53 protein-coding genes, 1 tRNA gene, 1 other RNA gene and 1 pseudogene (2 of these 56 cut by a window edge) are annotated in these 57,213 nt (G+C 67.6%); 33 read left to right on the forward strand and 23 right to left on the reverse strand.

Annotated features, from left to right (window positions below):
• Positions 1–56 (reverse strand) — tRNA-Ser (locus tag QSJ19_RS15670); it reaches 33 nt to the left of the window's first position.
• 118 nt (positions 57–174) lie between these two features.
• On the opposite strand from QSJ19_RS15670, the gene ffs reads away from it, so the two are divergent.
• From ffs to QSJ19_RS15690, 4 genes are all read left to right on the forward strand, one after another.
• Positions 175–269: signal recognition particle sRNA small type (gene ffs / locus QSJ19_RS15675), an RNA gene on the forward strand.
• A gap of 72 nt (positions 270–341) precedes the next feature.
• Positions 342–1,619, forward strand: coding sequence for an aspartate aminotransferase type Ic (locus QSJ19_RS15680; RefSeq protein ID WP_286321723.1), 1,278 nt, complete (start codon positions 342–344; stop codon positions 1,617–1,619).
• A gap of 33 nt (positions 1,620–1,652) precedes the next feature.
• Positions 1,653–2,933 carry a glycosyltransferase 87 family protein gene (locus QSJ19_RS15685; protein WP_286321725.1) on the forward strand — a complete coding sequence of 427 codons (1,281 nt, stop codon included), beginning with the start codon at positions 1,653–1,655 and terminating at the stop codon, positions 2,931–2,933.
• Between the two features lie 147 nt (positions 2,934–3,080).
• Entirely contained in the window at positions 3,081–5,489 is a 2,409-nt protein-coding gene (locus QSJ19_RS15690) for a DNA polymerase III subunit gamma and tau (RefSeq protein WP_286321728.1), read from the forward strand.
• Positions 5,490–5,558: 69 nt separating this feature from the next.
• Here QSJ19_RS15690 and QSJ19_RS15695 read toward each other — a convergent pair whose 3' ends face one another.
• On the reverse strand, positions 5,559–6,887 hold the full coding sequence (locus QSJ19_RS15695) for a class I SAM-dependent methyltransferase (RefSeq protein ID WP_286321730.1): 1,329 nt from the start codon (positions 6,885–6,887) through the stop codon (positions 5,559–5,561).
• Entirely contained in the window at positions 6,884–8,302 is a 1,419-nt protein-coding gene (locus QSJ19_RS15700) for an FAD-binding oxidoreductase (RefSeq protein ID WP_286321803.1), read from the reverse strand. The genes QSJ19_RS15695 and QSJ19_RS15700 overlap by 4 nt, the downstream gene beginning before the upstream one ends.
• A gap of 79 nt (positions 8,303–8,381) precedes the next feature.
• Here QSJ19_RS15700 and QSJ19_RS15705 point away from each other — a divergent pair, with 79 nt between their 5' ends.
• The 7 genes from QSJ19_RS15705 to QSJ19_RS15735 all read left to right on the forward strand — a co-directional run bounded on the left by QSJ19_RS15705 (position 8,382) and on the right by QSJ19_RS15735 (position 13,378).
• Positions 8,382–8,819, forward strand: coding sequence for an SRPBCC family protein (locus QSJ19_RS15705; RefSeq protein ID WP_286321732.1), 438 nt, complete (start codon positions 8,382–8,384; stop codon positions 8,817–8,819).
• Between the two features lie 32 nt (positions 8,820–8,851).
• Positions 8,852–9,793, forward strand: coding sequence for a pseudouridine synthase (locus QSJ19_RS15710; RefSeq protein WP_286321805.1), 942 nt, complete (start codon positions 8,852–8,854; stop codon positions 9,791–9,793).
• A 4-nt stretch (positions 9,794–9,797) separates the two neighbouring features.
• Positions 9,798–10,127, forward strand: a complete 330-nt coding sequence (locus QSJ19_RS15715; protein ID WP_286321733.1) for a hypothetical protein — start codon at positions 9,798–9,800, stop codon at positions 10,125–10,127.
• Between the two features lie 21 nt (positions 10,128–10,148).
• The gene (locus QSJ19_RS15720) at positions 10,149–10,517 is read left to right on the forward strand and encodes a YbaB/EbfC family nucleoid-associated protein (protein ID WP_286321734.1); all 369 of its coding nucleotides are present in this window, start codon (positions 10,149–10,151) and stop codon (positions 10,515–10,517) included.
• 9 nt (positions 10,518–10,526) lie between these two features.
• Positions 10,527–11,141, forward strand: coding sequence for a recombination mediator RecR (gene recR, locus QSJ19_RS15725; RefSeq protein WP_187588163.1), 615 nt, complete (start codon positions 10,527–10,529; stop codon positions 11,139–11,141).
• Between the two features lie 153 nt (positions 11,142–11,294).
• Positions 11,295–12,836: an alpha/beta fold hydrolase gene (locus QSJ19_RS15730; protein ID WP_286321806.1), complete on the forward strand. Its 1,542-nt coding sequence runs from the start codon at positions 11,295–11,297 to the stop codon at positions 12,834–12,836.
• The gene (locus QSJ19_RS15735) at positions 12,833–13,378 is read left to right on the forward strand and encodes a uridine kinase family protein (RefSeq protein ID WP_286321735.1); all 546 of its coding nucleotides are present in this window, start codon (positions 12,833–12,835) and stop codon (positions 13,376–13,378) included. The genes QSJ19_RS15730 and QSJ19_RS15735 overlap by 4 nt, the downstream gene beginning before the upstream one ends.
• Positions 13,379–13,735: 357 nt before the next feature.
• Here QSJ19_RS15735 and QSJ19_RS15740 read toward each other — a convergent pair whose 3' ends face one another.
• The 3 genes from QSJ19_RS15740 to QSJ19_RS15750 form a co-directional block, all read right to left on the reverse strand.
• Positions 13,736–14,461, reverse strand: a complete 726-nt coding sequence (locus QSJ19_RS15740; protein WP_286321736.1) for a uracil-DNA glycosylase — start codon at positions 14,459–14,461, stop codon at positions 13,736–13,738.
• Positions 14,462–14,597: 136 nt separating this feature from the next.
• Positions 14,598–15,320, reverse strand: a complete 723-nt coding sequence (locus QSJ19_RS15745; RefSeq protein WP_286321737.1) for a type 1 glutamine amidotransferase — start codon at positions 15,318–15,320, stop codon at positions 14,598–14,600.
• The gene (locus tag QSJ19_RS15750) at positions 15,317–16,600 is read right to left on the reverse strand and encodes a MurT ligase domain-containing protein (protein ID WP_286321738.1); all 1,284 of its coding nucleotides are present in this window, start codon (positions 16,598–16,600) and stop codon (positions 15,317–15,319) included. Before QSJ19_RS15750 ends, QSJ19_RS15745 begins: the two co-directional genes overlap by 4 nt.
• A 65-nt stretch (positions 16,601–16,665) precedes the next feature.
• Between QSJ19_RS15750 and QSJ19_RS15755 the strand changes: the two genes are divergently transcribed.
• Positions 16,666–17,724: an alpha/beta hydrolase gene (locus QSJ19_RS15755; protein WP_286321739.1), complete on the forward strand. Its 1,059-nt coding sequence runs from the start codon at positions 16,666–16,668 to the stop codon at positions 17,722–17,724.
• Between the two features lie 33 nt (positions 17,725–17,757).
• On the opposite strand, the pseudogene QSJ19_RS15760 reads toward QSJ19_RS15755, so the two are convergent.
• Together QSJ19_RS15760 and QSJ19_RS15765 are read right to left on the reverse strand one after the other, a co-directional pair.
• Positions 17,758–18,687: pseudogene (locus tag QSJ19_RS15760) on the reverse strand (EamA family transporter); the annotation flags it as partial.
• A gap of 132 nt (positions 18,688–18,819) precedes the next feature.
• The gene (locus QSJ19_RS15765) at positions 18,820–19,839 is read right to left on the reverse strand and encodes an LLM class flavin-dependent oxidoreductase (protein WP_286321740.1); all 1,020 of its coding nucleotides are present in this window, start codon (positions 19,837–19,839) and stop codon (positions 18,820–18,822) included.
• A gap of 99 nt (positions 19,840–19,938) precedes the next feature.
• Between QSJ19_RS15765 and QSJ19_RS15770 the strand changes: the two genes are divergently transcribed.
• Entirely contained in the window at positions 19,939–20,826 is an 888-nt protein-coding gene (locus QSJ19_RS15770) for a LysR family transcriptional regulator (protein WP_286321742.1), read from the forward strand.
• Positions 20,827–20,852: 26 nt separating this feature from the next.
• Here QSJ19_RS15770 and QSJ19_RS15775 read toward each other — a convergent pair whose 3' ends face one another.
• Positions 20,853–21,425 (reverse strand): TetR/AcrR family transcriptional regulator, encoded by a 573-nt coding sequence (locus tag QSJ19_RS15775; RefSeq protein ID WP_286321744.1) that lies wholly within the window; start codon positions 21,423–21,425, stop codon positions 20,853–20,855.
• Between the two features lie 85 nt (positions 21,426–21,510).
• Between QSJ19_RS15775 and QSJ19_RS15780 the strand changes: the two genes are divergently transcribed.
• On the forward strand, positions 21,511–22,410 hold the full coding sequence (locus tag QSJ19_RS15780) for an oxygenase MpaB family protein (protein WP_286321746.1): 900 nt from the start codon (positions 21,511–21,513) through the stop codon (positions 22,408–22,410).
• A 57-nt stretch (positions 22,411–22,467) separates the two neighbouring features.
• Here QSJ19_RS15780 and QSJ19_RS15785 read toward each other — a convergent pair whose 3' ends face one another.
• Together QSJ19_RS15785 and QSJ19_RS15790 are read right to left on the reverse strand one after the other, a co-directional pair.
• Positions 22,468–22,614, reverse strand: a complete 147-nt coding sequence (locus QSJ19_RS15785; protein WP_286321808.1) for a DUF1059 domain-containing protein — start codon at positions 22,612–22,614, stop codon at positions 22,468–22,470.
• Between the two features lie 192 nt (positions 22,615–22,806).
• On the reverse strand, positions 22,807–22,980 hold the full coding sequence (locus tag QSJ19_RS15790) for a hypothetical protein (protein ID WP_286321747.1): 174 nt from the start codon (positions 22,978–22,980) through the stop codon (positions 22,807–22,809).
• 88 nt (positions 22,981–23,068) lie between these two features.
• On the opposite strand from QSJ19_RS15790, the gene QSJ19_RS15795 reads away from it, so the two are divergent.
• Positions 23,069–24,250: a lipase family protein gene (locus QSJ19_RS15795; protein WP_286321748.1), complete on the forward strand. Its 1,182-nt coding sequence runs from the start codon at positions 23,069–23,071 to the stop codon at positions 24,248–24,250.
• 12 nt (positions 24,251–24,262) lie between these two features.
• Here the strand turns inward: QSJ19_RS15795 and QSJ19_RS15800 are convergent, their stop codons facing one another.
• Positions 24,263–24,643, reverse strand: coding sequence for an SHOCT domain-containing protein (locus tag QSJ19_RS15800; protein WP_286321749.1), 381 nt, complete (start codon positions 24,641–24,643; stop codon positions 24,263–24,265).
• A gap of 191 nt (positions 24,644–24,834) precedes the next feature.
• Between QSJ19_RS15800 and QSJ19_RS15805 the strand changes: the two genes are divergently transcribed.
• The 3 genes from QSJ19_RS15805 to QSJ19_RS15815 all read left to right on the forward strand — a co-directional run bounded on the left by QSJ19_RS15805 (position 24,835) and on the right by QSJ19_RS15815 (position 30,719).
• Entirely contained in the window at positions 24,835–26,283 is a 1,449-nt protein-coding gene (locus QSJ19_RS15805; RefSeq protein ID WP_286321751.1) for a DUF2252 domain-containing protein, read from the forward strand.
• 10 nt (positions 26,284–26,293) lie between these two features.
• Positions 26,294–27,685 (forward strand): hypothetical protein, encoded by a 1,392-nt coding sequence (locus tag QSJ19_RS15810; protein ID WP_286321753.1) that lies wholly within the window; start codon positions 26,294–26,296, stop codon positions 27,683–27,685.
• Positions 27,686–28,052: 367 nt separating this feature from the next.
• Positions 28,053–30,719, forward strand: coding sequence for a winged helix-turn-helix domain-containing protein (locus QSJ19_RS15815; protein WP_286321754.1), 2,667 nt, complete (start codon positions 28,053–28,055; stop codon positions 30,717–30,719).
• A 3-nt stretch (positions 30,720–30,722) separates the two neighbouring features.
• On the opposite strand, the gene QSJ19_RS15820 is transcribed toward QSJ19_RS15815, so the two are convergent.
• The 3 genes from QSJ19_RS15820 to QSJ19_RS15830 form a co-directional block, all read right to left on the reverse strand.
• Entirely contained in the window at positions 30,723–31,163 is a 441-nt protein-coding gene (locus QSJ19_RS15820) for a DUF6325 family protein (protein WP_286321756.1), read from the reverse strand.
• Positions 31,164–31,506: 343 nt separating this feature from the next.
• The gene (leuA, locus tag QSJ19_RS15825) at positions 31,507–33,360 is read right to left on the reverse strand and encodes a 2-isopropylmalate synthase (protein WP_286321758.1); all 1,854 of its coding nucleotides are present in this window, start codon (positions 33,358–33,360) and stop codon (positions 31,507–31,509) included.
• Positions 33,361–33,563: 203 nt separating this feature from the next.
• Positions 33,564–34,436 carry a glycoside hydrolase family 16 protein gene (locus QSJ19_RS15830; RefSeq protein WP_286321760.1) on the reverse strand — a complete coding sequence of 291 codons (873 nt, stop codon included), beginning with the start codon at positions 34,434–34,436 and terminating at the stop codon, positions 33,564–33,566.
• An 82-nt stretch (positions 34,437–34,518) separates the two neighbouring features.
• Between QSJ19_RS15830 and QSJ19_RS15835 the strand changes: the two genes are divergently transcribed.
• Both QSJ19_RS15835 and QSJ19_RS15840 read left to right on the forward strand, forming a co-directional pair.
• Positions 34,519–35,319, forward strand: a complete 801-nt coding sequence (locus tag QSJ19_RS15835; RefSeq protein WP_286321761.1) for a glycosyltransferase family 2 protein — start codon at positions 34,519–34,521, stop codon at positions 35,317–35,319.
• 206 nt (positions 35,320–35,525) lie between these two features.
• Entirely contained in the window at positions 35,526–35,936 is a 411-nt protein-coding gene (locus tag QSJ19_RS15840) for a hemophore-related protein (RefSeq protein WP_286321764.1), read from the forward strand.
• A 9-nt stretch (positions 35,937–35,945) separates the two neighbouring features.
• Here the strand turns inward: QSJ19_RS15840 and QSJ19_RS15845 are convergent, their stop codons facing one another.
• Positions 35,946–36,521, reverse strand: a complete 576-nt coding sequence (locus QSJ19_RS15845; protein WP_286321766.1) for a nitroreductase family protein — start codon at positions 36,519–36,521, stop codon at positions 35,946–35,948.
• Between the two features lie 229 nt (positions 36,522–36,750).
• Positions 36,751–38,286, reverse strand: a complete 1,536-nt coding sequence (locus QSJ19_RS15850) for an MFS transporter (protein ID WP_286321767.1) — start codon at positions 38,284–38,286, stop codon at positions 36,751–36,753.
• Between the two features lie 173 nt (positions 38,287–38,459).
• On the opposite strand from QSJ19_RS15850, the gene QSJ19_RS15855 reads away from it, so the two are divergent.
• A complete protein-coding gene (locus tag QSJ19_RS15855; protein WP_286321768.1) occupies positions 38,460–39,170 on the forward strand; it encodes a TetR/AcrR family transcriptional regulator in 711 nt (236 codons plus the stop codon).
• Here the strand turns inward: QSJ19_RS15855 and QSJ19_RS15860 are convergent.
• Positions 39,107–40,594, reverse strand: a complete 1,488-nt coding sequence (locus tag QSJ19_RS15860) for an MFS transporter (RefSeq protein ID WP_286321770.1) — start codon at positions 40,592–40,594, stop codon at positions 39,107–39,109. The two genes, QSJ19_RS15855 and QSJ19_RS15860, sit on opposite strands and share 64 nt — an antisense overlap.
• 161 nt (positions 40,595–40,755) lie before the next feature.
• Here QSJ19_RS15860 and QSJ19_RS15865 point away from each other — a divergent pair, with 161 nt between their 5' ends.
• Positions 40,756–41,391, forward strand: coding sequence for a TetR/AcrR family transcriptional regulator (locus tag QSJ19_RS15865; RefSeq protein ID WP_286321772.1), 636 nt, complete (start codon positions 40,756–40,758; stop codon positions 41,389–41,391).
• Between the two features lie 30 nt (positions 41,392–41,421).
• Here the strand turns inward: QSJ19_RS15865 and QSJ19_RS15870 are convergent, their stop codons facing one another.
• Positions 41,422–42,693, reverse strand: a complete 1,272-nt coding sequence (locus QSJ19_RS15870; RefSeq protein WP_502876197.1) for a hypothetical protein — start codon at positions 42,691–42,693, stop codon at positions 41,422–41,424.
• Between the two features lie 274 nt (positions 42,694–42,967).
• Between QSJ19_RS15870 and QSJ19_RS15875 the strand changes: the two genes are divergently transcribed.
• Together QSJ19_RS15875 and QSJ19_RS15880 are read left to right on the forward strand one after the other, a co-directional pair.
• Positions 42,968–44,233, forward strand: a complete 1,266-nt coding sequence (locus QSJ19_RS15875) for an aspartate kinase (RefSeq protein ID WP_286321773.1) — start codon at positions 42,968–42,970, stop codon at positions 44,231–44,233.
• Between the two features lie 3 nt (positions 44,234–44,236).
• Positions 44,237–45,262, forward strand: a complete 1,026-nt coding sequence (locus QSJ19_RS15880) for an aspartate-semialdehyde dehydrogenase (RefSeq protein WP_286321774.1) — start codon at positions 44,237–44,239, stop codon at positions 45,260–45,262.
• Between the two features lie 52 nt (positions 45,263–45,314).
• Here QSJ19_RS15880 and QSJ19_RS15885 read toward each other — a convergent pair whose 3' ends face one another.
• Positions 45,315–46,034 (reverse strand): FadR/GntR family transcriptional regulator, encoded by a 720-nt coding sequence (locus tag QSJ19_RS15885; RefSeq protein ID WP_286321775.1) that lies wholly within the window; start codon positions 46,032–46,034, stop codon positions 45,315–45,317.
• A gap of 125 nt (positions 46,035–46,159) precedes the next feature.
• On the opposite strand from QSJ19_RS15885, the gene QSJ19_RS15890 reads away from it, so the two are divergent.
• The 5 genes from QSJ19_RS15890 (at position 46,160) to QSJ19_RS15910 (ending at position 51,646) form a co-directional block, all read left to right on the forward strand.
• Positions 46,160–46,663 carry a gluconokinase gene (locus tag QSJ19_RS15890; RefSeq protein ID WP_286321777.1) on the forward strand — a complete coding sequence of 168 codons (504 nt, stop codon included), beginning with the start codon at positions 46,160–46,162 and terminating at the stop codon, positions 46,661–46,663.
• Positions 46,660–48,069, forward strand: a complete 1,410-nt coding sequence (locus QSJ19_RS15895; protein ID WP_286321778.1) for a GntP family permease — start codon at positions 46,660–46,662, stop codon at positions 48,067–48,069. The genes QSJ19_RS15890 and QSJ19_RS15895 overlap by 4 nt, the downstream gene beginning before the upstream one ends.
• A gap of 65 nt (positions 48,070–48,134) precedes the next feature.
• On the forward strand, positions 48,135–49,424 hold the full coding sequence (locus tag QSJ19_RS15900; protein WP_502876200.1) for a lipase family protein: 1,290 nt from the start codon (positions 48,135–48,137) through the stop codon (positions 49,422–49,424).
• A 61-nt stretch (positions 49,425–49,485) separates the two neighbouring features.
• Positions 49,486–50,907: a hypothetical protein gene (locus tag QSJ19_RS15905; protein WP_286321780.1), complete on the forward strand. Its 1,422-nt coding sequence runs from the start codon at positions 49,486–49,488 to the stop codon at positions 50,905–50,907.
• A gap of 85 nt (positions 50,908–50,992) precedes the next feature.
• On the forward strand, positions 50,993–51,646 hold the full coding sequence (locus QSJ19_RS15910) for a hypothetical protein (RefSeq protein WP_286321781.1): 654 nt from the start codon (positions 50,993–50,995) through the stop codon (positions 51,644–51,646).
• 128 nt (positions 51,647–51,774) lie between these two features.
• Here QSJ19_RS15910 and QSJ19_RS15915 read toward each other — a convergent pair whose 3' ends face one another.
• Together QSJ19_RS15915 and QSJ19_RS15920 are read right to left on the reverse strand one after the other, a co-directional pair.
• Positions 51,775–53,109: an amidohydrolase family protein gene (locus tag QSJ19_RS15915; RefSeq protein ID WP_286321783.1), complete on the reverse strand. Its 1,335-nt coding sequence runs from the start codon at positions 53,107–53,109 to the stop codon at positions 51,775–51,777.
• A 5-nt stretch (positions 53,110–53,114) separates the two neighbouring features.
• A complete protein-coding gene (locus QSJ19_RS15920) occupies positions 53,115–54,119 on the reverse strand; it encodes an isopenicillin N synthase family dioxygenase (protein WP_286321784.1) in 1,005 nt (334 codons plus the stop codon).
• A 237-nt stretch (positions 54,120–54,356) separates the two neighbouring features.
• Between QSJ19_RS15920 and QSJ19_RS15925 the strand changes: the two genes are divergently transcribed.
• From QSJ19_RS15925 to QSJ19_RS15940, 4 genes are all read left to right on the forward strand, one after another.
• A complete protein-coding gene (locus tag QSJ19_RS15925) occupies positions 54,357–54,794 on the forward strand; it encodes a Fur family transcriptional regulator (protein WP_286321786.1) in 438 nt (145 codons plus the stop codon).
• 199 nt (positions 54,795–54,993) lie between these two features.
• Entirely contained in the window at positions 54,994–55,425 is a 432-nt protein-coding gene (locus QSJ19_RS15930) for an organic hydroperoxide resistance protein (protein ID WP_286321788.1), read from the forward strand.
• A 44-nt stretch (positions 55,426–55,469) separates the two neighbouring features.
• Positions 55,470–55,949, forward strand: a complete 480-nt coding sequence (locus tag QSJ19_RS15935) for a Dps family protein (protein ID WP_286321789.1) — start codon at positions 55,470–55,472, stop codon at positions 55,947–55,949.
• Positions 55,950–56,143: 194 nt separating this feature from the next.
• Entirely contained in the window at positions 56,144–56,605 is a 462-nt protein-coding gene (locus QSJ19_RS15940) for a hypothetical protein (RefSeq protein WP_286321791.1), read from the forward strand.
• A gap of 141 nt (positions 56,606–56,746) precedes the next feature.
• Here the strand turns inward: QSJ19_RS15940 and QSJ19_RS15945 are convergent, their stop codons facing one another.
• On the reverse strand, positions 56,747–57,213 hold the 3' portion of the coding sequence (locus QSJ19_RS15945) for a GlxA family transcriptional regulator (RefSeq protein WP_286321792.1). Its footprint extends 481 nt past the window's final position; only the last 467 of its 948 coding nucleotides appear in the window; its start codon lies beyond the right edge, outside the window — the gene reads right to left on this strand; the stop codon is at positions 56,747–56,749.

The raw sequence follows: 57,213 nt of genomic DNA on the forward strand, positions 1-57,213 counted from the left end.
CTGTTAACCCAACCCGCGTTCCAGGCGAGCGCCATAGGCCACTAGGCGAATCCTCCAACCCGGCGATGATAACGGTCCGAGGCGCCCGGACCCAAAACGGCCGCCGTCGGGGTCGGTCGGGGTGGTCGCGACCACCGGTTTGTCGATCTGCGGGACCGTGCCGCTACACTTGACGGCGGATCCCGCGCGGCGTGCATCCTGTGAACTCCCCCAGGGCCGGAAGGCAGCAAGGGTCAACGGGCTCTCTCGGGTGCGCGGGGTCCCCTACCACTTGATAACCAGTACCCAGCTTCTGAGCGCCACCGCACGCCGATGCCGGTGTCACCGGAGAGGTCCCCGCGTTGAACTTTCACTCGATGAGTGCCGACCAGCTCCGCGAAACCCGATCCGAACTCCAAGCGCTCTACGACGCGCTGTGCGCGGCGGGCCTCAAGCTGGACCTCACGCGCGGCAAGCCCGCGCCGGAGCAGCTCGACCTGTCGAACGCACTGCTGTCGTTGCCGGGCGAGGAGTTCCGGGACGCGGCAGGCACCGACACCCGCAACTACGGCGGCGTCTCCGGTCTGCCCGAGCTGCGCTCGATCTTCGGTGAACTCCTGGCCGTCGAGCCGGAGAACCTCATCGCGTTCGGCAACTCCAGCCTCGAGATGATGCACGACCTGACGGTGTTCTCGCTGCTGTCCGGAACCGTCGACTCCGACCGGCCCTGGGGTGCGGGTGCGGTCAAGTTCCTGTGCCCGGCGCCGGGGTACGACCGGCACTTCGCGATCACCGAGACCTACGGCATCGAGATGATCCCGGTACCGATGCTGCCCAACGGGCCCGATGTCGACGCCTGCGCCGCGCTGACCGCCGACGACCCGAGCATCAAGGGGATGTGGGCGGTGCCCACCTACTCCAACCCGACCGGTGTCACCTTCACCGAGGACGTCACCCGGGCGCTGCTGGAGATGCCGGCCGCCGACGACTTCCGGATCTACTGGGATAACGCCTACGCGGTGCACACCCTGGTCGACGCGCCGCCGGCACCGCTGCCGGTTCTCGAGATGGCGGCCGCGGCGGGTAACCCGAACCGTGTGTTCGTGCTCGGCTCGACGTCGAAGATCACGTTTGCCGGTGCCGGCGTCGCGTTCTTCGGATCATCGAAGGAGAACCTCGACTGGTTCACGCACCACCTGTCGTTCACGACCATCGGCCCGGACAAGGTCAATCAGCTCCGCCACAGCAAGTTCTTCGGTGACGCCGACGGTGTGCGCGCCCACATGGCCCGTCATCGTGAGATCCTCGCGCCGAAGTTCCGTCTCGTTCTCGACATCCTGGCCGACCGGCTCGCCGACTCCAAGGTCGCCGCGTGGTCGGAACCCGAAGGCGGCTACTTCATCAATCTCGACGTCATCGACGGAACCGCGCGACGGGTCATCGAGCTGGCCAAGGAAGCGGGAATCGCGCTGACGGCCGCCGGATCGGCCTTCCCGTACAAGGAAGATCCGTTCGACCGCAACATCCGGCTGGCCCCGACGTTCCCGTCCACCGACGATCTCCGTCAGGCGATGGACGGCGTCGCCACCTGTGTGCTGCTTGCCGCGTCGGAAACCCTGCTGGCCTCCCGCGACTCCTGACACCGAGCGTGTGACCGTGACAACCGAACGAGCGTGAGGAAGGCGCGGCCGGCGCTGGTCGCCGTGGGCTTCGCGCTTCTCGGCATCCTCGCGATCTGGCTGCAGAACGTCGTCGTCCCGTACAGCACCCCGTTCTGGGGTCTGTTCGACAATCAGCTCGACCTCGACGTCTACCGATCAGGTGCGCAGACAGTGCTCGACGGCGGCAGCCTGTACGACGCCAAACTGCTCGGCCAGATGGACTACACCTACGCGCCGATCTCGATCCTGCTGTTCACCCCGTTCGCGTGGGTGTCGTTCGAGTCGGCGCGCATCATCTGGACCGCGGGTATCTTCCTCGCGCTGTATCTCGTCGTCATGGTGAGCTTCCGGAGTCTCGGCAGAACGCCGACGTGGCAGTTGCGGATCATCGCCTTGTCACTGGTCGCCGTGTCGTTGCTGCTCGAACCCGTGCGCACCACCATCTGGTACGGCCAGATCAACGTGTTCCTCTTGCTCGTCATCGTCGCCGATCTCACCCGGCCCGAGGACAGCCGCCTGCGCGGTATCGGTGTGGGCATCGCGGCGGGTATCAAACTGACCCCACTGATCTTCGTCCTCTACCTCGCCCTGGTACGGCAGTGGCGGACGCTGACCGGTGTCATCGCATCGTTCGTGGCGACACTGGCGATCGGCCTGGTGCTGTTGCCGCGCGAGTCATGGTCGTACTGGACGGGCAAGCTGTTCGACTCGGACCGGGTGGGGGCCCCGCAGACACCCGGCAACCAGTCGATCCGCGGACTCCTCGCCAATCTCCTGCACTCCGACGACCCGAACGGCTTCGCGTGGCTCGCCCTCGCCCTCGCGGCGCTGGCGCTGGGCATGTACGCGGCGACGCTGGCCAGCAGACACGGCCAGGAGCTGCTGGCGATCACCCTCGTCGGACTGACCTCCTGCGCGGTGTCGCCGATGTCGTGGGGCCACCACTGGGTCTGGTTCGTGCCGCTCATGGTGATCGGGGTGCACTGGCTGATGACCCCGAGGATCGGTTGGGTCCGCCACTGCTGGGTCGCCGGTGGACTCGTCGGGCTGATCCTCGTCGCGTTCTCGTGGCGGAGTTATCTGGCCTATCCGATCTGGTTCGTGAACAAGACGGTGCCGGACGCCTACCTGACCGGACTGTTCTTCAAGACCGGGATCGTCGGGCTGCAGTGGTTCACCTATTACCCGTACAACGTGGTGTTCCTGGCGGCGAGCATCGCGACCATCGCGGTGCTGCGACGACGTGAGCGGACGGCGCCCGAGACACTCGATAGGTCCGACCGGCTGCCGTGACCGGCCGTCCACATGGGGAATGCCCATCCACATGGGCAACAACCACCGTGGACGACAGTCCTCCATGTGATTGCCGTCGCGCGGTGACGATGAACAGGCCTGTGGGGGAGCGGTCCGGCTGTCGGAGATCGCCGGTACTCTCGACGCGTGGCTCTGTATCGCACCTATCGTCCGGGTACGTTCGCCGACGTCGTCGGCCAAGAGCATGTCACCGACCCGTTGAGTCGCGCGTTGGACTCCGGTCGGATCAATCACGCCTACCTCTTCTCCGGCCCACGCGGCTGCGGCAAGACGTCGTCGGCGCGCATCCTCGCCCGCTCCCTCAACTGTGTCGAGGGACCCACCTCGACGCCCTGCGGCGTCTGCTCGTCCTGCACGGCGTTGGCACCGGGCGGTGCCGGCAACCTCGACGTCATCGAGCTCGACGCAGCCAGTCACGGTGGCGTCGACGACACCCGCGAACTGCGCGACCGGGCGTTCTATGCGCCCTCGGAGTCCCGCTACCGCGTCTTCATCGTCGACGAGGCGCACATGGTCACCAACGCCGGCTTCAACGCGTTGCTCAAGATCGTGGAGGAGCCGCCGGAACATCTCATCTTCGTGTTCGCGACGACCGAACCCGAGAAGGTGCTGCCGACCATCCGTTCGCGGACGCACCACTATCCGTTCCGGCTGCTGGCTCCGCCGGTGATGCGCGGGCTGCTCGAGAAGATCTGTGCCAGCGAGCACGTCACGGTCGCGCCCGACGTCTATCCACTCGTCATCCGCGCCGGCGGCGGCTCTCCGCGTGACTCGCTCAGCATCCTCGATCAGCTGCTGGCCGGGGCCGGTGAGGAGGGCGTCACCTACGACCGTGCCCTCGCGTTGCTGGGCGTCACCGACATCGCCCTGATCGACGAGGCCATCGACGCGCTCGCCGAGGCCGACGGTTCGCGCCTGTTCGGCACCGTGGAGAGGGTCGTCGACGCCGGACACGACCCCCGGCGATTCGCGGTCGACCTGCTCGAGCGTCTGCGGGATCTCATTCTGCTGCAAGCAGTTCCGGATGCCGCCGATCGAGGACTCGTCGAGGCGCCGGGTGATCAGCTGCAACGGATGCAGGCGCAGATCGAGAAACTCGGTCCCGCATCGCTGACCCGGTTCGCCGAGACCGTCCATGCCGCGCTCGGCGAGATGCGGGGCACGACGTCGCCGCGCCTGCTGCTCGAGGTGATGTGTGCCCGTATGTTGCTGCCGGCGGCCTCGATCGAGGACTCCGCGCTCCTGCAGCGCCTCGAACGCCTCGAGTCCGGTGTCGTGAGGTCGGTGACGTCGACGCGAACAGCCGAAACGACGACCGCCGGTGCGGTCGTCGGCCCACGCCCACCGTCGGCGGAACCCGAGGCGCCGCCCAAGTTCGTGCGGCCGTCGCAGCGCAAGGCTGTCGAGGAGGCCACCCGGGCCGCGGAGTCGACACCCCCATCGCCGGAACCGACCGCGCCGGAACCGACTGCGCCGGAACCGACTGCGCCGGAACCGTCGGCGCCGCAACCGTCGGCGCCGCAACCGACCGCGCCGCAACCGACCGCGCCGCAATCGACCGTGACTGAACCCACCGCGCCGGAACCGACTGCGGTCCAACCGGTTACGCCGCCGCTTCCCGCGGCTGCGTCCGAACCCGAGCCGACGCCTTCGCCGGCGTCGCCGACAGAAACGTCTGTGCCCGAGTCGGACACACCGGCGGCGCCTGAGGAGAAGGCCGCGGCGACTGCACCCCCGGAGCCCGCGGCGCCGAAGAGCGCCCCCGTCGACCGTGCGGGCCGCACACCGACCTCACCGCAGCCACCCGCCCGGGTTTCCGCGCAGCGCGAGCCGGAACCGGTCTCCGCCTACGACGACGACATCCCGCTGCCCGACGGCCCGACCGACGATGCGCCCTACGACGATCCGATTGTCTCGTCGGGGCCTGCGCGGGTCGTCGACGAACCGGAGCCGGAACCGGAGCCTTCAGCGGGTCTGGCGGTGGCCGACGTCGAGGCGCGCTGGCCCGACATCCGTGCGGCGGCCCGCGGGATCACTCCGGTGCTCGAGGTGATGCTGTCCGGCGCGTCGATCCAGGGCGTGGACGGGCAGACCATCGTGTTCGGTCATTCCACCGAGATGCTCGTCAACCGTCTGGGCAAGGAGCACGCGGGGAATCTCCGTGCCGCGGTGAACGATGTGTTCGGTCCGGGATTCGATGTGCGGGTCGTCCATGCCACCGGTCCCGCCGTGCAGACCGCGCCGCAGCGCGGTCCCGCCGACAAGCAGGCGACCCGTCAGCCGCCGAAGCGCCCGTCGTATTCGCGGCCCAGCCGTGGGCGTGATCAGCCGGGGACGGCGGCCGCCCCGCCGCCGGAGCCGCCGTCGGAACCCGAGGAACCCGAGCCGCCGCGATCCGACGAGGAACTGACCGACGCCGAGCGGGATGAGATGGTCGCCGACGCGCAGACCGGCTCACCGGAACGACGACTCGACCCCGATCAGGTCGCGCTGGAACTGCTCAAGGCGGAGCTGGGTGCGCGGCCGCTCGAGTAGGCGTTCGATTCTGTAGTACGAACACGCGGGTAACGCGTGTTCGTACTACGAAATCGGGTAGTCAGAGAGTCAGGCGTCCCACCACGGGCGCAGCGGGAGGTCGTTGCCGCCCTTGTCGTCGAGCTTGGTGGCCAGGACGTGGTGCAGCTGGATGATATCGCGTTCGAACCCGATGCGGCAGCCGGCCATGTAGAGCCCCCACAGCCGGGCAGTGCCCTCACCGACCTCGGTGACCGCCTCGTCCCAGTGCTCCACCAGGTTCCGGTTCCAGTCCCGCAGTGTCATCGCGTAGTGGTCGCGGAAATTCTCCTCGTGGACGACCTCCATGCCGCCGATGTCCTGCAGCTTGGAGATGATCTTGCCCGATCCGGTGAGCTCGCCGTCGGGGAACACGTACCGGTCGATGAACGAGCCCGCACGGCTCTTGCTGGAGTTGTCGGGCCGGGTGATGCAGTGGTTCAACAACATTCCGCCGACCCGCAACCGATCACGGATGAACTTGAAGTAGGCGGGATAGTTGGCGACACCGATGTGCTCGGTGAGGCCGATCGAGGAGACCGCGTCGAAACCGGTCTCGGTGACGTCGCGGTAGTCGCTGTGGCGGACCTCCGCGAACTCCGTCAGCCCCTCGTCGACGATGGCCTTCTGTGCCCACTCCGCCTGCTCCGCCGACAACGTGGCGCCGATGACATGGACGCCGCGTCGGGCCGCGTAGCGGACCATTCCGCCCCAGCCGCAACCGATGTCGAGGAGCCGGTCACCGGGCTTGAGTCGGAGCTTGTCGAAGATCAGCCGATACTTGTTCTCCTGGGCGGTCTCGAGTGAGGCCTCCAGCTCCGGATAGACCGCACACGTGTACGTCATCGACGGCCCGAGAACCCACTCGTAGAAGGTGTTCGAGACGTCGTAGTGATAGTGGATGACCTCGGCGTCCCGAGTCCTGCTGTGCCGCAGCCCCTCCGCGAATCGTCGCCAGCGGGGCAGAGCCTCCTGCGGGGGCGGGGTGATCGGCTTGAAGTGCTCGATGCCGAGCGAGCGCGCGATGTGGGCCAGCGTCAGCGTCGATGGCCGGGTGAAGTTGAGGTCGGCGGCCAGGGCGCGCAGCGCGCCATAGGGATCCGCCGGATGTGCCCCGACGAGCTCGAGGTCGCTGGCGATGTAGGCGCGTGCCAGGCCGAGGTCGCCGGGGGCGGTCACCAGGTAGGTGGTGCCGCGGGGCGTCTTGAGGTCGAGTCCGAACTCGGCGTCGGCCGGGCCGGCCGAGCTGCCGTCGTAGGCGGTGATCCGAATGGTGAGATCGCCGCCCATCAACGATTCGAAGATCTGAGCCAAGGTCATCTTGCCTGCAGGTGGGGTCTCACCGCCGGCATGAAGAGGGCTGTCCTTGAATGTCGTCATTGTCGTTTCACCGCTTTCGCATACAGATCCAGCAGACGGCCCCGCGGGTCGTACCGCTTCTTGAGCAGTCGATAGCTTTCGCCCCCGTAGAGCTCATCGAACTCGTCCGGGGAATAGAAGGATTCCGAATAGAGCGATTTGTGACCGTCGAGCGCGGCCACCTTGCGTTCGATCAGCTTGTTGGTGTGTCCGGGATCGCCGGGGGTGACGGGGACCGCGGACCAGAAGCCGACGTTGACGTAGGTCTTCCGTGGCTCCAGCGGATACAGGGGCCACGGCCGGACGCCGTCGGCACCGTCGAGTGCCGGCTCACGAAGACGCAACGGGCACAACCAGATCGGTTCGATCGGGATGGTGTCGAGGAACCACTGCACGTACTCCGTGGTGTTCTCGAGGGGTACCTCGATGTCCTGCACGACGCGCTCGGACGGAGGTTCGCCCTTGCGCGCGTTCAGTTTGTCGCCGATGTTGTACCGGTGATCGAGCGCGATGAGCTTCCAGTAGAAACTGCTGCGCAGGTACTTCTTCGGCCAGAGACGTCGGATGCCTGGATTCTGTGCGCCGAACGCACGTGAGCACCAGAACCAGTCGGTGTCCCAGCGCCACAGGTAGTCGTGGATCGTCATGCGATCGCGGGTGATCCCGGAGGCGTGCTGGATCGACCGGTAGTAGATGTCCATCCCCGTGTAGTCGCTGACGCCGGTTCCCCCGTCGATCCGGCGGCCCCGGCCGGGCTCGTCGGTCTGGCGACCGAGGGTCAGATAGGACTCGTCGGCGGTGAACACCACGCCGTCGAGATAGTCGACGCGTTCACCGTCGTACTCGCCGTCGGCGACGATCGTCTCCATCGTCTCCTGCAGATCGGCAATCCGGTCAAAGCGGACGTGGCGCAAGGCAACATACGGTTCGACGGACTCCAGTTCGATCGTGAGCCGCACCGAGTAGCCGAGGGTCCCGTACGAATTGGGGAAACCGAAGAACAGCTCGGCGTTCTCGTTCGTCGGTGTCGCGGTGATGATCTCGCCGTCGCCGGTGAGGATGTCGATCTCGAGCACGGACTCGTGCGGCAGGCCGTTGCGGAACGACGTGCTCTCGATGCCGAGCCCGGTCACCGCGCCACCGAGCGTGATGGTCTTCAACTGCGGCACGACCTTCGGCGCGAGGCCGTACGGCAGAGTCGCGGCGACCAGGTTCTCGTAGGTGCACATCCCGGCGACATCGGCGGTCTTCGCGTCCCGGTCCACCGAAATCACCCGGTCGAGGCCTGACACGTCGAGACCGGGATGCGGGTTGTCGGCGCGCTTGCGAAAGAGATTGGAGGTCTTCTTCGCCAGACGCACCGTTGCACCGGGCGGAATGGCCCGGTAGCTGGAAAGGAGCGTCGCGACACCCTCGTCGAACGCCTGCGCCCCCATCTCCAACCGCTCCGAGCTCACTTGGATAGCCTAGGACGAGAGTTTGCCCCCCGCCAATCAGTTCAAAGGAGTACCCACCGTGGGTCAGGTTTCCGCAACGCAGTCCGTCGACATCGCCGCAGCACCGGACGTCGTGGTGGCGGCGTTGGCCGACTACAACGAGGTGCGTCCGGCGATCCTGCCGTCGCAATACCGCGACTACGCCGTGATCAGCGGCGGCAACGGCGATGGCACCGTCGTGCACTGGATCCTGCAGGCGACCGAGAAGCGTCAGCGCGACGTCAAGGCGACGGTCTCGGTTGTCCCGGACACGGTCACCGAGAAGGACGAGAACTCGTCGATGGTGACGAGCTATGTCGTCGCGAAGGCGGGCTCGGGCAGCCGCGTCACCACCACGACCACCTGGACCGGTGCCGGTGGCATCGGCGGGTTCTTCGAGAAGACCTTCGCGCCGAAGGGACTCAACCGCATCCAGGCCGAGCTGCTCGGCAATCTCAAGAAGCGTCTGGAGAGCTGAGCCGCCGACGACGTCGCGGACCCTTCCCGCCACTGCCCGCGCGGGACGGGGTCGACGCCACGCGGGTCATCCTGCGGTCAGGCCCCGAGCGCACGGTCGGGGAGTGTCTTCTGGCGACGCCCTCGTTGGCCGGTCTCGACTCGGAGGACCTGATCACCCGCGCTGACCGCGGTGAGATCGTCGACGGCGACGGCCGGTCCGTCGAACTGGGTGCGCCGGCCCGCCTGAACACCTCGGTGTATCTGTACCGCGATCTCCCCGACGAACCCGAAATCCCCTTCGACCTGCCGATACTCCACCTCGACGATCACATCGTCGTCGTCGACAAGCCGCATTTCCTTGCCACGATGCCGCGCGGTCGACACGTCACCCAGACCGCGCTCGTCCGACTGCGCCGCCAACTCGGCACCGACCTCGTGTCCCCGGCGCACCGTCTCGACCGGCTGACCGCCGGCGTGCTGCTGTTCACCCTGCGTCCCGAGGTCCGGTCGCGCTATCAGGATCTCTTCGCCGAACGTCGTGCGACCAAGGAGTACCGCGCACTCGCACCGGTCCGCGACGACCTCATGGTCACCCGGACGGTCGCGGATCGGATCGAGAAGACCGCGGGGGATCTGCGCGCACGCGTCGTCGAGGGTGAGGTGAACGCGATCAGCGACATCACCCTCATCGACGGCGTCGCGCCGGGCGGGGGTCTCGGGATCTATGAACTGCGCCCGTTCACCGGGCGCACCCATCAGCTGCGCATGCACATGGCTCACCTCGGCGTCGGCATCGTCGGCGACCCGCTGTACCCGAACATCCGGCCAGACTTGGCCGAACTGCCGGATCAGGGCGACTTCTCGCAGCCGCTGCGGCTCATCGCGCACTCGCTGACCTTCGACGACCCGCTGACCGGGGAACGTCGGCACTTCGAGAGCACCCGGTCGGTCGCCGACGATCTGACCCCACCGAATCCGCCCGGTCTACCCTGAGCCCATGGCCATCCAGACGACCTACGAACGCCATCTCGACCTGGGGTGTGAGGCCGTGGTGTTCATCGACGACGAGTCACTGGCATGTTTCCAGATCCAACGTGACCTGGTCGGCGGCCCACGCGCCGACGAGTACTGCGTGACCACCGGCGCCAGCGCTCCGATCTACGGCGCCATCACCGGGTGGCGCCGCATCGACGATCGGTTCGAATTCGCGCTGACCAGGCGCGCAGGCCGACTCTTCGGCGACGACGTGATCTCGTTCGTCGTCACACCGGGTGACGGGGTCACCGTCGACGAGCTCGCCGAGCATGTCGACAGGTTGCTGCGCTGAGACGGCTATACAGTTGACGATGTGACTCAACCTTTCGATCCCAGCTCACTGTTCGGCGGCGGTGAGGGCGGCGACAACCCGATGGCGGGTCTGCTGGCCCAGGCGCAGCAGATGCAGGAGCAACTGCTCGCCGCGCAGAACGAGATCGCCGAGGCGGAGGTGACGGGCTCCGCGGGCAACGGCCTGGTGACGGTGACCGGCAACGGCACCGGCGAGGTCACCGCGGTCACCATCGACCCCAAGGTCGTCGACGCCGACTACGTGGAGACTTTGCAGGACCTCGTCCTCGGCGCGCTCGCCGACCTGTCCACGAAGCGTGAGGCGCTGGCACAGGAGAAAATGGGCCCGCTCGCCGGTGGTCTCGGCGGCGGCCTGCCCGGTCTCGGTTAGCCGGCCGACATGTACGAGGGGCCCATCCAGGATCTGATCGACGAGCTCGCCAAGCAGCCGGGACTCGGCCCGAAGGGTGCCCAGCGGATCGCCTTTCACCTGCTCGGCGTCGAGAACAGCGAGATCGACCGGCTGATCGCGGCCCTCGGTCGTGTGCGCGACGACGTCACATTCTGCGCAGAATGCGGCAATGTCTCGGCGAACCGGCTGTGCCGGATCTGTTCGGATGCGCGACGCGACGCCACGAAGATCTGCGTCGTCGAGGAACCCAAGGACGTCCACGCCATCGAACGGACCAAGGAGTTCGACGGCCGCTACCACGTCCTCGGCGGGGCCCTCGACCCGCTGTCCGGGATCGGGCCGGACCAACTGCGCATCCGCGAGCTCCTGCGTCGGCTGGCCAATCAGGAGGACGGCGTCGACGTGACCGAGGTGATCGTCGCGACCGATCCCAACACCGAGGGCGAGGCGACGGCGACCTATCTGCTGCGCATGCTCAAGGACTTCCCAGGGCTGTCGGTCACCCGACTCGCATCCGGGCTGCCGATGGGTGGCGATCTCGAGTTCGCCGACGAACTGACACTCGGGCGGGCGCTGTCGGGCAGGCGCGTGCTCGCCGGCTAGGCACGGGACACCGGGTTGCTCCCCAGCCCGACCGCCCTGACGCGCCGGATCGGCACGACCCCTGCTACAGATAGACGCGTGAACAGTCGGGACACCACCCTGCTCGGTCGGCTCGCCGTGCTGACGACGGTCCTCACCGCCGCAGTCGGCCTGATGTCGGTGATCCCGGCCTCCGCGGCACCCGCGCCGGCACAGACGCTGTCATGGGGTCCGTGCCCGAAGATCCATGGCGCCGGGCCAGAGGTCCGCTGCGCCACCGTGCGGGTTCCCCGGGACCATGCGAGGCCGTCCGGCCCGACGATCCAGATCATGATCAGCCGGATTCCCGCCCGCGACCCGGGCCGTCGGCGCGGGGTGCTCATCGGCAACCCGGGTGGTCCCGGCGGCGACGCGATTAGCATGTTCTCGGCGCTGAAGGTCCCGCGCGAGGTCCGCGACGAATGGGATCTGATCGCCGTTCAGCCGCGTGGCCTGCTCTCGTCCACTCCGGCGCGGTGCACGCCCGCCGACGACGCCGACGCCATCAGCGCGATCGTGTCGTTCGGTGGACTGAATCGTCAACGCTGTGACAGTGCTGATCCCGGATATGTGCGGACGATCACGACCGAGAACACAGCCCGCGACATCGACGTCGTGCGGCGGGCGCTCGGTGAGGAGAAGGTCAGTCTGTACGGCATCTCCTACGGCACGTTGCTGATGTCGACGTACGCGACGTTGTATCCGGGACACACCGATCGACTCGTCCTCGATTCGGGTGTCGACCCGTCCTGGGTGTGGAACACGGTGCTGGCTGCGCAGACGTCGTCGTACAAACGCCGGACCCACGAAATGATGGCGTGGATCGCTCAGCGCGACAACATCTATCATCTCGGTCGCACGCCGCTTGCCGTCTATCGTGCCTGGAGCTCGAAGGTCGAGAGGGAGTCGGGTGTGCCCCCGTCGCTGGCTGCGCCACCCGCGCGCGTCGGCGACGTCCCGCCCGGCCTGCGAGCTGTTGCCGCGCAGTACATCGCCGGGGTCGATCTCACCGCGGACGCCCGGGCCAAGTTCGAGAACGTCATCGCGACGATGCTCGTGCCCGGTGGACTGCAGGCGAAGTCGTCGTTGCTCGGGGTCACCCGGCTCGCCGCTCCCGACCGCAATCTGTGGCCATTGGTCGCGCTGCGCACTGCCGGCCGTGCGACGGCGCCGTCGACGCCCAACCCGCAGGTCATCAAGCTCCTGACGACCATGCAGGAGATGCAGAACCTGATCATGTGCAACGAGAATCAGGTGCCCGCGCAGCCTGCGACGATTCCGGCAGCCTTCTTCGCGAACTACGTCGTCGGCGATGTGTACGACGCTCCCGGGCTGATCTATCAGTCCGGGATGGCATGTGCGGGTGCGCCGGCGATCACCCGGCCCGTCGCGCTCGCCAATCGCGGACTCGCCGCGCCCCCTTTGCAGATCCAGAGTCTCGGTGATCCGCAGACGCCGTACCGGGGATCGTTCGCGATGCAGCGTCTGATGCGCAGCCATCTCATCACCGTCGGCGGTGGTGATCACGCGCAACTCGGGCGTCGCAATCCGGCGCTGGATCGGGCGATCACGGGCTACCTCCGGACCGGACGGACCTCGATCCGATCGGTTCCGGAGCCGGCGATCTCCGCGTCCCTGACCAAGGCGCCGCACACCGGGATCGGCGCGTCGGGATGATCGAAGCGGCGCTCGACCGTCATCTCGACGACCTTGCCGCCGAGATGGATTCGGGCATCGTGGCGATCGACGGGCCGTCGGGTGCGGGCAAGTCGACCGTCGCGGACGCCCTCGTGGAGCGCCTACGACGACGCGGCGTCGGTGTGCAGCTGATCCGAACCGATGACTTCGCCACCTGGGACAACCCGGTCGCGTGGTGGCCGGAGCTGGAAACCGATGTGCTGCAGGCCTTCATCCGACGGCACGACTACCGCTACCGGCCCCGGGTGTGGCACGACGGTGTGCCGACCACGGGTCCGCTCGTCTGGCTCCGGTGGGAACCGCTGCTGATCATCGAGGGCGTGTCGTCGGCGCGACGGCGCATCGCGCAACGGCTCACCTGGTCGCTGTGGCTCGACGGCGGGCCGGCACCCGAGCGCCTGGCACGCACCGTCGCCCGCGACGGCGAGGAGTCACGGCCGATGCTCCAGCGGTGGCAGCAGTTCGAGCGCGGCTGGTTCGCCGTCGACCGCACCCGGGAACGGTGCCGGGTGTTGGACTGACAGACGCACCGAGGTTGCTGCTCAGCCGTTCTCGGTGGGTGTCTCCGGTGCGCTACGCCCACCGGCCGTGTACAGAATTTTCCGCCGACTGTGCCCTGGATTCCGGCGATCGTGTCCGGGTGGGGCGTCAATCCCTTCGCGAACGGTCGAACCGGAACCGCGGGCACTCTGCGGGTCCGCAGACTGCACAGTCGGAGCCGGACCGGTAGTGGAGGTGGGCGTCGCGGGGATGTCCGCATCGGCACCGCGAGTCCGGTGTGCGGCCGAGCCATCGTGCGAACACAGTCGTCATCAGCCGGCCCGCTCCTCTCCGATCGGCCACACCTGCGTGACCCACCGCAGCCTACCCGTCATCGTTCACGGTCGCGGTGGCGTTCGGCAACTCAGGCCCGCGTGCGTTGCGGCCGCGATCAGCACGTCCTCGAGCATGGTCGGAGTGAGTCGTCCGGTGAACGTATTGTGTTGGCTCACGTGATAACTCCCGAAGATCGACAGGTCCTGGTCGTCGCGTCGGATCACGGTGTGCGCCCCGTGGCCGAAGCGTGGACGTGGCCGGTCCACCGTCCACCCGAGGTCGGCGAATGCCCGGAGTCCGGCCTGCCAGCCGAAGGCTCCCAGGACGACCACTGATCGCACGGTCGGCAGCAGCAGTTCGAGTTCGGCGTCGAGCCAGTGGGTGCACCGGTCCCGTTCCTCGACGGTGGGCTTGTTCTGTGGAGGCGCGCAGTGCACGGGTGCCGTCATCCGGATGCCGAGGAGTTCCATGCCGTCGTCGAGCGATGTCGCGCGCGGTTGGTTGGCCAAGCCGACGTCGTAGAGTGCGCGGAACAGGACGTCGCCGCTCTGGTCGCCGGTGAACATCCGGCCGGTGCGGTTACCGCCGTGGGCGGCGGGCGCGAGTCCGAGGATCAGCACCCGCGCGTCGGTGGGCCCGAACCCCGGAACCGGACGGCCCCAGTAGGTCTGATCCGTGAACGCGGCCCGCTTCTCGCGGGCGACCTGCTCGCGCCATCGGACGAGACGCGGGCATGCCCGACAGTCGATGAGGTCGGCGTCGAGCGCGGCAATGCTGCGGTACGCCATACGTCGACGATACGACGGCGGGCACGATCGGCGAGATTCTGGACACGATCGGCGAAGAACAGGGCACGATCGGCGGGATTGTGGACACGATCGGCGAGAAGTCGGGCCCGGTCGGCTGGGTGGAGGCGAGAGTGGGTCAGCCGCGGCGGCCGGCGGCCAGGCGCTCGGTGCGGAGTCGGTCGACCTCGGGGAGGTCGAGGGGCGCCAACGAATCGGTGCCGACGGCGCGGGCGAGGAGATGGTCGGCGAGCTCGGGATTGCGTGCCAGAGCCGGGCCGTGCATGTAGGTGCCGAGAACAGATCCCTGGACGACACCCTCGGTGCCGTCGCCCACCCCGTTGCCGACGCCGTGCCTCACGTGTGCCAGCGGACGCGCGTCCGAGCCGAGAGTTGTTCCACCGCGGTGGTTCTCGAATCCGCTGAGCGGTGCGGTCAGGGCGTCGAGCGCGGGCTCGGTGACGAGTTCGCCGATGCTGCGGTCGGTTTGCGGTGCGGTCGTCAGATCGAAGAGCGAGATCCCGTCCACGCGTTCACCCGCCGACGTCTCGTACCAGTGGCCGAGCACTTGGATGGCGGCGCAGATGGCGAGCACCGGGCGCCCGGATGCCGCTGCACGCTGCAGACCCGGGTAGCGCGTGAGATGCCGGGTCGCCAGTCGCTGGGCGTAGTCCTCGGCACCGCCGAGGGTGTATACGTCGAGCGAGTCGGGCACCTCGTCGTCGAGGGTGATCTGCACGATCTCGGCGTCGATGCCGCGCATCAATGCACGCTGACGGAGGACGAGCGCGTTGCCGCCGTCGCCGTAGGTGCCCATGACGTCGGGCAGGACCAGTCCGATCCGCAGGGTCGATTCGCTCACTTCCCTGCACCCCGTAGATCGGATCCGCGGGCGCGTTCGGCACGCTCCAGCGCGGTGCCGAGATCGCGGAACGCGGTGTAGTTGGCCAGCACCTCGACCCGGCCGGGCGGACACGAGGCGATCGCCTTCATCGGGTCGGGGATGGTCGTGTGCTCTGCTCCCGCGTAGAGCAGACGCACCGAGAGGTCGGCCGCGCGTTCGCCTGCGGCCACCACCTGCATCGTCTCGAAGGCCTCGAATCGCACGTCCCACAACCAGGAGAGGTCCTCACCGTCGGGGACCTGACCGTTGACGGCGATGACGAGTCCGTCGGCGTCCTGATCGATCATCGACAGGGCCTCCTGCCAGCCGGCGGGATTCTTGGCGAGCAGTGTGCGGACGGAATGGTTGCCGACCTGATGGATGCCGTACCGCCCCGCGACCTCGCCGACGGTGCCGACGGCGGCGACGGCCTTCGCCGGGTCGGCGCCCATCGCGACGGCCGCCGCGACTGCCTGGGTCGCGTTGCCGCGATTCGCGCGTCCCGGCACCGACAGCGTCATCGGCGCGACGAAATCATCTGGGCCGTAGATGTTCTCGTCGTCGAACCACCACGCCGGGGTCGGACGGCGGAAGTTCTCGTCGCCGCTCGACTGCCAGTCGGTTCCGGAGCGCACGATCGGTTCGCCGGTGCGGGGGCAGCTCACCGAGTCGCCGACCCATCCCGCGCCGGCGGCCACCCAGATCACCTGCGGCGCGTCGAAGGCGGCCGAGGTGACCAGCACGTCGTCGCAGTTCGCGACGACCGTCATCGACGGATGCCGTCCGATGCCCTCGCGGAGGCGCCGTTCGATCATGTTGATCTCGCCGACGCGGTCGAGCTGGTCGCGTGAGAGATTCAGCATCACAAGGACTTCGGGGTCGACGGCGTCGCTGACATGTGGCACGTGGAGCTCATCGACCTCGAGTGCACAGATGGGCGCGGGACGATGCAGGGTGAGCGTCGCGATGATGCCCGCGTCCATGTTCGCGCCGTCGGCCTGCGTGGCCACCTCGCCCAGTTCGGACAGCGCCGCGGCGGTCATCCGGGTCGTCGTCGACTTCCCGTTGGTGCCGGTCACGAGTGCGCTGCGTTTGCCGGCGGCGAGTCGTCCCATGATGTTCGGATCGATCTTCGCCGCGACGAGCCCACCGATCATCGAACCCTTGCCGCGACCTGCGGTCCGCGACGCCCACCGGGCCGCGGATGCGGCCGCCAGTGCGACGGTGGTGCGCATCGGAGTTCTCACGCGGTCGGGCATGGCAACGAGTCTGACACAGGCGGTCGGGGGTGGCGCGACCGTGCGCCGCGGGTACGCTCGCGGGCGTGAGTCAGGCCACAGCGACGTCGCCGTCGATCCCTGCCCGTGTCCGGCGCGTCCTCATGCGCGGTGCCGGACACCTCCCGCCCGCCCTGCTGCGCCTCGGCGCACAGTTCGGTCGCGTCAACGCCGACGGGGAGCGGCTGTCGCCGGAGATGGCGCTGACCGGGTGGATCGCCGCGCACCTTCGCGCCTTCGAGCTCGCCGGTAAGCCGGTCGATCGCGCCCGTGCTGATCTCACCGAGAACGCCGCCACCCTGACCGAGAAGCTGCCGCCGATGGCTGTCGAGGAGGATCTCGAGATCGACGGGCCGGGCGGGTCGATCCCGGCTACCCGTTACCGCGCCCAGGTCGATTCGGTCGGGCTCGTCGTCTTCTTCCACGGCGGCGGCTTCGTCCAGGGGGATCGGGTCAGCCACGACAACCTCGTCCGCAGGCTGGCGCTGTCCACCGGGGCCGACATCCTCTCGGTCGACTACCGGCTCGCGCCCGAGCATCCCTTCCCCGCCGCGGTCGACGACGCACTCGCCGCGTGGCGGTTCGCCGTCGCCACGGCGCCGGGCTGGGGCGTGCGCACCGACCGCATCGCGGTGGCCGGCGACAGCGCGGGCGGAAACCTGAGTGCGGTCGTCGCGCAGCAGGTGCGCGACGACGAGGTCGCGCCCTGCTTGCAGATGCTGATCTATCCCGTCACCGATGTGACGGGCAAGCGCGACTCCCGTCGCGAGTTCGCCGACGGGTTGTATCTGACCGACGCGCACATGGACTGGTTCATCGATCACTACGTCCCCGACGTCGAACAGCGTGCGGATCCCTGGGTGTCACCGCTGCTGGCCGACGACCTGTCCGGCCTCGCGCCCGCCTACGTGATCGTGGCTGGATTCGATCCGCTCCGCGACGAGGGGATCGCCTACGCCGACCGGCTGAAGCAGGCGGGAGTCCCGGTGACGCTCGACCGGGCGGGCAGCCTCATCCATGCCTTCGCCAACACGACACTGATCAGCCCTGACGCTCGAGCGGCCGTCGACCGCATCGGCGCCGCTCTCGCGTTCGCGATGCGCTGAGACGTCCGCGAGATCTGCGTCGACGGGCGAGCGCCGAGGCCGCGATCGTGGCGCGGCCAGCACTCCGGCGGCGCATCCTGCGATCACCGTCGCGGCGCCCAGGGTCTCGAGCGTGCTCGGGGCCTCGCCGAGCAGGAGCCAGGCCGCGGTGATCCCGACGACGGGGACCAACAGCGACAGCGGTGCGACCCGACTCGCCTCGTAGCGCGACATCAGCATGATCCACAGGCCGGAGCCGACGACGGTCCCGAGGACCACGGTGTACGCCAGCCCAGCGAGCGCCACTAGTCCGCTGCGTGAGTCGAGGGTGGTCAGCGAGTCGAAACCCGTTGTCGGACCGTCGAACACGAGGCTCATCAGGAAGAACGGGATCGGCGGCACCACCGACATCCACAGGGTCATGCGCAGCGGGTCCGACAGTCGCCCGTCGTCGGCGGGACCCGCGGGCACGCCCTTCACGGCCAGACGCGAACCGATGTTGCCGAACGCCCAGCCCAGTCCACCGAGAACCGTCAGGATCATCGGCACGATCGCGGCCACCCCGAGCGCATTGTGGGTGGCGCGGTCGACGCCGATGACGACCATCCCGGCGACGGCGACCGCGATCCCGATGACCTGCAGCATGCTCATCCGTTCCCGCAGGAACAGGACGCCGAGCAGCACCGTGAACGGCGCAGAGGTCTGCAGAACCAGCGAGGCCAGGCCGGTCGGCATGCCCAGGTCCATTGCGAGGAACAGGAACGAGAACTGGATGACGCCGAACCCGACCGCGTAGAGCAGGAACCACCGGATGCGGACCTTCGGGAAGCGCACGAGGAGGATCACCGGGATCGCCATCACGGTGAAACGGAGCGCGGCGCAGAAGAACGGCGGGAAGTGGTCGAGGCTGAGGCGGATGGCGATGAAGTTCAGTCCCCACAGCACGACCACGCCGATCCCGAGGAGTCGATCGCGATTGCTCATGAGCATCATCGTCGGTGCCGGATCGATGCAGCACAATCGAAATAAATTGCATCGACAAGGAAGCAATGCTTCACAAACTCCGCCACCGCCGCCCGCGGCGGGAACGCTGCCGCCGCCCGCGGCCACCCATCGTCAGCGCCAGCCGAGGGCCGGGGCCACGTGAGTGAGGATCGATTCGATGACGTGGGCGTTGTAGTCGACGCCCAGCTGGTTCGGGACCGTCAGCAACAGGGTGTCGGCGGCCTCGATCGCCTCGTCCTCGCGGAGTGCGTCGATGAGCTTGTCCGGTTCGTCGGCATAGCTGCGTCCGAAGCGTGCGACCGTGTTGTCGATGACGCCGACCTGATCCTGTTCGTCGCCGCCGCGCCCGAAGTAGGCCCGATCGAGGTCGTCGACGATGGCGAAGATGCTGCGGCTCACCGAGACCCGAGGTTCGCGCGTGTGGCCGGACTCGTCCCAGGCGTCGCGGAACCGCTGGATCTGCTCCGCTTGCAACTTGTGGAACGGTATCCCGGTGTCTTCGGTGAGCAGGGTCGAACTCATCAAGTTCATCCCTTGCTGCGCAGTCCATTCCGCGGTTGCGCGGGAACCGGCACCCCACCAGATGCGATCGCGGAGTCCGGGGGACTGGGGCTCGATCGGCAAGAGGCCGGGTGGATTCGGGAACATCGGCCGCGGATTCGGTTGGGCGAAACCGCCTCCCTCGATGACGCGAAGGAACACGTCGGCGTGCTGCCGCGCCATCTCGGCGTCGCTCGAATCCTCCGGCGGCACATAGCCGAAGTACTTGTAGCCCTCGATGACCTGTTCGGGCGATCCCCGGCTGATCCCGAGCTGCAGACGGCCGCCCGAGATGAGGTCGGCGGCGCCGGCGTCCTCCGCCATGTACAGCGGGTTCTCGTAACGCATGTCGATGACGCCGGTGCCGATCTCGATGCGATCGGTCTTCGCGCCGACGGCGGACAACAGCGGGAACGGTGAGGCGAGTTGCCGGGCGAAATGGTGGATGCGGAAGTAGGCGCCGTCGGCACCGAGCTCCTCCGCGGCGACGGAGAGGTCGATGGACTGCAGCAGTGCGTCGGCGCCGGAGCGGACTTGCGAGCCATGCGCATCGGACCAATGGCCGAATGAGAGAAAGCCGATCTTCTTCATGATCTGGTAAATGATACTGCGGTCCGTTTAATTCCCACTGTCTGTGTGGATGGTGAAGCAGGGCTGAACGGTAGCGCTCGGCGTCTACGATTCTGCTTCATGGATGTGAAGCGCCTCCGCCTGTTGCGGGAGTTCGCCGACCGGGGCTCGGTCGGGACGGTCGCCGACGCCATGCACATGACGCCGTCGGCGGTCTCTCAGCAGCTCAAGGTGCTCGCAAAGGAGGCGGGCGTGGAGCTGCTGGAGCAGGACGGGCGGCGGATACGCCTCACCGATGCCGGCCGTGCGCTGGTCCTGCGCGCCGACGACGTGATCGCGGCCGTCGAACGTGCGCAGGAGGAGATGGAGGGCTACCGGTCCGGCCGGACGACCGTACGGCTGGCCATGTTCCCGTCAGGTGCCGCCCTGCTGCTCCCGGGCGTGCTCGACCGGACCGACGGGTCCGGGATCGATGTTCACGCGTCCGAACTCGACGTCGGCTACCCGGACGCGGCTCCGGCGCTGGCCGACCACGACATCGTCGTCACCCACCGGGACGAGCGGACCGCGCCGGTGCGGCTACCCCGCGTGGAGGTCACGGAGCTGATGCGGGAGCCCGTCGACGTCGTCGTCGCGGTCGATTCCGCCTTCGCGGCGCGGGACGAGGTAGAGGTCGGCGAGCTCGCCGACTGCGACTGGATCAGCGTCGAGGGCGGCTTCCCGGTCGACGACGTGCTTCTGTCGATCTCGGCGGTGACCGGGGTCGCGCCCCGCGTCACGCAGCGCATGCTGGACTTCGCGACGATCGAGTCGATCGTCGCCGCCGACCATGGCATCGCACTCATCCCGCGGTTCGCGGTCCGACACCCGGGAGTGAAGCCGTTGACCCTCAAGGGAGTTCGCGCGGCCCGCGTCTACGAGGCGCTGAATCGGCCGGCCCCGCGCAAGGCGGTGGCCGCGGTCGTCGGAGATCTGATGGTGTCGGCGGAACGCGCGCTCGGCCGATGACGCCGGTCGCGAGTCGTGGCGGTGGCTCAGTCCTCGGAGTCGCGGAGGGTCTGGGCGATGAAGACCCGGAACGCCCACTCCAGCGTGTCACGCGACCGGTGGGTGCCGTTCTCGTAGCCGACGAGCAGGTACATCGCCGCCGTCGCATAGCGCTCGGCGAGGGCGCGGTCGCCCAGGACCTCGAGGTAGGTGTCCGCGATGAACTGCCGACGCTCCTCGTCGGCCTCGATCTGCACGGCCCGCACGTCCGGATCGTGCCCGGCCCACACGCGGATGGCGGCCTCGGAGTCGTGCGGGAGGGCGAGCGCGATATCGGTCAGGACGTCGAGCCGCGCCACCGGATCGGTCACGTTGCCCGCCTGCGCGATCGGCCGGTCGCTCTGCTCGGTGCGCCAGTATCGGATGAGGGCGGACGTGTAGTCGCCCCAGCTGGGAAACGCGTGATAGAACGAGCCTGTCGTCGCACCGACGGCCTCACACACGGCCGCGAGTTTGAGGCCGGCATGGCCTTGGTCGGCGAGGACCTGGAGGCCGGCGTCCAGATAGCGCACCTTCGCCGTGTGCGAGGCGCCCGACCGTCGCTTCTCCGTAGAAGTCACCCTTCCAGTTTAGGTGTGACCTCTTGCACAAGACCATAAGTCGACTTATGCTGTCGACACACTCGACGAGGAGGGTGCTCAGCCCATGCAGAATCCCGTGAAGACGAGCTCCACCGCCGGACTCGATCCGGAGAACCAGTGGATGGACATCTATCGCAATCTGTCCACTCGCGAGTTCCCCTGGGACATCAACCAGGCACTCAGCTTCGCGTTGTTCCGCACGTATGCCGTCCCGAGCATCGGGCGCCTGCTCGACGAGACCGGCGCGTTCACCGAGGCCACGCAGAAGCGCTACGACGACACGGCGATCCTGCTGGAGGCCCCTCTGATCGAGGGATTCGACAGTCCGCAGGGTAAGGCGGCCATCCGGCGGATCAACCAGATGCACAAGATGTACGACATCCCGAACGACGATTTCCGCTACGTGTTGTCGACGTTCGTCGTCGTGCCTGTGCGCTGGCTCGCCGACTACGGGTGGCGCCCGCTCACCGCCGACGAGAAGCTGGCGATGGTGCGCTACTACCAGGCGCTCGGTCGCCACATGGCGATCAAGGACATCCCCGCGACCTACGACGAATTCGCGACGCTGATGGACGATTACGAGGCCGAGCACTTCGCCTTCGATCCGGGATCGCGTCGTGTGGCCGACGCGACGATGGATCTGCTCGCCTCGTTCTATCCGGGTTTCGCCAAGCGCGGCGTCGACATCTTCAGCCGTTCGCTGATGGACGAACCGCTGATCGCGGCCTTCGGGTACGACGATCCGGGCGCCGCCGCGCGCACCGTGTCCGCGGCTGCACTGAAACTCCGCGCCCGACTCCTGGCGCTGCTACCGTCACGTCGGAAGCCGGCACTAGTGCAGAACATGCCCCGAATCCGTTCGTATCCCAACGGTTTCGACATCGAATCGATGGGGACGTTCGCGGGTGGGTGTCCGGTCCACCAGGGCACACCGACGCAGCAGGAGTCGGCGCAGGCGGGCTGATCAGACCCGCGTCCGGAGGCCGACCAGACGCGCCGACACGGCGACCCGGGATGGCGATCAGTACGCCATGAAGAGGATCTCGTCGCGGCTGTAGTCGTGGCCCGGGTGGTTCTCCTTGAGGTGGTCGCGCACCTTCACCACCAGCTCGTCCTCGTCGACACCCTTGATGGCCTCACCACATGGGCAGGTCAGCCGCGTCTTCATCCGGTTCATGCGATTCCCCTCGTTCGCCGGTCGTGCACTCAACGCACCCGTTCGTCGGGCGTGAGATTACCCGCGGTGAGGGGGAGAGGTGAAGGGATCGGACCCTTCGAGACGCTTCGCCCCTCAGTGTCTGAGGCCGCCGGTGGGCGGCCGTGGATCAGGGGGCGGGAGACGCGTCGACGTAGCGATTTGTCAGCGGAAGGTGAGGATGGGGGCGGTCTCGGGCGCGGGGTCGTCGGACACGCGCACACGCGGCGGGTGCGCCTCCGAGCGGGCGATCATGCCGATGAGTGCGCCGATTCCGACGGTCATCATGGTGAGTACTCCGAGCAGGGCAAAGACGTAGGTCAACTGTAGTGTGTTCATGTCATTGCATTGTCCCCACGGAGGCGCCTCATGGCACGTGAGCAGCGGGTATTCGTAGGGAGACTCATAGTCGACGCGAGGATGTGACGTGGCGGTCCCCACGGTGAGCGATCGGTCGCGGGTCACATCCCGGGCGCTGGTCACCGCGCTCCGGGCCGTCGTCGTCGGCATCATCGTCATGGCCGTCCCCGCCGTCGTGGACATTACTGCACGAGCCGCGACGACCACCGACGCACCCGGCACCGCCACCGGGATCTCCCAACTCGGCACGTGGGGTGGTCTCGATCGCGTGTTACGGATCTCGTATCTGACCACCGACCCTCGCGGGGCAGTTGTTCCGGCGAGCGGGATCGTACGGCTACCCGACGGGCCGCGGCCCGCCGATGGCTGGCGCATCATCTCCTGGGGGCACGGCACCTCCGGGCTCGGGCCCGAGTGCGGCCTGACCGACTCGACGGACCTGAGCCGAGGGACGGCGCCGGCGGTCGAGGCCCTCAACAGGGCAGGTTATGCCGTCGTCTCGACCGATTACCTCGGACTCGGTCCGGACTCGTCGCGAGTGCATCCGTACCTGCATTCACGGTCGGAGGCGACCGCGGTGATCGACATCGTGCGAGCAGCCCGTGCCGTCGTCGGCGGGTTGTCGCGGACCTGGGCGGTGGGCGGGACGTCGCAGGGCGGCCACGCGGCACTGGCCGCGGGCCACTACGCCCGCCGGTATGCGCCCGAACTGGACTTCCGCGGGACCGTGGCACTTGCTCCCGCGTCGAACTTCGAGAACGTCATACCGTTGATGCGGCCCGGGATCGTCGCACTCCCGAAGGCGATGTCGGGTCCGTTCGCCGCCATCCTCGCAGGGATGGCCGACAACCAGCGCGAGGTCGACGTCCGCTCGTACCTGTCCGACTTCGGCAAGCGGGTCGTCGACGAGGTGGGCCGGTCATGCGGGCCGCAGTGGGAGTCGATCCTCGCCGGCGCGCGGCCCGACAAACTGCTGTCGAAGTCGCTCGGGGACAACGATTTCCGACAGGCGATCGCCTCCTACATGAAGGTTCCGGTCACCGGGCAGGCAGGGCCGGTCCTCATCGTCCACGGTCTGCGTGACGTGACCGTCCCGATCCCGATGACCTACGCCCTGCTGTCCGAGTTGCGCAAGGCCGGAACGGGTTACGACTTCGAGACGGTCAACGCCGATCACACAGATCTGCGGGCCAAGGGTGGCATGGACGACGCGATCCGGTTCCTGGAACGGGTCATCCCGGCACGATGATGCGCGGACGTCTCATGCCAGCGCCTTCGCCTTCAGCGCCTCGTACTCCTGTGCGTTGATGGTTCCCGCATCGAGCAGTGCCTTGGCATCGGCGATCTGATCGGCGGACGATTTGCCGGCGACCGAGCGGATGTAGTCGTCGGACTGCTGTTGCATCTGGGTGCGCGCCTCGGCCGAGCGCCGGGACATGCCATGACCCCGGGCGATCAGATAGACCAGCGCCGTCAGCCACGGAACGAAGACGAGGAACAGCACCCACAGCGCCTTCCACCAGCCTGACAATCCGCGGTCACGGAACAGGTCGGTGATGATCCAGAACAGGATCATGAGGTAGGCGACGAAAGCGAAGATCACCACCGTGTACCAGATGAAGTCCCAGAATGAATCCCACATGTGCGTCTCCTTCACACTTCGGCGGCATCTCTGTGCCGCGCGGAACAGGATCTGACCAGAGTCAGCATGCGCCCGGGGACGTGGCCGCGGATCACACGTAATGGATGACTTCGTCGTCGTGCACCGGGGCACGGCTCGTTCATCCCGTCCGGGTGATGCCGATGACCCGGTGCGCGTGAGATCGTCACCGGGTGAACTCGACAGCCATATCCGCCGACCAGGGTTCGGCGACGTCCGCGCAGCCCTACCGCACGGTCGAGGAGCGTAGGGCCGACGGCCGCGCGGCCAGAGAGCGGCTGGCCCCGAGGGATCTCGGCGACCTCGCCTCCGACGTCGACGACAGCTCGCAGCGGGATCCGACGGCACTGTTGCTGCAGCAGGCGCAGACCCGGGTGGCCGAGCTGGTCCCGATCCGGCACGGCCGGATGGCCCGGACGCCGTTCACCTTCTACCGGGGCGCCGCGCTGGTGATGAGTGACGACCTGTCACGGTCGGCGAGCAGCGGACTCACGGTCCAACTGTGCGGTGATGCGCATCTGAGCAACTTCGGCTTCTTCGCGACGCCCGAGCGTCGACTGGCCTTCGACGTCAACGACTTCGACGAGACCTATCCGGGCCCGTTCGAGTGGGACATCAAACGGCTGGCGGCGAGTCTGGCCGTGGCCGCCTTCGACAACGGCCTGACCCGCAAGGAGGCCAAGCGGGTGGCGCGGGCGTGCGCGACCGAGTACCGCGAGGCCATGACGGCCCAGGCGGGCAAGGGCACGTTGGCTGCCTGGTACACCCACGCCGAACCGTCCGAACGGCTGACGGAGGTCCGGGATCTGGTCGGGGCGTCGGCGACGAAGAGCATGCGGTTGCAGATCAAGAAGGCCTGGCGCCGCGACAGCTTGCAGGCACTGTCGAAGTTGACCACCGTCGTCGACGGTGAGGTGCGGTTCGTCAGTGCGCCGCCGCTGATCGTTCCCGTCGAGGACGTCGTCCCCGATCGCGATCTGTCCACCGTCTACGACGAACTGCAGGGCAGGTTGGCCGAGTTCCGCGAGACGATGGCGCCGCGGCACCGCGTGCTGCTCGACAAGTTCGAGTTCGTCCGCATGGCGCGCAAGGTCGTCGGGGTCGGCAGCGTCGGCACCCAGGCGTGGGTGTTGCTGTTCCGGGGAAAGGACGACGGCGATCCGCTGCTGCTGCAGGCCAAGGAGGCGCAGGCGTCGGTCCTGGCCCGCTATCTGCCCGGCCCGGATTTCACGTCCGAGGGGGAGAGGGTTGTGAACGGGCAGAAGATCATTCAGGCGGTCAGCGATGTGTTCCTCGGGTGGCAGTCCGGAATCGGGTTCGACGGCGTCTACCGCCACTTCTACCTCCGGCAACTGCGTGACGCGAAGGGCTCGGTGCCGATCGAGACCCTCGACGCGGTCGCCCTGTCGGTCTACGGACGGGTGTGCGGCAGGGTGCTCGCCTACGGCCATGCCCGATCAGGGGACTCCGTCGCCGTCGCGGAGTACCTGGGGTCGACCGACGAGTTCGACCGTGCCATAGGACGTTTCGCGGTGGCATACGCAGACCGGAATGCCCGCGACCACGCGGCGTTCGTGGCGGCCATCGATCGCGGAGCCGTTCCCGCCACAGCGGACCACTAGGAGGACTGTCGTGACCGATCAGACACCCGACCCGGCACAGGCTGACGACACCGACACCGACACCGATACCGACGCCGCCCGGCCGCTCGACGCCGACGAACGCGCCGAACTCGAACGACTGCGGGCGCAGGTGGTGTCGCAGACGCCCGACGCCCCCGGCCGAAAGATGGTGTGGCGCCGGATCGGGGCGACCGTCCTCGTCGTCCTGTGTGCGCTCCTCGCCTTGCTCTCGGTGACCACCCGATACGTCCGCGGCGAGCTGCTCGACACCGGGCACTATCTTGCCACCGTTGCCCCACTGGCATCGGAACCCGCCGTGCAGCAACAGGTCTCCGATGCGATCGTCGAACAGATCGACGCCCAGGTCGACATCCAGGGGATCACCGAGTCGGCGTTGCAGCAGCTCATCGACCTCACCCCGGCGGACCGGCCCCGCGTCGACTCGGCGCTTGTGGGGTTGGCCCCGGTCATCGCCAATCAGGCCCAGTCTTTCGTGCAGCAGACCGTGAACCAGTTCGTTCGTTCCGACGAGTTCACCGAGCTCTGGGTCGCGGCGAACCGCGGCGCGCACCAGTCGGTGGTCGCAGCACTCACCGGTGACACCCGGCGTGACGCGGTGAAGATCGACTCCGACGGCACGATCAGCATTCAGCTCGGACCGATCATCGACCAGGTCAGACAACGGCTCACCCAGCGCGGCTTCGCCTTCGCCGACAAGATCCCCGAGGTCGACAAGAGTTTCGTCGTGTTCCAGTCGCCGCAACTCGCCAACGCCCAGCGCTATGTCAGCGCCCTGGACAAGATCGCCGACATCCTGCCGTGGCTCGGCCTGGCCGCGGCGATCGGTGCCATCCTGCTGATCGGTCGCGGGAGACGTCTGCGGATGACGGCGATCGTCGCGGTGTCCATCCTGCTGGCGATGCTGGTGCTCGCCGTGGGCCTGTTGATCGGTCGGGCGGTCTACCTCAGTGAGGTGCCGGCGGATGTGCTGGCACCCGATGCGGCGCGGGTGATCTTCGATACCGTCGTCGGACCACTGCGGCTTGCGCTGCGAGCGGTCGCGGTGGCCGCGCTGGTCGTCGCCGTCGCGGTGTTCTTCGCCGGCGGATCGAGATCGGCGCAGGCCGTCCGCCGCGGATTCACCGGCGGTGTCGGTGCGATCGACGCCCGCCGTGCGCAGCGCGAGGCGAATGCCGTCGAGCGTGCACTGTGGCAGACGCGCATCCCGGTGCGTATCGCGATCGTCGCGGTGGCGGCCCTGATCCTCATGTTCTGGTCGTATCCCACCGGACTGGTGGTGATCTGGACGGTGGTGGTCACATGCGTGGTGCTTGCGTTGCTCGAGATCGCGATGCGTCCGGCGAGGCGGGATGTCGGAGGCGAGGCCGAGACGTCAGCCTGACGGCCGGGACCGGTGACCCGCGACCCGACGCGGGCGCGCCCACTCAGCTTCCCGGGGATGACGGCGGCGTGGCCGTGCGACCGCGCCGACGGGCCACGCCCCGTGCCAACAGCGATGTCGAGTCGACGGTGGCCGGTGACCTGACCACCGGATGCCCGATGACGGCGCGGCGGGTCAGACGTCCGTGACGCAGTGGCATGATTTCGTACCTCCGACCGCTTCGGTTGACGCTTCCTCCCGAGAATCTCAGAGAGACTGGGTGATGTCGTCATCCGTGCGGGATGATCGGCGATCGATTCACGCTCGCGGCGCTAAGATGCACGCAGATCCCGGGATTCGGGCCGGGGCACAGAGATCGGGTACTCGAGTGGACGGTGCGGGCCGGCAGTTGGCTCCGGGTCTTCGGCTGCGCACGTCGCGTCCGGAGATCCCTCCCGGTCACGTCCGACTGCATCGCATCGATGCCGCGCTGGCCGCGTGCTCACCCGGGCAGGTGGCGGTGGTGACGGCCGGACCGGGATACGGGAAGACACTCGCCGTGGCGGCCTGGACCCGGGCACATCCCCCGGACGGCACGCTCGCCTGGTTGGCCGTCGACGACACGTCCGGGGTCCCGTCGTTCTGGAACGACATCCTGGGTGCGCTCGGGGCCGCGGGCGCCCTGCCGCCGGACAGCTCACTGTGTGACATCGTGCCAGGCGTCGGATTCACCGAGCAGGAGGTGGACCTCGTCATCGACGGGCTGGCCGACTCCCCGGCGCCGATCACACTCGTCCTCGACGACATCCAGTGGATCACCCGGCCCGAGGTCCTCGAATCCATCCACCACCTGATCCGCCGCCAACCCGAGCGGCTCCGCCTGATCCTCATCACGCGCAAGGCATCGGATCTCCGGCTGCAGAAGCTGCGCCTCGACGGGCGACTGACCGCGATCACCGCCGCTGACCTCACATTCACCCGCGATGATGTCATCGAGTTCTGCGTTCGGGCGCGCACCGAGGTCTCCGACGACGACATCGACACGCTTCTGGAACGCACCCAGGGGTGGCCGACCGGGCTGCGGTTGGCGGTGCTCAGCGCGCGAGACGACGACCTCCACGCCCGCGTCGCGCAGTTCACCGGGCAGAACGAACTCGTCGCCGCCTACCTGCTCGAGGAGGTCCTCGAGGATCTCGCACCCACCGACCGGCGGTTCCTGTTGTCCACCAGCGTCGTCGAGGTGATGACCGCGGACCTGGCCCGCACGTTGTCCGGTCGGGCGGACAGTCGCAGAGTTCTCGACGACCTGGTCGCCGACAACGTCTTGACGGTTCGGCTGTCGGACAGGCCCGACTGGTATGCCTACCATCCGCTGTTCCGCGAATTGCTCGCCGACCGACTCGCCGCCGAGAACCCGGACGCCCCTGCGGATCTGCATCGTCGTGCCGCGGAATGGTTTGTCGCCGAGGACGACCCGATCTCCGCGATCCGTCACTACGCGAGTGCGCGTGACTGGGCGATGGCGTCTCAGGTGCTGAGCACGATCGCCCTGCCGCTCGTGCTGTCGCCGCAGGCTCCGGCGCTCGCGGCCGCGCTGGCACCCGTCGAGGCAGAGGCGGGGCGTCGACCGACGGTGGACACACTGCTGGCCGCGGCAATCGTCGCGTACCAGGCCGGCGACTTCGAGGTCATGGCGCGCAACGCGAACGACGCGAGTCGCTTGCTGCGTGACGGCCCGGAGGCAGCGACGGTGGGCACGCGGATCGTCATCGCGCTGACCCGCATGGTGACCGCCCGGCACAGTCACCTCGAGGACATCGTGGCGAGCTGCGACGCCATCCTCGACCTCGTCTCCGAGGTTCCCCGATCCGCGGTACCCGCGGCACCGGCGTACGCACTGATAGCCCGCAACAACCGCGCAATCGGGATGTTTCAGATCGGCGAGATCGACACCGCTGCTGCCGATCTCGAGTACAGCCGTATGGCTGCGGAGAGCATCGGGATGTCGCTGATGGCGATGGCCGCCGGCACGTACCTCACCCTCGTCGACCTCGTCCGGGGGGAGTTGCCGGAGACGCGACGCCGGGTCGAGGAGATCGCAGCGGTGGCGTCCCGCCGTGGCTGGACCCGCCAGCCACAGGCGATCGCACTCTATGCGGCCGCAGCGCTCATGCATCTCGAGTGCCATGAACTCGAGCAGGCGGATCACGCGGTCGCCCTGGGACGTCGCGCCGTTGCCGGCGGATCCGACACCGGTGCCTGGCTGATCGTCGAGGCGGCAGCGGTGGGCATCGCGATCGCACGCGGCGATGCATATGCGGTCCGGGCCGCATGTCGCCGTCTGGATCTCGCGCGTTCGCGCTCACGGTCGCTTCCGGCGCTGTTGAGCAGCTGGCACGACGTCGTCACCGCGGAGGCGCGGATCGTGACCGGCGAGTCCGACGCCGTCATCGTCGAATCGGCCGGTCGGGCACGCGACGCGTCGTACGCCGACTCGCTGGCCCGGGTCGTCCTGGCGAAGGCGTATCTGGCCGTCGGCCGTCCGGCTGAGGCTCTCGACACACTCGGCACCACAGCAGAATTCGCTCCGTATCGGCTCCAGGTCGTCGAGGCGGAGGTGTTGTCGGCGGTCGCTTCCGCGCAGTTGCACCGCGAGGCCGTTGCGCTCGAACACATCGCCGCCGCAGTGCGGCTCGCCGAACCGGTCGGCCAGAAGCGGCCGTTCGTCGTGGCGGGACCCCTGGTCGCCGGCCTGCTCCTGCGTCACCAACGGCTCGCCGGCAAGGAGTCGGTGTTCCTCCGCGACCTGGTCACGGTGTGCGGCGCGGGATCCTCACCGGTCGTCGACGCCGGGATTCCGATCGAACCGCTGACCGACCGGGAACTGGTCGTTCTCCGGTATCTGCCGACGATGTACAAGGCCTCGGAGATCGCCGCCGACCTGTTCGTGTCGGTGAACACCGTGAAGACCCATCAGCAATCGATCTACCGGAAACTCGGTGTCTCCACTCGGCGGGACGCCGTCGACCGCGCCCGGGAGCGCAATCTGATCTGACGGTCACCGCCGGGAGCCGGGATCGGCCTCCAGCGTCGCGACGATGGCCCGGGTCGGGATCCGGCCCTGGGCGACGACCTGGGCCCCGGCAGCATGCGCCGCAACAGCAAAGGGCCCGGCGCACAGATACTCCCAGATGATGACTGCCGCACACCGGCCCGGCGCGATGGCCGTGGCCAGGTTCACGACGTCCTCCAGCGCGAGGATCTCGGCCAGCGCGCCGTCGAGGATGCCGAGACCGGCGTCGGCCAGATCCTCGAACTCGGTGACGTCGATCCTGCCGTCACGGTCGCGTTCGATGACGAGGAGGTCGAGGACCCGCATCACGCCGCTCTCCACGAGTGATGCGAGTTCGGCCGACATCTCATCGGTGAGAGTCGCTGTCCGATAGGGGAGTTCGACGACGACATAATCGATCGGACCCAGGCCGGCCGAGGTGGTCATCGTGGGCCTCCTCGACGTCGGGTCCGGGCTCGTCGCGTGGGACCTGTCCCATGGAGTCTGCGTCGCCACGGCCACCCTGTCGTCATCCGGAAAGGATGATTGGGCAGGAGAATGGGTCCGGGTCCCCGGCGAGGATCGCCCGCCGTCGGATGGGACCCGGCCCATGCCCGGACACGATGGACACGGAGGTCATCCGTGCATCGTGGATTCAGAGCGCGACATCGCGTCGCGTCGGTGGGTGTGGCACGCGGCCGCTGCCGCGATGTCGAGGTCCTGGCGACCATGGACCCTCGTGCGAGTGATCCTCGTGGAGTGGTCGGTCGAGGGTGGTCGCTGCTCCGGCCTACGGTGCCCAGGTACGCGGTGCGGCACCGGATTCGGTGTCGCTGGCCGGGGCGGTCACGCGGGACGCGCGGTTCACCGCCGAGACGACGGCGCGCAGGCTCGCCGTGGTGATCGACGACGCGATACCGACTCCCCAGACGGTCTCGCCGTTGACCTCGGTCTCCACGTAGGCCGCCGCGCTGGCGTCGCCACCCGAGGTGAGCGCGTGCTCGCTGTAGTCGAGTACTCGCACGTCGTAGCCGACGGTCGACAGCGCGTCCACGAACGCCGCGAGCGGTCCGTTGCCGCTGCCGGCGATCTCGCGCTCGACGCCGTCGACCTTCACCACGGCGGTGATGGTGTCCTCACCACCGTCGACCTCGGCGGCGTCGACCTTCTGGCGCATCCGCTCGAGCGGCCAGATCGGGTGCAGGTACTCCTCGGCGAAGACATCCCACATCGCCTTCGGATTGACTTCTCCGCCTTCGCCGTCGGTGATCTTCTGGATCTCGCGGCTGAACTCGATCTGCAGGCGTCGCGGCAGATTCATGCCGTGATCGGCCTTCATGATGTAGGCGACGCCACCCTTGCCGGATTGGCTGTTCACGCGGATGACGGCCTCGTAGTTGCGGCCGACGTCCTTCGGGTCGATCGGCAGATACGGCACCTGCCACAAGATGTCGTCCATGTCCTGGTCGGCATCGTCGGCGTCGACCTTCATCTGGTCGAGGCCCTTGTTGATCGCGTCCTGGTGGCTGCCGGAGAACGCGGTGTAGACCAGGTCGCCGCCATAGGGGTGCCGCTCGGGGACGTTCAGCTGGTTGCAGTACTCGACCGTGCGTCGGATCTCGTCGATGTCGGAGAAGCTGATCTGCGGATCGACGCCCCGGCTGAACAGGTTCATCCCCAGCGTCACCAGGCAGACGTTGCCGGTGCGCTCGCCATTGCCGAACAGGCAGCCCTCGATACGATCGGCGCCGGCCTGATAGCCCAGTTCGGCTGCGGCGACGGCGGTTCCACGGTCGTTGTGGGGATGAAGGCTGAGGATGATGGAGTCGCGACGGGCCAGGTTGCGGTGCATCCATTCGATCGAGTCGGCGTAGACGTTGGGCGTCGCCATCTCAACTGTGGCCGGCAGGTTGACGATCATCGGGCGTTCCGGTGTCGGCGCGATGATCTCGCTGACCGCGTCGCACACGTCCTTGGCGAAGCTGAGTTCGGTGCCGGTGTAGGACTCGGGGGAGTACTCGTAGCGCCAGGCGGTATCGGGATACTTGGCCTGCTCGACGAGTACCTTCTGCGCGGCGTCGGTGGCGATCTTCTTGATCGCGTCCTTGTCGGCGCGGAAGACGACCCGCCGCTGCAGGGCGGAGGTCGAGTTGTAGAAGTGGACGATGACGTTCGACGCGCCGCGGCAGGCGTCGAAGGTGCGCTCGATCAGTTCGTCGCGGCATTGGGTCAGCACCTGGATGGTGACGTCTTCGGGGATCGCGTTGTCCTCGATGATCTCCCGGACGAAGTCGTAGTCGGTCTGGCTCGCCGACGGGAAGCCGACCTCGATCTCCTTGTAGCCCATGCGAACCAGCAGATCGAACATGCGGCGCTTGCGGGCCGGGCTCATCGGGTCGATCAGTGCCTGGTTGCCGTCACGCAGGTCGACTGCACACCACAGCGGTGCCTTCGTGATGACCTGGTCGGGCCAGGTGCGATCAGGCACGGCGACCTTCTCGACCTCGTCGGCGAACTGTCGGTAGCGGTGTACCGGCATCGCCGAACTGCGTTGGGTGTTCCAGACGGCCTGACCGTCGGGGATGGGGCCGGACGGCTCGACGATGCGGCTCGTGCCGGAGGTGAAGCTGTCTGCTGCTGCCATGATGGTCGGTTCTCCGTGTATCGAATGGGGAAAGACGACCGGCGCGTGAAATGGCCCCGCGACGGAGAGCCGGTCGATTCAGACCCCGCCGCGGCAACCGAGAAGGAGGGCGCGCTGCATGCTCAGGACTGTACTCCCCGGACCGAGCGAGGATCAAATGTGCCGCGTCGGCTGTTCCGCCGACGCCCGTGCAGACGGTCGGGTCACGGCGTGTATCGGATCCAGTCGACCTTCACCGTGCCGGGATTCGGCGTCGACGAGTTGGTGGCTCCCGGCCACGTACCGCCGACCGCCAGGTTGAGGATCGGATACATCGGCTTGTTGTAGACCCATTGTTCGCCTGCGGTGAGTTCGCTGCGGTTGACCGTGAAGTACGCCGCGCCGTCGAACAGGAAGGTGATGGCTGTGGCCGTCTTGCGCACGCCGTAGGTGTGGAAGGCCGACGGATCGATGCCGGTGATGTCCGAGCCGCGTGAGTACTGGCCGTTGAGACCGGTCGGCAGTGGGATGCCGTCGGGGACGACGTCGCGGACGGACCCGAGGTCGAGGGAACCGAAGCCGCCCTCGCCGGTGGGACCGTGGATACCGATGTGGACGAAGTCGGAGCTGTTGATGTGCTCGGCCATGTCGATCTCACCCGCGTCGGGGAAGCCGGCCTCCCAGATGTCGTGGCCCAGCATCCACCAGCCGGTGTGCAGACCCTGCCCCTTCGGCATCGCGATGCGCGCGTTGATCGTGCCGTAGGTGAACTCGAACTTGTCCTTCGTGTTGATGCGCGCGGACGTCCAGGTGTCGCCGTCGCGGCGCGCCTCGATGAGGAGATTGCCGTCGCCGTCGAGCCGACTGTTCTGCCGGGAGGAGGTGTAGGTCTGCTTCTCGTCGTTGCCCCAGCCGCCGGCGCCGACCTCGTGATTCCAGTAGGCGCCGTTCGGCGCCGAACCGGCAGCGCCGTTGAACTCGTCGGCGAACGCGACGTCGGCGGCGCGTGCCGTCGACGGTGTGATCATCGCGACGGCAAGTGTGGATGTGAGGGCCAGCACGGCTGCGGCGACGGTGCGGCGGAGGGTCTTCGACACAGGATAGGCTTACCACACCTCGATGTACGGTGTTCGGTGGGGTGAATCGGGGATTCGACGTCCTTCGTGATCAGATGGCCCCATGGCATCGCCCGGAACCCCAGCTGTCGCCGTGGTCGTCCCTGCCTTCGATGAGGCGGCCTACATCGCGCAGACTCTCGCCGCGTTGCAGGTGCAGACGTTCGGCGACGTCGTCCACCGTGAGGTTCTGCACGGATTCCGCATCATCGTGGTCGACAACAACAGCACCGACGAGACCGCGGACATCGTGCGCCGGGCCGCGGCGTCGTCGTCGGTGCCGATCGAGCTCATCACCGAGACCGAGCCCGGAACGGGATGTGCGGCCGACACCGGCTTCCGCCACGCGATCGCGACGGGCGCGATCTACATCGCCCGGACCGACGCGGACACGCTGCCCGCGCCCGACTGGTTGTCGAACCTGCTGGTGCCGTTGCTCGAAGGCAAGCGTCTCGTCGGCGGACGTGTGCGCGCGCGGAGCGAACAGGGGACGTCGGCGGCGGTCTTCAACGCTGTCGGCCACCTGTGGCGGGTGGGGCATGCCGTGGAGTGGTGGCGCACCCGGACGCAGCCGGATGAGTTGCGGAGGAGTTTCGCGGTGGTCGGCAACAATCTCGCCGTTGACGCGGAGATGTATCAACGGTGCGGCGGGTTCCCGCGCACGAGTATCGGTGACGTCGATGAGGATCAGGTGCTCCAGCAGCGGGTGCGGGCGGTCGCCGGCGGACGCGGCATCGCGCTCCGCAAGCAAGCGGTCGTCTACACATCGCTTCGCCGGCTCGAGGCGTACGGGACCAAGGGTTTCGTCGAGTGGTACCGATCGGACGACCGCTCGACGATCGATCGCGACGCCGACATCCGCTGACGCCGCCCGGTTTACGAAGGATCGGGTTCGCCAGTAGCGCACATAAGCGGCAAAATGGCCTCTGAGCTGGGAAAATGATGCTCGTTTCGACAGCAGAATCTCAGTCGTCTCACATCTGTGGCCGATAGTTTCTCTCGCGTGCCGAGGCGCTCGGTACACCTCTCGCGGCGGCTGTGCCGTCCGACGGTCAGAAAGGTATGTGCTCCATGGACCTCAACTCCCGCATGTCCCGACGGGTCGCCTGCACCCTCGCGGGCGTCGGTATCGCATCGACGATCGCCGTCGGTGGTGTCGCCACCGCGACGCCGGCACCCACGTCGCACCCACAGGTGACCGGAACGAACTGCTCCGTCACGCAGGTCGAACGCGCACTCGCCAAGGAGGATCCGGCCCTGTGGAAGCGAATCGAGGCGAACCCGATGATGAAGAAGCACTTCGAGTCCGCGCTCATCATGACGAAGGAACAGCGGAAGGCCAAGCGCGCCGAGTTCCGCAAGAATCATCCGGCCGAGTCGGCGATCGGACGGTTCATCCGCGAACATCACCTGACACGTCCGGAGATGACGAAGACCCGCGACGCGGTCAAGCGGGCGAAGGTGTCCTGCAGCCGGTTCTGATCGGCGGGGTCAGGGCCTCGGGGCGCTCGTGAACGGATGTCCCCAGGTCTCGGCGAATGCCACCTCGTCGAGGGGAAGCCGGGTGCGTGGACGCTCGTCGCGCTCGCGGATCTCGGTCGCGACCTGCTCGGGATCGGCCAACGCGCCGAGCCCGAGCAGGACGAGCGGTCGGCGATCGTCCGGGATCGCGAAGCGTCGGACGGCCGTCTCCGCGTCGAAACCGGCCATCGGATGGGCGTTGTACCCGAGTGCGTTCGCTTGCAGGATCATCTGTGACACAGCCAATCCCACGTCGACCGCGGCGTAGGTGCGAGCCTTCTCGTCGTCGGGTTCGGCGGCCGTGCATACCAGTATCAGGGCGGCCGAGGCCGGCGCCCAGCCCGCGTTGCCTCGCGTCAGCGTCTCGGTGAGACCCGTGAACGTGTCGTCGGCGCGACGGCCCACGACGAACCGGACGGGCTGGACACGCCCCCACGTCGGCGCCCACCGTCCCGCGTCGAGCACCGAGGTCAGGTCATCGACCGAGATCTCTGCGGTGGTGTCGTATCCACGGGCACTCCGACGTCCTTCGATCAACTCATGCACACGGCCACCGTAGGCCATCGCACGCGGGTCCACCCACCGCCGACCGTGTCCAGAATCTCGCCGACCGTGTCCAGAATTTCGCTGAGTGTGCCCGGTGTCATCGGAATCGACGGCGCGCGCCCGGTTCGAATCGACCGCTGGACACGATGGGCGCGATTCTGGACACGGTCGGCGAAATCTGGGGCACGGTCGGCGAGTTGAGGGCGGTCGGCGGAGCGACCCGCCGACGTCAGGCGCGGGTCGTGTCCTCGTGCCGGACACCGTCGGCAGGCCGCTTCCGCATCACGAACGTCAGTACCACGGCCAAGATGCCGAGGGCGATGACGGCGGCGAGGGATGCGGCATGCATCCCGTCGACGAAGGCGACACGGGCGGCACTCACGAGTTCGTCTCCGCCGGAACCCATCTCGCCAGCGCGGTGGAGGGTGTCGCCGAGGGTGTCTTCGAACGTCCATCCCTGCGAGTTCTCCCGGAACACGAGCGTCGCCAGTGAACCGAGGAGGGCGAGTCCCATGGCGGTGCCGAGTTCGAAGCTGGTCTCGGAGATGCCCGAGGCCGCGCCCGACCGTTCGACGGGCACCGAGCCGACGACGACATCGGAGACCACGCTGAACTGGATGCCGTACCCGATGCCCGCGATCGACGTGAACACGAGATAGACCCACAGTGGGCTGGACATGGTCAGTGCGAGCAGTCCCAGGTTGCCGACGGCTGCCAGGAGCACCGAACCGACGAATGCGCTCCGCAGGCCCATGGCCGCGACGACGCGAGACGCCCCGATCGAGAACACGGCCACGGCCACGGCCATCGGCAGTCCGGCGAGCGCCGCCGACAACACATCGAAACCGCGCACCGACTGCAGGTAGACGCCCGTCAGATACGACATCCCGCCGAGCGCCATCATGCCGACCAGCGCGACCGACACCGCGGCACTGAACTGCGGATTGCGGAACAGCGCGAGGTCGAGCAGCGGAGCGGTGGCCCGACACTGGTGTGCGAGAAAGAGTGCCAGCAGGACGACGCCGAACACCCCGATGCCCGCGACCCCGACGGTCAGGCCGTCGGACGCCATCGTCTTCACGGCGTAGACGAGAGGCAGGATGCCCATCATCGACAACACGACGCCGACGACGTCGAAGCGCGCGGCGTCGGGTGCGCGGTACTCGGGGACGAGCCGGGGTCCGGCGATGAACAGCACGGCGAGGACGGGAACATTGATCAGGAACACGCTGCCCCACCAGAAGTGGTGCAGCAGAACGCCGCCGATGACCGGGCCGATCGCGCTGCCGCCGGCGAAGGCCGCCGTCCAGACTCCGATCGCCTTTGCCCGGTCGCGGGCGTTCGGGAACATGTTGGCGATCAGCGACAGGCTCGACGGCATCAGCGTCGCGCCGCCGACACCCATCAGAGCGCGGGCGGCGATCAGGATCGCGGCATTCGGCGCGAAGGCGGCGATGACCGACGCGACGCCGAACAGAGTGGCACCGGCGAGCAGGATCCGCCGGCGACCCACTCGATCGCCGACGTTGCCCATCGTGATCAGCAGGCCGGCGATGAGGAATCCGTAGATGTCGAGGATCCACAACTGCTCGGACGCAGTCGGGGTCAGCGCGTCGGTGATGGCCGGAATCGCCAGGTAGAGGACCGAGAAGTCCATCGACACGAGGAGGACGGGCAGGGTCAGGACGGCCAGACCCCACCACATACGTCGGTCCGCGCCGGAATCCCGGTGGCGCAGATCAGACGGTGGGGTGAGGGTGGACATGGCGGGCTCCTACGGATCTCTCGAACGACAGGACGGGGTAGCGCCCCCCTGGGGTCGCGTACGCCGTACGCACTAGACGGTACGAGAGTGAGTACGCTGTACGCAACCGGAATATTCCCGCAGGTGACGATCGGGATGAGATACCGTCGTCGGACGGTGGGGAGGAGAGCCACTTGTCGTCGACCGACAAGTCGAATGCCGGCGCAAAGCTGACGCTGGAGGCCATCGTCGACGCCGCGATCGATGTCGCCGACCGCGACGGGATCGGCGCGCTGTCGATGCGACGGATCGCCGACGAGCTCGGCGTCGGGGCGATGTCGCTCTACCGACACGTCGACGACAAGGATGCGCTGCTCCAGCAGATGTCCGAGGAGATCGGCCGCCGATTCCCCTACCCCGTCGACGATCCGGAACCGCCGGGGTGGCGGGACCGTGTCGGGCTCATCGTCGACATCGACTGGGAGCTCTACCGGCAGCATCCCTGGGTCGTCATCGCGTACTCGTCGCCGCGGCACAGTTTCGGCGACGAGTCCCTGCGCTGTCTGGACTGGTTCGCCGCCGGTTTCCTGGAACTCGACGTGGATCTGGTCGAGGCGACGGGGATGGCGCTGACCGTGTGGAGTTATGTCCATGGTGTCGCGCTGGTCGCGGTCAGCGACGACCTGATCCGGGCCGAGAAACCGTCGGAGCGTCCGGACGGGCTCGAGGATCTGTTGGCCGGACGCAGCACGGCGGTGGCGCCGCACCTCTCCCGGCTGGCCGGAGAGGATACGGCGCCACGGCTACTGGATCCGCGTGCCCGTCTCGACGACGGGATCGCTTATCTCTGTGACGGATTCGCGGCCAGCGCGACGTCGAGGGACGGTTCGCGGCGTTCGCCCTGAGTGGCGGCCATCAGGACACCGCCGGCCACCAAGAGGCTTCCGGCAACGAGCACGGTCACGGTCATGCCGTGTGCGAACGTGTCCGACGACGCGGGCAATCCGCGGGTGGCCGCACCGAACACGGCGACCATGATCGCGAGTCCGACGGTGCCGCCGAGCTGCTGCGCGGTGTTGACCACGCCCGACGCTGCACCTGCGTCGTCGGGATGCACGCCACGCAGCGCCGCCGTCGTCAGCGACAGGAACGCCATTCCGCCGCCCGCTCCGACCAAGACGAACGGGCCGACGAGTGACGCGTACGAGGTGTGCGCGTCGAGTGCGCTGAGCCAGAACAGGCCGCCCGCGGCCGCCGAGAAGGCGGCGAGCAGGAGTGCCCTGTTGCTGAACCGCGAGACTAGGATCCGCGCCGTGATCTGGGACGATGCGAAGGTGGCCGCCGTCATCGGCAGGTAGGCGAGTCCGGTTTCGAGAGGCCCGTAGTGCAGCACCTCCTGCATGTACTGCGTCAGGAAGAACATCATCCCCATGAAGCCGGCGACCATGACGAGTCGTCCCGCGTGGGCCGAGCTGCGCGGCACACTCGCGAACAGTCGTAGCGGGGTGATGGGCGCTGCGGCGCGGGTCTCGGTGAGCACGAACGCGACGAGCAGGGCTGCCCCGACGGTGAGCGCCACGACGGTCACCGGACTGGACCAGGACTGCTCCGCGGCGTGGACGAGTCCGTAGACGATCGCGCCGATCCCGATCGTCGAATACAGCGCGCCCTGCAGATCGAAGGTTCCCGGTCGACGCGCCGTCTGCGGGAGCGAGAACATGCCGGCCACCAGCACGGCGGCGCCGATCGGCAGGTTCACGAAGAACACCCAGCGCCAGTCCAGCCATTCCACCAGTGCGCCGCCGACCACGAGTCCCAACGAGAATCCGCCGATCGAGACCGCGGTGAACAGGGCAAGCGCTCGGGTTCGCTGCGGCCCCTCCGGGAATCGGGTCATCAGCAGGGCGAGGGCTGCCGGCGCGGCGATGGCGGCGCCGACCCCCTGCAGTGCGCGAGCGACGAGCAGCATCGACGAATCGGTGGACAGGCCGCCGAATGCCGACGCGGCGAGAAACACCGTCAGACCACCCAGAAAGGTGCTCCGCCTGCCGAGTATGTCGCCGAGGCGGGCGCCGAGCAGGAGGAGGCCACCGAACGTCAGTGTGTAGGCGTTGAGTACCCAGGACAGGCTCGATGTCGAGAAGTCAAGGGACCGTTGAATATCCGGGAGGGCCACGTTGACGATGGTCGCATCGACCACCACCATCAACTGGCAGCCGAGAACGGACAGGAGAACCAGGGCATCGATATTCACCCGTGAGCGCAGCCAGCCGACCCCGGGGATGGGGGACGGCGTATAGGCGCGTTCAACCGATGGAGAAAGAGGCATCGAGAACTCTTTTCGGGTAGGGGGTCATCGAGAAGGGGTGCGAGTACACTCGGCGGTGAAGCGGAAGCTTCCTCCGATTAATATACGGAGGATTCCTCCGTTTAGCAAGTAGCCCCTGCGCGAGGGATGTCGCGTGGTGACGAGATGAAGGAGCGGATGCCGTGGCGGCCGGTGCCAAGCCCACGACAGGGTCGTCGACGACAGGCGCGTCGGCGACCACCCCGAAGGCTGCGATCTCGAAGCGACCGACGCGGGCAGATGCCGCGCGAAACTACGACAAGCTGGTCGAGGCCGCCCAAGAGCTCTTTCACGTCGAGGGAATCGAGGTCGCTCTGGACAAGGTCGCCGCCGAGGCGGGGGTCGGCATCGGCACGCTCTATCGCCACTTCCCGAATCGCACGGCGCTGGTCGAGGCGACCTTCCGCACCTACTCGGCTCAGATCGTCGACGACGGGTGGCGGCGCCTCGAGACCGAGTCGCCGGATGCCGCTCTCGCGGGACTCTTCGCCGCCTACATGTCCACGGCCGGCACGAAGCGGGGGATGAAAGAGGCGATCCTGGCCGCGGTCGGCGACGATGCGGAGGTCTTCGACGAGACCAGGTCACGGTCTCGCGAGCTCACTGCCGCCATCCTCGAGGCGGGTCGTCGGCAGGGTGTGTTCCGTGACGACGTCGAGCCGGACGACGTGTCGCGGCTGCTGGGCGGATTGTCGATGACGTGCATACCGAGCGACACCACGGAGACGCGTGATCGTCTCATCAAGGTCGTCCTCGACGGTCTTCGTCCACAGGCCTGACAGCCCGCGAGGCGCGTGCGACTTCGCGCATCACATGGCGTGCGGATACACCGTGAGCATGTGTGCGCCGAACCACGCGCTGCCCACCACGACCGGCACCATGGCGGCAACGCCCACCGGCGTGCGCCAGCGCGCCAGCACCATCGCCACCGGGATGAGCAGCACGAAGGCGGGCAGCAGCAGCCGCGCGCGGCTCATCATCAGACCGCTCGACAGCACGATCGAGGCGACCACGAGGGTCCCGTAGAGCAGTACCGGCCACGGAAGTCGGGCCCACACCGCGAGCCCCAGCATCACCAGGGTCGACAGGATGATCCACGCCGAGGCGACGGGGGCCACTTCGCCGGAGTGCACGAGGGTCTCGTTCACGAACGTGAAGGTGGCCCGGCCCCAATCGAACTCGGTGCCCCAGCCCTCGGTCTGGATGCGGAACCATCCCGTCGGCGACCCCGTGTGCGCCCACACGACGGCGAGGTAGCCCAGGTACCCGAGCGGGCTGATCACGACGGCTGCCCACGCCGGCCATCCGTCGCGGCGGACGAGCAGCGCAGCGAGCATGACGACACCGATCAACACCACCGCCGTCGGTCTGCTGGCCCCGGCCAGCATGGCGCAGAGTCCCGCGAGCAACCATCGCCGTTCCATCACGCCGATGAGGCCCCAGACGCCGAGCGCACAGAACAGTGCCTCGGTGTAGGCCATGTTCAGCACGATCGACATCGGTGTCGCGGCGAACAGCGCGACGAGGAACAGCCCCGCCCGGCCCGGGTCGACTCTCCCGATGGGTGATCGCTGCGCCATCGCACGGGCGCACCACGCGCCGAGGCGCGCGGCCCCGACCGCGGCGATGCAGCCGAGGACGAGGTTGACGGTGATCGCTGCGCCGTACGGCGTGATCAGTGGCAGTTTCGCGACCGCGCCGACGAGCATCGGGTAGCCGGGGAAGAAGGCGTATGCGGTGTCCGGGGTGTGCAGGCCGCGTGCGTCGGTCTGGGTGAAGGGGACGTTGGTGTAGCCGTACTCGGCGATCGCGACCATCCACTTCCCGTCCCACAACCAGAGCGCGTCGCCGACCGAGGTGTTGCGCAGCTGGGCGAAGCGGGCCAGGACGAGGATGCCGATCGCGCGGATGACGAGGAACAGCAGGATCGGGATCAGCCACGTGCGAAGGGTGGCTCCACCCCAGGTCGGAGCCGACGCGGCGGGCGTGGTGTCGGCGGTCCGCCGAGGGCGGCGTCGGGGGGTCCGGCGTGGCACGCCGTCCTCGCGTGCGGTCGCGCCGACATCGGTTCCGGTGGCCACCTCAGCGATGGTAGGACGCCACGCGGAGTTGCGACCACCACACTCGACGACGAGTCCTCGGCGCGTCACTCGTCGTCGTAGTGATTGGGGTGCGCGGTCACCCGGAATGTCCGGCGCAGATGTGGCCATCGTCACCTGGCGGGGTGGCTCCGATTCGGGACAATGTGGGCCCGCCGGTAAGGTGAGGTCCGCAAAGGTTCGCCCCGTCGCTCATCAGAGAGCGGTTCCGAACTGGGGCGATGTACTTCCCGACAACACCCGAAAGGTGGTCGACGTGGCACTCGTTGTGCAGAAGTACGGCGGATCCTCGGTCGCTACGGCCGAGCGGATTCGCCGTGTCGCCGAGCGCATCGTCGAGACCAAGAAGCAGGGCAATGACGTCGTCGTGGTCGTCTCCGCGATGGGCGACACCACCGATGAACTGCTCGACCTGGCTCAGCAGGTCAACCCGACGCCCCCGGCGCGTGAGATGGACATGCTCCTCACCTCCGGTGAGCGCATCTCCAACGCGCTCGTGGCGATGGCCATCAGCTCGCTCGGTGCCCACGCGCAGTCGTTCACCGGCTCTCAGGCCGGTGTCATCACGACGAGCAGCCACGGCAAGGCGAAGATCATCGACGTCACCCCGGGACGCGTACGCAGCGCTCTCGATGAGGGCAAGATCGTGCTGGTCGCCGGCTTCCAAGGAGTCTCGCAGGACACGAAGGACATCACCACGCTCGGTCGTGGTGGATCGGACACGACGGCAGTCGCCCTCGCGGCGGCACTGAAGGCCGACGTGTGCGAGATCTACACCGACGTCGACGGCGTGTACTCCGCCGATCCGCGTATCGTCCCCGACGCGAAGCGGCTCGAGACGGTCTCCTTCGAGGAGATGCTGGAGCTGGCCGCCTGCGGCGCCAAGGTCCTGATGCTGCGCTGTGTGGAGTACGCCCGCCGGTACAACGTCCCTGTTCATGTGCGCTCGTCGTACTCGACCAAACCCGGCACTCTCGTCGCCGGCTCGATGGAGGACATCCCCGTGGAAGAAGCCATTCTCACCGGCGTCGCGCATGACCGCAGCGAGGCCAAGATCACCGTCGTCGGCCTCGACGACAAGCCGGGCTACGCGGCGCGCGTCTTCCGCGCCGTCGCCGACGCCGAGATCAACATCGACATGGTGCTGCAGAACATCTCGAAGGTGGATACCGGCAAGACCGACATCACCTTCACCCTGCCTCGCGAGCTCGGCCCGATCGGCATGGAGAAGCTGAAGAAGCTGCAGGACGAGGTCGGGTTCACCGACCTGCTCTACGACGATCACATCGGCAAGGTGTCCCTCGTCGGCGCAGGCATGAAGAGCCACCCGGGCGTCACCGCGACCTTCTGTGAGGCGCTGAGCAACGCGGGCATCAACATCGAGCTGATCTCCACCTCGGAGATCCGGATCTCGGTGCTCTGCCGCGACACCGAACTCGACGACGCGGTCCGCGCGCTGCACGAGGCCTTCGACCTCGGCGGCGACGAGGAAGCCGTCGTCTACGCCGGAACGGGGCGATAGACCATGGGCGTGAGAATCGGTGTGGTCGGTGCGACCGGTCAGGTCGGCGGCGTCATGCGAACCCTGTTGGCGGAGCGCAAGTTCCCGGCCGACGAGGTGCGCTTCTTCGCCTCGTCGCGGTCGGCGGGCAAGAAGCTCCCGTGGGGAGACGGTGAGATCGTCGTCGAGGATGCCGCGACCGCGGACCCGTCGGGTCTCGACATCGCGCTGTTCTCGGCGGGCGGGACCATGTCCAAGGAGCAGGCTCCACGGTTCGCCGCCGCCGGCGTGACCGTGATCGACAACTCGTCGGCGTGGCGTAAGGATCCCGACGTCCCGCTCGTCGTCTCGGAGGTCAACGGAGAGCTGGCGAAGAACCCGCCGAAGGGCATCATCGCGAACCCGAACTGCACCACGATGGCGGCGATGCCGGTGCTCAAGCCGCTGCACGACGCGGCCGGATTGCAGCGCCTGATCGTCTCGAGCTACCAGGCCGTCTCGGGTAGCGGGCTCGCCGGCGTGGAGGAACTCGCCACCCAGGTGCGTGCGGTTGCCGACGACGCCGAGAAGCTCGTGTACGACGGTGGGGCAGTCGATTTCCCGGCGCCGAACAAGTACGTCGCGCCCATCGCGTTCAACGTCGTCGCGCTGGCCGGTTCGCTCGTCGACGATGGCTCGGGTGAGACTGACGAAGACCAGAAGCTGCGCAACGAATCTCGCAAGATCCTCGGGCTTCCCGAACTCCTCGTCAGTGGAACTTGTGTGCGTGTACCCGTGTTCACCGGCCACTCGCTGTCGATCAATGCGGAGTTCGAGCGGCCGATCTCGGTCGAGAAGGCGCAGGAAATCCTCGCTGCCGCAGCAGGAGTCCACCTCTCCGACGTGCCGTCGCCGCTCGGTGCGGCCGGCGGCGACAACTCGCTCGTCGGTCGTATCCGCCAGGACCCGGGAGTTCCCGAAGGACGCGGTCTCGCACTGTTCGTGTCGGGCGACAACCTCCGAAAGGGCGCTGCGCTCAACACGATCCAGATTGCCGAGCTGCTGGTTTAGGCTCCGTTTCCCCGCGGACGTAGCGGATATCGTCGTCTGGAGTGGATTTCCGCTACGTCTGCGGGTTGGGAGGAACCGAGACGGCAGCCGCCGCCTCGACGATGATCGCCCGCATGGCGGCCTCGGCGGCCACGGGATCGCCGAGCCGGATGGCCCGCGCGACATCATCATGCAGCGCAATGGCTTCCGGGTTCGGACGGTCCGGCATCATGCCGTGATGCGTCCGACCGGCCAGGACCTCGTGGACGACCTCGGCGAGCGCGCGGAACATCTCGTTCCCGCTGGCCTCGAGAAGCGTCCGATGGAACACCTTGTCGGCCAGTAGGTAAGCCTCCAGGTCGACGCTGCGACCGTGCACCGCCATGTCGGACACCGCCGCCGCCAGGATTCGGCACTGATGCTCGTCGGCGCGTTCGGCGGCCAGCGCCGCAGCCACCGGTTCGAAACCGCGCCGCAGTTCCGACAGTGTCAGCAGGAAGTCGGTGCGTTCGGCGCCGTCGAGCCGCCACCGGATGAGCTGCGGATCGAACACGCTCCACCGTGTCCGCGGCTGGATGGTGATCCCCACACGTCGTCGTGAGGCGACCAGTCCCATCGACTCGAGTACCCGGATCACCTCCCGGGCCACGGTGCGTGACACCCCGTACTGGGCGCAGATGGCGTCGAGGGTGATCACGCTGCCCGTCGCCTGCTCACCGGACACGATGTCGCGCCCGATCGCCGTGAGGATCTCGTCGTGTCGTGGCCCTGCCCCTGGTGTGTCCCGACTCACCGAATCATCTTCCCATTGATCCTCGGATCTGCCGAATATGCGTACTTATGGCGTCCGCATCTTGCAAAAGTATTACTATTGAGGCACTCTGTGTGACCAGCAGCACAACTGGGTTAGGAGCGGGTATGCAGTCACCTGTGGTCGTGATGGGTGTGTCGGGGTCGGGCAAGTCGACCGTGGGGGCGGCGTTGTCGCAGCGTCTGAGGGTTCCGTTCGCGGACGCCGACGACTTCCATTCGCCGGAGAACATCGCCAAGATGTCCGCCGGCCACGCGCTCGACGACGACGACCGACGGCCCTGGCTCGAATCGATCGGTCGATGGCTCACCGATCACGCCGACGGCGGCGTGATGAGTTGTTCGGCGCTCAAGCGCTCCTACCGCGATCAGCTCCGGTCCCACGAGCCGTCGGTCTTCTTCGTCCACCTCGACGGCCCGCTCGAGGTCATCGCCCGACGACAGGCCTCGCGTCCCGGCCACTTCATGCCGGCCGCTCTGCTGGAATCACAGTTCGCCACGCTCGAACCGCTCGACGACGACGAGCGAGGAGGCGTCGTCGACGTCGATCAGAGCGTCGACGAGATCGTCGACCAGTCGGTGTCCGCACTCGAGAACGGAGTGGACCGATGACAACCGCGCTCGCGAACCCGACGCTCACCTTCCTCGCCGCCGACACGGAGTTGCCGGAACCGGTGGCACCCGGATGGCAGTTGATCGTGGCCGCCCTGGCCGGCATCGCCGTGATCGTCCTGGCGATCACGCTCGCCAGGGTGCATCCGTTCCTCGCCCTCATCGGCGGCGCCGCGACCGTCGGAATCGTTGCAGGCGAATCGATTCCGACACTCCTGGAGTCCTTCACCGACGGCTTCGGCACCACGGCCGCGGGTGTCGGCATCCTCATCGCGCTCGGTGCGATGTTCGCCAAGTTGCTCGCCGACTCGGGCGGTGCGGACGAGATCGTCGACACCATCGTCGGACACGCCTCACCGCGGCTGTTGCCGTGGGCGATGGCGCTGGTCGGCGCGATCATCGGCTTGCCGATGTTCTTCGAGATCGGCCTCGTCCTGCTGATGCCGGTGATCTATCTCGTGGCACGGCGGTCGGGTCTGGGGCTCATCGTGATCGGTATCCCGGCCCTCGCCGGACTGTCCGCGATGCACGGGTTCGTCCCGCCGCACCCGGGGCCGCTGGTCGCCATCGACGCACTCGGCGCCGATCTCGGAACCACCCTCGCACTCGGTGTGCTCGTGGCGATCCCGACGATCGTCGTCGCCGGGCCGCTGTTCGGCACGCTCGCCGGACGCTGGGTGACCGTGCCCATCCCGGAGACCTTCGACGCCGACCCCGGCGATGGCCCGACGACCCGCCGGCCGAGCTTCGGGATCACGATGTTCAGCGTCCTGCTGCCGGTCGTCCTGATGCTGGGCAAGGCGCTCGCGGAGATCTTCGTCGAGGACGAGAACCAGCCGGTGCGCAAGGTCCTCGACGTGCTCGGCACCCCGGTCATCGCGCTGCTGATCGCCGTCGTCGTCGCGATGTTCACACTCGGCCGCGGCTCGGGGATGGATCGCGAGACGATCTCGAAGTGCACCGGAGCGGCACTGCCCGCGATCGCGGGCATCTTGCTCATCGTCGCCGCCGGCGGCGGGTTCAAACAGGTTCTCGTCGACACCGGGATCGGGACTCTGCTCGCGGACTGGGCCAAGGACGTCAACATCTCCGTGTTGCTGCTCGCCTGGATTCTCGCCGCACTCATCCGGTTGGCGACCGGCTCGGCAACGGTCGCGACGATCACCGCGTCATCGCTCATGCTCGGGTTGGTCGACGGACTCAGCTCCGGCGAGGTCTCGCTGGTCGTGCTGGCGATCGGGGCCGGATCGGTCTTCCTCTCACATGTGAACGACGCCGGATTCTGGCTGGTCAAGGAGTACTTCGGCATGACGGTCGGCCAGACCTTCAAGACCTGGTCGATGATGGAGACCGTGCTGTCGGTCACCGGACTGATCGTCGTCCTGCTGCTCGGACTGGTGATCTGACCACTGAGCGAGACCCCGGTCACCCGCCCAAGTTACTGTGCGGTAGCTTACCGACCATGAGACATATGCGGGGAATCTTCTCATCGGTCACAGGCGCGTCCACCAGCAGACTCCGGCGTCTGGGTGCAGTCGCCATCAGCGGTCTGATCGTCGGTGCGGCGGTGTCCATGACGCCGCCGTCCGCGTCGGCCGCCGGCGACTTCTACACGCCGCCGGCGACGTTCTCCGCTGAACCCGGCGCGGTCATCCGCAGTCAGCCCAGCCCGCTGCTGTTGCAGATCCCCGGTGTCAAGAACCAGTGGCCGGGTACGGCCACCCGGATCATGTACACCTCCCGGTATCAGGACGGCACGCCCGCCGCGGTGACCGGGACCGTCGTCGAACCGACCGCGCCGTGGAAGGGCAAGGGTCCGCGCCCGACCGTCGTGCTGGGGCCGGGCACCGTCGGCCAGGGTGATCAGTGTGCGGGCTCGAAGCTGATGAGCTTCCCGCTGAACATCGATCCGGCCAAGCCGAGCATCGCGGTCAACTATTCGGCACTGGAGATGAACCTCCTGCTGCTCAACGGTGTCCGGGTCGCGATGACCGACTACATCGGCATGGGTACCCCGGGGATCCACACCTACGTCAACCGTGCGGAGTCCGGACACGCCATGCTCGACGCCGCCCGCGCGGCACTGCACGTCGCCGGCGCGCCCGCGAACTCGCCGGTCGGCTTCTCCGGCTACTCGCAGGGTGGTGGCGCGGCCGCCTCGGCCGCCGAACTCGCCGCGACCTATGCGCCGGACCTCGACGTCAAGGCCACCTACGCCGGGGCACCTCCGGCCGACCTCGCCAAGGTCATCGACCGCATCGACGGGACATTCATCGTCGGCGGAATCGGCTATGCGATCAACGGGCTCACCGCCCGCTACCCGGCGCTACGTCCGATCCTCGATCGGGAGACCACTCCGGCCGGTCGACGGGTTCTCGCGCAGGTCGCGACGCAGTGCATCGGCGACACCGGTCTCGCCTTCGGATTCCAGCACACCACGCAGTGGACGCGCAGCGGTCAGCCGCTGTCGCAGGTGATCGCCCGCAACCCCGAGGCGAAAGCGGTTGTCGCCGAACAACGAATCGGCACGCTCAAGCCGAACGCGCCGGTCCTGCTCGAAGGCGGCATCAATGACGATGTCATCCCGTACGGTCAGGTCGATCAGCTCTACCGCGATTGGCGCGGCCAGGGAGCCGACGTCCGGATGGTGACCAACGGGATCCCCCCGATCTTCCCGGGACTCGTCGTGAACCACGCACTCCCGATGCTCACCACCCTGCTGCCGGCGACGAACTTCATCCTCGGCGAATTCTCGCGCTGACCCGGGTGGCGGCGCGACCGCTCGATCCGGATCGGCAGATGTGATGTGCTGTAGGTCGATGATGAGCGTTCGCGGATATCGGTGGCCGGCGATCGTGGTCGCGGTCCTGGTGGCGACGGGGGTTCTCGGCGGGATCGCGCAGGCCGCGCCGGCGGCTCCGGGACCGGCGACCGGGGTGGGCCCGACCGGCACCTCCCTGATGCACGGTGATCTGTGGTCGACGGATTCGACGTCGTTCCACGGCCCGGGTCGTACCGCGCGGCTGGCTACATCGTCCATTCCGGGTGGCGCCTGCGCCGCGACCTTCATCGGCCGGGATGGTTTCCCGGTGTCGTTGTGCACGCAGTTCATCGGTACGGCACCGGCCGCGTTCGCGGTTCCCACGGTGACGCTGTTCGATCCGGCCACGGCGGCGCCGCTGGCCCGGTTGCAGCTGACGAAGGGAGGCCTGCTCGGCGGTGTGTACGGCTACCTCGACGATCGTGACCGGGTCGTCGTCGCCGACGGTTCCGGATCGATCCTGCGTGTGGCACATCGAAAGTCAGGTGGCCGGTGGCAGATCGTCGTCGACGACCGGATCGACGTGTCGCACCGGATACCGAAGGGCGACGCGATCACGGGTCTGGCGCCCGACTTCGACGGACGGGTCTGGTTCGCCACCACCCAAGGGGTCGTCGGCACCGTGGATCGGGACAAGCGCATCCGGTCGACCCACCTGCCGCGAGGCGAGCGTCTCGGCAACGGGCTGTCCGTCCGGGCGTCGGGCGCCTCGATCCTCACCACCCACGCGCTCTACGAGATGCGGGCCGACGCCGACGGCGTTCCCCACGTGATCTGGCGCCGCGCGTACGACCGCGGTCAGGCCCGCCGACCGGGCCAGCTGACGTGGGGATCGGGTACGACGCCGACCTACTTCGGGCCCGGCGGCGACGGTTGGGTCGCGATCGTCGACAACGCCGCACGGCCGCAGCTCATCGTCTACGACAGCGACACCGGATCGACCGTCTGCCGGATGCCGGCCTTCGTGCGGTCGGGGCAGGGAACGGAGAACTCGCCGATGGCGTGGGGCAATTCCCTGGTCATCCCCAGCACCTACGGCTACCAGTACCCGCCGATGGCGGTCGACGGCCCCAGCGTGCCGGGCAACGCCCCCTTCGTCGGCGGCAGCACCCGGATCGACGTCTCGACTCAGGGCTGCCGGCGGATCTGGGAGAACGGCGACCGCATCGCGACGCTGCCGCGACTGTCGCGCGCGGACGGTCTCATCCACGCCCTCGGTTACGGCCCGTACCGTCCGGGCGGAATCCAGCAGATCGGGCCGATCGATTACGTGGCAACGGATTTCGCCACCGGAAAGCGTGTCAGGACACTGCGGGTGGGTGAGGGGCCGGTCGACGAACCGCTCGAACTGACCGGCACCATCGGTCGCGACGGCACGCTGTGGCAGGCGACCGTCGGCCGGATGCTGAAGATCACGCGGTGACGAGCGACTCCTCGGGCACGCCCGCGTGAGCAGAACCGGCCCGCGGAAACCGGCCGCCTTGCACGACGGTGCGACAATCGGTGACATGACCGAACCCGCCGACGACGCCGATCGAATCCCCACCCAGGCCGAACTGGATGCGGAGGATCTGGCGGCCATCGCGCGCAGGTCGAAGGATCGCGACGAGGCGAATCTCTATCCGGAACGGTTCGACGACCCGGGACCGCCGCCGGCCGCACTCGTGCTGCACGCGCGGGTCGCGTGGTGGGGTGCCGCGCTCACGGGCCTGGTCAGCGCTGGATACGGCTTCGTGAGCATGTCGACGATCACCGACCTGCTGCGCGCGAGATTACTCGAGGGGGTCGTCGACGATCCGCGCAACGCGAGCCCGGCGGATCGGGTCGATTCGCTTGCCGGGTTCTTCCCGCCGTTCATGCTGATCATGATCGTCGTGTTCCTCGCCGTCGAGTACGCGCTGCTCGTCGCCGCCGCCAACCAGCACAGTCGCAACTGTCGCAACTTCTTCCTCTCCGCCGTCGTGGTGAATCTGCTCTGCATACCGATCGGCATCGACCTGCTCTTCGACTACCCCGCGGTACCGTCGGCGATCGCGGTGCTGGGCTGGGTGCAGTTCGGTCTGCTGGTGGTCGCCGCACTGATGACGTTGCGACGATCGGTCAATCAATGGTTGCCGGTGTCCACACGGATGCGTCCGACAAGGATGCTGCGCGCGAGGTGATCTCGATACGGCGCCTCGCTGCGCTCGGTGCCTACTCGATCAGCGGCCGGGTGGTGCGGGGCGGTTCCCGAAGCTGGTCGAGTAGCGAGCGAGCCCCAAAGGGCGAGCACGCGTATCGAGACCACGCCTCACCCCAGCGCCGCCAACTCCTTCGTGAACTCCACCTCGTCGATCCGCGTGCTGCGGCCGTCGTCGACGACGATCTCGCCGCCGACCATCACGGTGTCCACGATCGATCGTGATCCCGTGGTCAACAGCGAGGCGCCGGGGTCGCGGACGGGCAGTGTCGCGTAGTCGCGGTCGAACCGGATGACGGTCAGGTCCGCGGGCCCACCGACGGCGATCCCGCCGACGACCTCGGGCAGGCCGAGCGTCGCATTGGCGCCACCGCAGGCGATGTCGAGCATCTCGCGGTATCCCAACAGGTCCGCCCGACGGTGTGCGGCGCGCTGCAGATAGGCGGCGATGCGCATCGTCTCGAACATGTCCTGCGTGTCGTTGCTCGCCGCGCCGTCGACGCCGAGGCCCACCGAGAGCCCGAGGCCGAGCATCGCCGGCACCGGTGCGATGCCGCTGCCGAGGCGCATGTTCGACAACGGGTTGTGCGAGACCGCGACTCCACGCTCGTGCAGGATGCGCCGGCCGGCGGCGTCGAGCTCCACGCAGTGGACGGCGAGGACGCGATCCCAGAGGAAACCGTTGCGATCGAGATGCTCGAGGGCACCGACGCCGACGTGTTCGCGGCACATCACGTCGTCGGTGGCGGTCTCCAGCAGGTGGATGGAGACCGGGAGGTCGCGCTCCTGCGCGAAGGCCCGGATCGTCGCCATCCCGGCGTCGGTCACCGACCGCGGATTCGGCACGGCGAGAGCGACAGCGATCCGCGTGCCACCGACCAGTTCTCGCAGGCCGTCGACGTGGTCGAGGACGTCTCCCAGCGGTTGCATGAGCCGGGGCTCGAATCCCCACTTTCGCGTCGCATCCGGCCGATCCGCCACACCTCGCCCGAGGACAGCGCGAATCCCGGTGTCCCGCAATGCCTGGACGACCGCAGCGTGGACCTCGTCGGACGGATGCGGCCACATGTGTTCGACGACGGTGGTCGTCCCGGACCGCAGCGCCTCCAGGCATGCGGACACGGCTGCGAGGTACGCGCGTTCCGGGGTGATGGCCACCGATTCCTCGGCGACGGCGAGCAGCCACTCGAGCAACGGTGTGCATTCGGCGATGCCACGCATCAGCGACTGCTGGAGATGTGTATGGGTGTTGACGAAACCCGGGATGACGAATCCGCTTGCTGCGTCAGACGGATGCGCGGTGTCGACGATCGCGACGATCACGCCGCCGACGACGCGCACATCCTGATGGGCCCGCCACCGACCGCCGGTGTAGACGGTGACGTCGGCCAGGGTCGTCGGCGGAATCGTCGATGACGTGTCGTCGGGAAGCTCTGAGATCGACATGGCGTCTACTTCGCGAAGTTCGCGGCGATGCGCTGCGCGATGTAGTCGGCGGCGGTGATCGGTGGATAGGTGCGGCGAGCGCTCTCGATGGTCACGTCCATGTCGGCCTGGGCGAAGTACGCGATCGTGTACCGCGGGCCGCTGTACTCGCCACGACGCGGAGCGCGGACACGGTGGAAGTTCGACGGCAGCCGATCGTCCGACCATCGCATCAGCATGTCGCCGATGTTGCAGGTGATGGCGTCGTCGGATGGTTCGATCGGCGTCCACGCCTGACCGTCGGCCTCGGCACCCGGGAGTACCTGCAGCCCACCTTGTCCGGATCGCTGGAACAAGAGGGTCAGCACGTCGAAGTCGGTGTGTGCTCCCGCACGCCAGACGTTGGGCTCGTCGAGGAGGTCGTCCGGGAAGGCGTAGTAATGCAGTAGGCGGAGCGTGCTCTGGTAGGCGGCCGACGCGGGGTCGTGGGCGCGGGCGAAAAAGTCGCGGGCGAGTCCGAGTCGGTCGGCGAAGCAGCTGAGCAGATCCATCGCGAGCTGATGGCATCGGGACTCGAAATCCTCGATGGTGGAGCGGAATCCCGCAAGTTCCCCCTCGGCGGGCCACAGCCCCTCCATCCGTGGTCGGGTGAACTGGTAGGACTCCTTCTGATCGGGAGTGCCGACCGACGGACGGACCTGGGTCATGCACTCCCACCCCGCGTTCTGGCCCTTCTTCAGCGGATACTGCTCTTTGACCTGCCGAGGGAGCGCGAAGAACCGGGCGGACATCTCGAAGGCGTGATCGACGGCGAGCAGATCGATTCCGTGGTCGATCACCTGGAAGAAGCCGATATCGGTTGCTGCGGACCAGAGTTCATCGGCTACCTGCTCACGACGGTGCTCCAGATCGGCGAGACTGATCCGTCGGACCTCGCGCTCGGTGGTCTCGGTGCCGGGGCCACCCATCGAGGCCTCACGGTCGAGTTCGGTCATGGTGTGGGCGCGGCTACCGGAAATGGCGTCGGACATGTGTTCTCTCCATGGTGATGAGGCCGCATGCGCTTTTCGACGCGATGCCGGGAGAGCGGTCATCGCGGACGCGAACAGACGGACTCTTGCCGACTGCTACACACGAACTCGTGGTCTCGAGGATAGGGGACGTGCTCGTGCGCCGCGACTCGAACCCTGGTGAGGGAGGTTTGCCTCATTTTTCTGGAATTCTTCCAATAACTGGAACTATTCCAGAAATGAGGCTACCGTGGAGTCATGCAGGATCCCGACACGTTCCATCGACAGCTCCGAGAGGCGGGCATGCGCGTCACGGCCCCGCGGCTCGCGGTGCTGGAGATCCTGCATGCCCACCCGCACTCGACCGCGGATGTCGTTGCCGCGGGCGTCCGAACACGTCTGGGCGGCGTCTCCACCCAGACCGTCTACGACGTCCTGCGGGCCTGCTCCGAACGGGGATTGCTGCGTCGGATCGAGCCTGCCGGTTCACCGGTGCGGTACGAGACCCGAACGGGAGACAACCATCACCACCTCATCTGCCGGGCGTGCGGCGCGATCGTCGACATCGACTGTGTCGTCGGCGAGGCGCCCTGCGTCGTCCCTGATCGCGATCACGGGTACCGCGTCGACGAGGCAGAGGTGACGTTCTGGGGTGAGTGCCCATCTTGTCTGCGAAAGACGCAGGCGGACAGATGAACAGGACGCCAGGGAGATGTTCGGCATCGGCTTCGGATGTCGAACGCGACTACGCAGCACCATGATCGGAGCGGAAAGGGCACCCTGGGCGACGACCGTCACAGCGGAATCGGAAATGACCGCCGGTCAGAAATCGTTGAAACAGGCGAGAGTTCGCCGACAAACCAGAACAACCACACTGAACGTCGAGGAGTGAACGATGGCAATCGATCCCGCATACACGATCTCGTCCACAGCATCCGGCGGAGGCCGCGACGGACAGGTCGTCTCCGACTCCGGACAGATCGATCTCGACCTGCGCCCACCCAAGGAGATGGGCGGCAGCGGTGAGGGCAGCAATCCCGAGGAACTCTTCTCCGCCGGCTACGCTGCGTGCTTCCTCGGCGCCTTGCGCGCCACATCCAAGCAGGCCGGTGCGCCCGTCCCCGAGGACTCGACGGTCACGGTGACCATCGGCATCGGCAAAGACGAATCCGACGGTGGGTTCGCGCTGGTCGCGACCATCGAGTCCTACATCCCGGGAGTCGACGAAACCACCGCGAAGCAGCTCGCCGAGCAGGCTCACCAGTTCTGCCCGTACTCCAAGGCCACCAAGGGAAACATCCAACACACCATCGCCGTTCGGGTCTGACCCGGACGCAACCGCGCACAGCCCGCGCAGAGAGGAGTGGCGCCATGGCCACCAACACCCCCATCACCAGCACCCTCACCGAGGAGCAGAAAGCCGTCACCGGACAGGCACTGCAGGACACCCTGGTCGATCTGATCGACCTCAGCCTGATCGCCAAGCAGGCGCACTGGAACGTCGTCGGACGTCAGTTCCGTTCCGTCCACCTCGAACTCGACGAGCTGGTCGCCGTCAGCCGTGAGTTCACCGATGCCGCCGCCGAGCGTGCGACGGCCATCGGGGTCAGCCCCGACGGCCGGGCCGAGACCGTCGCGAAGACCGCGCACACCAAGGGTTTCGGCGAAGGCTGGACCGATGACGCCGACGTCGTCACGTCGATCGTCGAGAACCTCAAGGCCGTCATCGCCGGTCTTCGCGAGCGGATCGACACCACCGAGAAGGCCGACCCCGTCACGCAAGACCTGTTGATCGGGTTCGCGTCCAAGCTCGAGCAACTCCACTGGATGTGGCAGGCGCAGGTCGCCTGACCGCCTGACCCGAGTTCGCGACCGCCGGTCCCGGTCGCATGGCCGACAGCCCCGGCCACCGACACGCGCCGTCCGACCCGCACATCATCGTGCAGGTTCGGGCGGCGCGTGTTGTCGTCGGCGGGGGTCTCCGGCGCCGGTTGCTCATGTGACCGGGCGCACTCCGACGAGATCGCCGGATGTAGCGTGTCAGCGTGGACAGTTGGGGAGCAAGTGTGGGGCTGGGACTTCTCGCGGCGGCCATCGGCGTCGTCGCGTTCGTGCGATACCGCGAGCGGGAGACCGCGTCGCTGCACCGTGACGTCACCGTGGCGCGTGAGCTCCGCGAACTCGCGGCGGGCGACGACGTCCGGATCGCCGCGGTCGATGAATTCGAGCTGGCCATCTATCAGCGACTCTTCTACGCATCCGTCGTCGGGCCGCGCGTTCGCAGCGCCGCGTGGTCATTGCTCGGTGCCGCGCTGGCGCTGACCGCAGCCCTCGCGACCACCGACGTCGGAGGAATCCTCGGCACGGTGGTGCACATCGTGGCGGTCGTCGTCGGCGCAGTGTTCGGTGTGTCGACCCTGTTCTTCACCGGGCTGGCCGTCTTCCATGCCGCGACCACTCCGCGGGTCTCGTTCGCGGAGTCGTACGGGGTGGAGTCGGACGACTGAGCGTTGTGGGGTGTGATCTCGATACGCGGCCTCGGTCGCTGCCGGCGGTCGTTACTCGATCAGCAGGAGGATGGTCGCTACACACGCTGATCGAGTGCCCGCGCGAGCGAAGCGAGCCGGGTGTATCGAGATCAGGCCCACCTATCGCGCGAATCGTCGACGGTAGGTGGTCGGCGACACGCCGACGGTCGCGTTGAAGTGGTGGCGGAGCAGGGTGGCGGACGCGAAGCCCACCTTCCCCGCGACGTCATCGACCGGCAGATCGGTCGATTCGAGCAGCCGCCGCGCATGCAGTACCCGCTGCTCGGTGAGCCATTTGTGGGGTGAGATGCCGACCTCGTCGACGAACCGCCGGGCGAAGGTGCGCGTCGACATGTGCATGCGGCCAGCGAGGGCGTCCACCGAGATCTCGGTGTCGAGATTGCCGATCATCCATTCGAGGACGCCGGCGAAGCCGTCCGAGTCGCATTCGGGGATCGGAGCCTCCACGAACTGCCGCTGACCGCCGTCCCGATGGGGAGGCACCACCATGCGGCGTGCGATCCGGTTGGCGACTTCGGGCCCGAACTCCTCGCGGACAAGATGCAGCGCGGCGTCGATGCCGGCCG

The sequence above is a fragment of the Gordonia sp. ABSL11-1 genome, assembly GCF_030315685.1.
In the GTDB taxonomy this organism is placed as follows: Bacteria; Actinomycetota; Actinomycetes; order Mycobacteriales; family Mycobacteriaceae; genus Gordonia.

What these genes read in the sequence shown, in the direction of transcription:
- QSJ19_RS15695 (WP_286321730.1), bottom strand. Translation starts at nt 6,887, where the DNA reads ATGACGACATTCAAGGACAGCCCTCTTCATGCCGGCGGTGAGACCCCA.
- QSJ19_RS15700 (WP_286321803.1), bottom strand. Translation starts at nt 8,302, where the DNA reads ATGGGGGCGCAGGCGTTCGACGAGGGTGTCGCGACGCTCCTTTCCAGC.
- QSJ19_RS15715 (WP_286321733.1), top strand. Translation starts at nt 9,798, where the DNA reads ATGGCCATCCAGACGACCTACGAACGCCATCTCGACCTGGGGTGTGAG.
- recR (WP_187588163.1), top strand. Translation starts at nt 10,527, where the DNA reads ATGTACGAGGGGCCCATCCAGGATCTGATCGACGAGCTCGCCAAGCAG.
- QSJ19_RS15730 (WP_286321806.1), top strand. Translation starts at nt 11,295, where the DNA reads ATGTCGGTGATCCCGGCCTCCGCGGCACCCGCGCCGGCACAGACGCTG.
- QSJ19_RS15735 (WP_286321735.1), top strand. Translation starts at nt 12,833, where the DNA reads ATGATCGAAGCGGCGCTCGACCGTCATCTCGACGACCTTGCCGCCGAG.
- QSJ19_RS15740 (WP_286321736.1), bottom strand. Translation starts at nt 14,461, where the DNA reads ATGGCGTACCGCAGCATTGCCGCGCTCGACGCCGACCTCATCGACTGT.
- QSJ19_RS15750 (WP_286321738.1), bottom strand. Translation starts at nt 16,600, where the DNA reads ATGCCCGACCGCGTGAGAACTCCGATGCGCACCACCGTCGCACTGGCG.
- QSJ19_RS15765 (WP_286321740.1), bottom strand. Translation starts at nt 19,839, where the DNA reads ATGAAGAAGATCGGCTTTCTCTCATTCGGCCATTGGTCCGATGCGCAT.
- QSJ19_RS15770 (WP_286321742.1), top strand. Translation starts at nt 19,939, where the DNA reads ATGGATGTGAAGCGCCTCCGCCTGTTGCGGGAGTTCGCCGACCGGGGC.
- QSJ19_RS15780 (WP_286321746.1), top strand. Translation starts at nt 21,511, where the DNA reads ATGCAGAATCCCGTGAAGACGAGCTCCACCGCCGGACTCGATCCGGAG.
- QSJ19_RS15785 (WP_286321808.1), bottom strand. Translation starts at nt 22,614, where the DNA reads ATGAAGACGCGGCTGACCTGCCCATGTGGTGAGGCCATCAAGGGTGTC.
- QSJ19_RS15790 (WP_286321747.1), bottom strand. Translation starts at nt 22,980, where the DNA reads ATGAACACACTACAGTTGACCTACGTCTTTGCCCTGCTCGGAGTACTC.
- QSJ19_RS15800 (WP_286321749.1), bottom strand. Translation starts at nt 24,643, where the DNA reads ATGTGGGATTCATTCTGGGACTTCATCTGGTACACGGTGGTGATCTTC.
- QSJ19_RS15820 (WP_286321756.1), bottom strand. Translation starts at nt 31,163, where the DNA reads ATGACCACCTCGGCCGGCCTGGGTCCGATCGATTATGTCGTCGTCGAA.
- leuA (WP_286321758.1), bottom strand. Translation starts at nt 33,360, where the DNA reads ATGGCAGCAGCAGACAGCTTCACCTCCGGCACGAGCCGCATCGTCGAG.
- QSJ19_RS15835 (WP_286321761.1), top strand. Translation starts at nt 34,519, where the DNA reads ATGGCATCGCCCGGAACCCCAGCTGTCGCCGTGGTCGTCCCTGCCTTC.
- QSJ19_RS15840 (WP_286321764.1), top strand. Translation starts at nt 35,526, where the DNA reads ATGGACCTCAACTCCCGCATGTCCCGACGGGTCGCCTGCACCCTCGCG.
- QSJ19_RS15850 (WP_286321767.1), bottom strand. Translation starts at nt 38,286, where the DNA reads ATGTCCACCCTCACCCCACCGTCTGATCTGCGCCACCGGGATTCCGGC.
- QSJ19_RS15860 (WP_286321770.1), bottom strand. Translation starts at nt 40,594, where the DNA reads ATGCCTCTTTCTCCATCGGTTGAACGCGCCTATACGCCGTCCCCCATC.
- QSJ19_RS15880 (WP_286321774.1), top strand. Translation starts at nt 44,237, where the DNA reads ATGGGCGTGAGAATCGGTGTGGTCGGTGCGACCGGTCAGGTCGGCGGC.
- QSJ19_RS15890 (WP_286321777.1), top strand. Translation starts at nt 46,160, where the DNA reads ATGCAGTCACCTGTGGTCGTGATGGGTGTGTCGGGGTCGGGCAAGTCG.
- QSJ19_RS15895 (WP_286321778.1), top strand. Translation starts at nt 46,660, where the DNA reads ATGACAACCGCGCTCGCGAACCCGACGCTCACCTTCCTCGCCGCCGAC.
- QSJ19_RS15900 (WP_502876200.1), top strand. Translation starts at nt 48,135, where the DNA reads ATGCGGGGAATCTTCTCATCGGTCACAGGCGCGTCCACCAGCAGACTC.
- QSJ19_RS15905 (WP_286321780.1), top strand. Translation starts at nt 49,486, where the DNA reads ATGAGCGTTCGCGGATATCGGTGGCCGGCGATCGTGGTCGCGGTCCTG.
- QSJ19_RS15910 (WP_286321781.1), top strand. Translation starts at nt 50,993, where the DNA reads ATGACCGAACCCGCCGACGACGCCGATCGAATCCCCACCCAGGCCGAA.
- QSJ19_RS15915 (WP_286321783.1), bottom strand. Translation starts at nt 53,109, where the DNA reads ATGTCGATCTCAGAGCTTCCCGACGACACGTCATCGACGATTCCGCCG.
- QSJ19_RS15920 (WP_286321784.1), bottom strand. Translation starts at nt 54,119, where the DNA reads ATGTCCGACGCCATTTCCGGTAGCCGCGCCCACACCATGACCGAACTC.
- QSJ19_RS15925 (WP_286321786.1), top strand. Translation starts at nt 54,357, where the DNA reads ATGCAGGATCCCGACACGTTCCATCGACAGCTCCGAGAGGCGGGCATG.
- QSJ19_RS15930 (WP_286321788.1), top strand. Translation starts at nt 54,994, where the DNA reads ATGGCAATCGATCCCGCATACACGATCTCGTCCACAGCATCCGGCGGA.
- QSJ19_RS15935 (WP_286321789.1), top strand. Translation starts at nt 55,470, where the DNA reads ATGGCCACCAACACCCCCATCACCAGCACCCTCACCGAGGAGCAGAAA.